53 protein-coding genes (2 of these 53 only partly in view) are annotated in these 57,181 nt (G+C 60.8%); 29 read left to right on the forward strand and 24 right to left on the reverse strand.

The features are described from left to right. From algK to yaaA, 5 genes are all read right to left on the reverse strand, one after another. On the reverse strand, positions 1–283 hold the beginning of the coding sequence (gene algK / locus IHQ43_RS05105; RefSeq protein WP_425220292.1) for an alginate biosynthesis TPR repeat lipoprotein AlgK. The gene continues 1,229 nt to the left of window position 1, outside the view; the window shows 283 of its 1,512 coding nt (coding positions 1–283); the start codon lies at positions 281–283; its stop codon lies beyond the left edge, outside the window. Between the two features lie 9 nt (positions 284–292). Continuing rightward, positions 293–1,462, reverse strand: a complete 1,170-nt coding sequence (locus IHQ43_RS05110) for an alginate biosynthesis protein Alg44 (RefSeq protein WP_192563601.1) — start codon at positions 1,460–1,462, stop codon at positions 293–295. Between the two features lie 35 nt (positions 1,463–1,497). Beyond that, positions 1,498–2,979: a mannuronan synthase gene (gene alg8 / locus IHQ43_RS05115; protein ID WP_192563602.1), complete on the reverse strand. Its 1,482-nt coding sequence runs from the start codon at positions 2,977–2,979 to the stop codon at positions 1,498–1,500. An 83-nt stretch (positions 2,980–3,062) separates the two neighbouring features. Further along, on the reverse strand, positions 3,063–4,379 hold the full coding sequence (locus IHQ43_RS05120) for a nucleotide sugar dehydrogenase (protein ID WP_192563603.1): 1,317 nt from the start codon (positions 4,377–4,379) through the stop codon (positions 3,063–3,065). 812 nt (positions 4,380–5,191) lie between these two features. Further along, positions 5,192–5,971 (reverse strand): peroxide stress protein YaaA, encoded by a 780-nt coding sequence (gene yaaA, locus IHQ43_RS05125; protein ID WP_192563604.1) that lies wholly within the window; start codon positions 5,969–5,971, stop codon positions 5,192–5,194. Positions 5,972–6,234: 263 nt separating this feature from the next. Here yaaA and IHQ43_RS05130 point away from each other — a divergent pair, with 263 nt between their 5' ends. The 6 genes from IHQ43_RS05130 (at position 6,235) to IHQ43_RS05155 (ending at position 11,428) form a co-directional block, all read left to right on the forward strand. Beyond that, positions 6,235–7,359 (forward strand): polysaccharide deacetylase family protein, encoded by a 1,125-nt coding sequence (locus IHQ43_RS05130; protein ID WP_192563605.1) that lies wholly within the window; start codon positions 6,235–6,237, stop codon positions 7,357–7,359. 349 nt (positions 7,360–7,708) lie between these two features. Then, on the forward strand, positions 7,709–9,103 hold the full coding sequence (locus tag IHQ43_RS05135) for a PhoH family protein (RefSeq protein WP_007957320.1): 1,395 nt from the start codon (positions 7,709–7,711) through the stop codon (positions 9,101–9,103). A 101-nt stretch (positions 9,104–9,204) separates the two neighbouring features. Then, positions 9,205–9,678 (forward strand): cyclic pyranopterin monophosphate synthase MoaC, encoded by a 474-nt coding sequence (moaC, locus tag IHQ43_RS05140; protein ID WP_007957321.1) that lies wholly within the window; start codon positions 9,205–9,207, stop codon positions 9,676–9,678. Further along, entirely contained in the window at positions 9,675–9,917 is a 243-nt protein-coding gene (locus IHQ43_RS05145) for a MoaD/ThiS family protein (RefSeq protein ID WP_085608143.1), read from the forward strand. Before moaC ends, IHQ43_RS05145 begins: the two co-directional genes overlap by 4 nt. Before the next feature lie 3 nt (positions 9,918–9,920). Then, positions 9,921–10,373, forward strand: a complete 453-nt coding sequence (gene moaE, locus IHQ43_RS05150; RefSeq protein WP_192563606.1) for a molybdopterin synthase catalytic subunit MoaE — start codon at positions 9,921–9,923, stop codon at positions 10,371–10,373. 278 nt (positions 10,374–10,651) lie between these two features. Beyond that, positions 10,652–11,428 (forward strand): ABC transporter substrate-binding protein, encoded by a 777-nt coding sequence (locus IHQ43_RS05155; protein ID WP_192563607.1) that lies wholly within the window; start codon positions 10,652–10,654, stop codon positions 11,426–11,428. 139 nt (positions 11,429–11,567) lie between these two features. Here the strand turns inward: IHQ43_RS05155 and IHQ43_RS05160 are convergent, their stop codons facing one another. From IHQ43_RS05160 to IHQ43_RS05180, 5 genes are all read right to left on the reverse strand, one after another. Next, the gene (locus IHQ43_RS05160) at positions 11,568–12,209 is read right to left on the reverse strand and encodes a helix-turn-helix transcriptional regulator (RefSeq protein WP_192563608.1); all 642 of its coding nucleotides are present in this window, start codon (positions 12,207–12,209) and stop codon (positions 11,568–11,570) included. Between the two features lie 93 nt (positions 12,210–12,302). Then, positions 12,303–13,430 carry an NAD(P)/FAD-dependent oxidoreductase gene (locus IHQ43_RS05165; RefSeq protein ID WP_192563609.1) on the reverse strand — a complete coding sequence of 376 codons (1,128 nt, stop codon included), beginning with the start codon at positions 13,428–13,430 and terminating at the stop codon, positions 12,303–12,305. 145 nt (positions 13,431–13,575) lie between these two features. Further along, a complete protein-coding gene (locus IHQ43_RS05170) occupies positions 13,576–14,520 on the reverse strand; it encodes an ornithine cyclodeaminase family protein (protein WP_192563610.1) in 945 nt (314 codons plus the stop codon). Between the two features lie 125 nt (positions 14,521–14,645). Further along, complete coding sequence (gene rhlB / locus IHQ43_RS05175) at positions 14,646–16,124, reverse strand: ATP-dependent RNA helicase RhlB (RefSeq protein WP_192563611.1); 1,479 nt, start codon at positions 16,122–16,124, stop codon at positions 14,646–14,648. 96 nt (positions 16,125–16,220) lie between these two features. Next, a complete protein-coding gene (locus IHQ43_RS05180) occupies positions 16,221–16,877 on the reverse strand; it encodes an alpha/beta hydrolase (protein ID WP_192563612.1) in 657 nt (218 codons plus the stop codon). A 467-nt stretch (positions 16,878–17,344) separates the two neighbouring features. Between IHQ43_RS05180 and IHQ43_RS05185 the strand changes: the two genes are divergently transcribed. From IHQ43_RS05185 to IHQ43_RS05200, 4 genes are all read left to right on the forward strand, one after another. Then, positions 17,345–18,376: an amino acid ABC transporter substrate-binding protein gene (locus IHQ43_RS05185; protein ID WP_007957332.1), complete on the forward strand. Its 1,032-nt coding sequence runs from the start codon at positions 17,345–17,347 to the stop codon at positions 18,374–18,376. Between the two features lie 65 nt (positions 18,377–18,441). After that, positions 18,442–19,623, forward strand: coding sequence for an amino acid ABC transporter permease (locus tag IHQ43_RS05190; protein WP_192563613.1), 1,182 nt, complete (start codon positions 18,442–18,444; stop codon positions 19,621–19,623). Positions 19,624–19,633: 10 nt separating this feature from the next. Further along, positions 19,634–20,731 carry an amino acid ABC transporter permease gene (locus IHQ43_RS05195; RefSeq protein ID WP_192563614.1) on the forward strand — a complete coding sequence of 366 codons (1,098 nt, stop codon included), beginning with the start codon at positions 19,634–19,636 and terminating at the stop codon, positions 20,729–20,731. Positions 20,732–20,742: 11 nt separating this feature from the next. Continuing rightward, positions 20,743–21,507, forward strand: coding sequence for an amino acid ABC transporter ATP-binding protein (locus tag IHQ43_RS05200; RefSeq protein ID WP_007957337.1), 765 nt, complete (start codon positions 20,743–20,745; stop codon positions 21,505–21,507). A 52-nt stretch (positions 21,508–21,559) separates the two neighbouring features. Here IHQ43_RS05200 and IHQ43_RS05205 read toward each other — a convergent pair whose 3' ends face one another. Both IHQ43_RS05205 and IHQ43_RS05210 read right to left on the reverse strand, forming a co-directional pair. After that, positions 21,560–22,048: a type II toxin-antitoxin system MqsA family antitoxin gene (locus IHQ43_RS05205; RefSeq protein ID WP_192563615.1), complete on the reverse strand. Its 489-nt coding sequence runs from the start codon at positions 22,046–22,048 to the stop codon at positions 21,560–21,562. Further along, complete coding sequence (locus IHQ43_RS05210) at positions 22,045–22,353, reverse strand: type II toxin-antitoxin system MqsR family toxin (protein WP_192563616.1); 309 nt, start codon at positions 22,351–22,353, stop codon at positions 22,045–22,047. The genes IHQ43_RS05205 and IHQ43_RS05210 overlap by 4 nt, the downstream gene beginning before the upstream one ends. Before the next feature lie 166 nt (positions 22,354–22,519). Between IHQ43_RS05210 and IHQ43_RS05215 the strand changes: the two genes are divergently transcribed. From IHQ43_RS05215 to IHQ43_RS05235, 5 genes are all read left to right on the forward strand, one after another. After that, complete coding sequence (locus IHQ43_RS05215; RefSeq protein ID WP_007957343.1) at positions 22,520–23,179, forward strand: FadR/GntR family transcriptional regulator; 660 nt, start codon at positions 22,520–22,522, stop codon at positions 23,177–23,179. After that, positions 23,169–24,473 (forward strand): CynX/NimT family MFS transporter, encoded by a 1,305-nt coding sequence (locus tag IHQ43_RS05220; protein ID WP_192563617.1) that lies wholly within the window; start codon positions 23,169–23,171, stop codon positions 24,471–24,473. Before IHQ43_RS05215 ends, IHQ43_RS05220 begins: the two co-directional genes overlap by 11 nt. 100 nt (positions 24,474–24,573) lie before the next feature. Further along, a complete protein-coding gene (locus IHQ43_RS05225) occupies positions 24,574–25,047 on the forward strand; it encodes a nuclear transport factor 2 family protein (RefSeq protein WP_192563618.1) in 474 nt (157 codons plus the stop codon). A 39-nt stretch (positions 25,048–25,086) separates the two neighbouring features. Beyond that, positions 25,087–25,389: a GIY-YIG nuclease family protein gene (locus IHQ43_RS05230; RefSeq protein WP_192563619.1), complete on the forward strand. Its 303-nt coding sequence runs from the start codon at positions 25,087–25,089 to the stop codon at positions 25,387–25,389. 278 nt (positions 25,390–25,667) lie between these two features. Further along, on the forward strand, positions 25,668–26,603 hold the full coding sequence (locus tag IHQ43_RS05235) for a glutathione S-transferase family protein (protein ID WP_192563620.1): 936 nt from the start codon (positions 25,668–25,670) through the stop codon (positions 26,601–26,603). Positions 26,604–26,634: 31 nt separating this feature from the next. On the opposite strand, the gene IHQ43_RS05240 is transcribed toward IHQ43_RS05235, so the two are convergent. Both IHQ43_RS05240 and yejK read right to left on the reverse strand, forming a co-directional pair. After that, entirely contained in the window at positions 26,635–26,985 is a 351-nt protein-coding gene (locus IHQ43_RS05240; RefSeq protein ID WP_034154584.1) for a glutaredoxin family protein, read from the reverse strand. Continuing rightward, complete coding sequence (yejK, locus tag IHQ43_RS05245; RefSeq protein ID WP_007957356.1) at positions 26,985–27,989, reverse strand: nucleoid-associated protein YejK; 1,005 nt, start codon at positions 27,987–27,989, stop codon at positions 26,985–26,987. Before yejK ends, IHQ43_RS05240 begins: the two co-directional genes overlap by 1 nt. Positions 27,990–28,385: 396 nt before the next feature. Between yejK and IHQ43_RS05250 the strand changes: the two genes are divergently transcribed. Continuing rightward, positions 28,386–28,667: an HU family DNA-binding protein gene (locus IHQ43_RS05250; protein ID WP_007957357.1), complete on the forward strand. Its 282-nt coding sequence runs from the start codon at positions 28,386–28,388 to the stop codon at positions 28,665–28,667. A 124-nt stretch (positions 28,668–28,791) separates the two neighbouring features. Here the strand turns inward: IHQ43_RS05250 and rlmF are convergent, their stop codons facing one another. The 5 genes from rlmF to IHQ43_RS05275 form a co-directional block, all read right to left on the reverse strand. Continuing rightward, entirely contained in the window at positions 28,792–29,814 is a 1,023-nt protein-coding gene (gene rlmF, locus IHQ43_RS05255; RefSeq protein WP_192563621.1) for a 23S rRNA (adenine(1618)-N(6))-methyltransferase RlmF, read from the reverse strand. A gap of 133 nt (positions 29,815–29,947) precedes the next feature. Next, on the reverse strand, positions 29,948–32,794 hold the full coding sequence (locus tag IHQ43_RS05260) for a valine--tRNA ligase (RefSeq protein ID WP_192563622.1): 2,847 nt from the start codon (positions 32,792–32,794) through the stop codon (positions 29,948–29,950). 199 nt (positions 32,795–32,993) lie between these two features. Next, positions 32,994–33,386 (reverse strand): DNA polymerase III subunit chi, encoded by a 393-nt coding sequence (locus IHQ43_RS05265; RefSeq protein WP_192563623.1) that lies wholly within the window; start codon positions 33,384–33,386, stop codon positions 32,994–32,996. Positions 33,387–33,394: 8 nt separating this feature from the next. Further along, the gene (locus IHQ43_RS05270; protein ID WP_192563624.1) at positions 33,395–33,823 is read right to left on the reverse strand and encodes a DNA polymerase III subunit chi; all 429 of its coding nucleotides are present in this window, start codon (positions 33,821–33,823) and stop codon (positions 33,395–33,397) included. Positions 33,824–33,883: 60 nt separating this feature from the next. After that, positions 33,884–35,374, reverse strand: coding sequence for a leucyl aminopeptidase (locus IHQ43_RS05275; protein ID WP_192563625.1), 1,491 nt, complete (start codon positions 35,372–35,374; stop codon positions 33,884–33,886). Between the two features lie 307 nt (positions 35,375–35,681). Between IHQ43_RS05275 and lptF the strand changes: the two genes are divergently transcribed. The 8 genes from lptF (at position 35,682) to pdxJ (ending at position 44,082) form a co-directional block, all read left to right on the forward strand. Further along, positions 35,682–36,803: an LPS export ABC transporter permease LptF gene (gene lptF / locus IHQ43_RS05280; RefSeq protein ID WP_192563626.1), complete on the forward strand. Its 1,122-nt coding sequence runs from the start codon at positions 35,682–35,684 to the stop codon at positions 36,801–36,803. Continuing rightward, positions 36,796–37,857: an LPS export ABC transporter permease LptG gene (gene lptG, locus IHQ43_RS05285; protein ID WP_192563627.1), complete on the forward strand. Its 1,062-nt coding sequence runs from the start codon at positions 36,796–36,798 to the stop codon at positions 37,855–37,857. Before lptF ends, lptG begins: the two co-directional genes overlap by 8 nt. 172 nt (positions 37,858–38,029) lie before the next feature. Further along, entirely contained in the window at positions 38,030–39,826 is a 1,797-nt protein-coding gene (lepA, locus tag IHQ43_RS05290) for a translation elongation factor 4 (RefSeq protein ID WP_085608162.1), read from the forward strand. A 9-nt stretch (positions 39,827–39,835) separates the two neighbouring features. Continuing rightward, the gene (gene lepB, locus IHQ43_RS05295) at positions 39,836–40,690 is read left to right on the forward strand and encodes a signal peptidase I (protein WP_192563628.1); all 855 of its coding nucleotides are present in this window, start codon (positions 39,836–39,838) and stop codon (positions 40,688–40,690) included. A gap of 182 nt (positions 40,691–40,872) precedes the next feature. After that, the gene (rnc, locus tag IHQ43_RS05300; RefSeq protein ID WP_011332589.1) at positions 40,873–41,562 is read left to right on the forward strand and encodes a ribonuclease III; all 690 of its coding nucleotides are present in this window, start codon (positions 40,873–40,875) and stop codon (positions 41,560–41,562) included. After that, positions 41,555–42,457, forward strand: a complete 903-nt coding sequence (gene era / locus IHQ43_RS05305; RefSeq protein WP_039769512.1) for a GTPase Era — start codon at positions 41,555–41,557, stop codon at positions 42,455–42,457. The genes rnc and era overlap by 8 nt, the downstream gene beginning before the upstream one ends. Before the next feature lie 155 nt (positions 42,458–42,612). Further along, a complete protein-coding gene (gene recO, locus IHQ43_RS05310) occupies positions 42,613–43,299 on the forward strand; it encodes a DNA repair protein RecO (RefSeq protein WP_192563629.1) in 687 nt (228 codons plus the stop codon). A gap of 39 nt (positions 43,300–43,338) precedes the next feature. Beyond that, entirely contained in the window at positions 43,339–44,082 is a 744-nt protein-coding gene (gene pdxJ, locus IHQ43_RS05315; RefSeq protein ID WP_064382428.1) for a pyridoxine 5'-phosphate synthase, read from the forward strand. Positions 44,083–44,206: 124 nt separating this feature from the next. Here the strand turns inward: pdxJ and mltF are convergent, their stop codons facing one another. Further along, on the reverse strand, positions 44,207–45,667 hold the full coding sequence (mltF, locus tag IHQ43_RS05320; RefSeq protein WP_011332593.1) for a membrane-bound lytic murein transglycosylase MltF: 1,461 nt from the start codon (positions 45,665–45,667) through the stop codon (positions 44,207–44,209). Between the two features lie 285 nt (positions 45,668–45,952). Here mltF and purL point away from each other — a divergent pair, with 285 nt between their 5' ends. From purL to IHQ43_RS05340, 5 genes are all read left to right on the forward strand, one after another. Further along, complete coding sequence (gene purL / locus IHQ43_RS05325; RefSeq protein ID WP_192563630.1) at positions 45,953–49,849, forward strand: phosphoribosylformylglycinamidine synthase; 3,897 nt, start codon at positions 45,953–45,955, stop codon at positions 49,847–49,849. Between the two features lie 5 nt (positions 49,850–49,854). Then, entirely contained in the window at positions 49,855–50,166 is a 312-nt protein-coding gene (locus IHQ43_RS05330; RefSeq protein WP_192563631.1) for a YqfO family protein, read from the forward strand. Between the two features lie 254 nt (positions 50,167–50,420). Then, positions 50,421–50,606, forward strand: coding sequence for a hypothetical protein (locus IHQ43_RS29430; RefSeq protein ID WP_244142243.1), 186 nt, complete (start codon positions 50,421–50,423; stop codon positions 50,604–50,606). Continuing rightward, entirely contained in the window at positions 50,554–51,057 is a 504-nt protein-coding gene (locus IHQ43_RS29435) for a hypothetical protein (RefSeq protein ID WP_341829657.1), read from the forward strand. Before IHQ43_RS29430 ends, IHQ43_RS29435 begins: the two co-directional genes overlap by 53 nt. Beyond that, a complete protein-coding gene (locus IHQ43_RS05340) occupies positions 51,041–51,493 on the forward strand; it encodes a hypothetical protein (protein ID WP_192563632.1) in 453 nt (150 codons plus the stop codon). Before IHQ43_RS29435 ends, IHQ43_RS05340 begins: the two co-directional genes overlap by 17 nt. A gap of 82 nt (positions 51,494–51,575) precedes the next feature. Here the strand turns inward: IHQ43_RS05340 and nagE are convergent, their stop codons facing one another. The 4 genes in view from nagE to nagA are tightly spaced (at most 35 nt apart) and all read right to left on the reverse strand, a layout consistent with a single transcriptional unit that may run on beyond the window. Next, a complete protein-coding gene (gene nagE / locus IHQ43_RS05345) occupies positions 51,576–53,291 on the reverse strand; it encodes an N-acetylglucosamine-specific PTS transporter subunit IIBC (RefSeq protein ID WP_192563633.1) in 1,716 nt (571 codons plus the stop codon). Positions 53,292–53,314: 23 nt separating this feature from the next. Beyond that, complete coding sequence (gene ptsP / locus IHQ43_RS05350) at positions 53,315–55,828, reverse strand: phosphoenolpyruvate--protein phosphotransferase (RefSeq protein WP_192563634.1); 2,514 nt, start codon at positions 55,826–55,828, stop codon at positions 53,315–53,317. 35 nt (positions 55,829–55,863) lie between these two features. Then, on the reverse strand, positions 55,864–56,886 hold the full coding sequence (locus tag IHQ43_RS05355; protein WP_192563635.1) for an SIS domain-containing protein: 1,023 nt from the start codon (positions 56,884–56,886) through the stop codon (positions 55,864–55,866). Next, positions 56,867–57,181, reverse strand: the final stretch of a protein-coding gene (nagA, locus tag IHQ43_RS05360) for an N-acetylglucosamine-6-phosphate deacetylase (protein ID WP_192563636.1). Its footprint extends 792 nt past the window's final position; the window shows 315 of its 1,107 coding nt (coding positions 793–1,107); its start codon lies beyond the right edge, outside the window; the stop codon is at positions 56,867–56,869. Before nagA ends, IHQ43_RS05355 begins: the two co-directional genes overlap by 20 nt.

The following is a 57,181-nucleotide window of genomic DNA, read 5'->3' on the forward strand; positions in this document are numbered from 1 at the left end:
CGCTGTATCCCAGATCGGCCAGCGCACGGTAGTTTTGCGCGGCGGTCGCGGTGTCACCGCGCTTGAGCGCTTCGTTGGCCAGACGCTGGTCGGGGAGGCCAGCGCAACCGGCCAGACTCACTGCCAATGCCAATGCGCACAATGAACCCATGTGGGAGCGAGCTTGCTCGCGAAAGCGGTGTGTCAGTCGGCACTGAGGCTGAATGTCAGAATGCATTCGCGAGCAAGCTCGCTCCCACAGGGTTTGTGGTGTGCTCGAGATGGGTGGAGTAGTCACGGGCATGTCCTCGACTTAAAGACCGGCAGCCATGGCTTTGTCGATCAGCCAGTTCAGGTTCGGACCACGGTCGCTGTTCACTTCCACCGGGCGGCCGGCGAAACTGCTGTCCAGCGGTTCGTCAGGCTGGATCTGCACGCGGATGTCGGAGGACAGGTCGGCGCTTTTCAGGCTGGTGCTGCTGACGATCTTGCCGGTGCGGGTCTTGTCTTCGCCGGCGATCTGGAAGCTCACGGGGGTACCCGGACGCACGTCGCCGAACTGGCGATAGGAGAAGCGTGCATCAACGGTGGCCTGGGTGTTGCGCGGTACCAGCGAGAAGATCACATCACCTTTGCTCGCGTATTGACCGTCGGCCACCAGTTGCTGGGCCACGGTGCAATCGCAGGGCGAGGTCAGGGTGCCGGTCATTTGCTTGCCGAACAGTTCTTCAACTTTGGCCGGCTGCAGTTGATCTTCATCCAGATGGCCCTTGAGCACGTCGAGCATGCTGGTGCTGAAAGTCGCCAGTGGTGCGCCCTTGGCGGCGACGCCGTCGGATTTCACCAGGCTCTGCACGGTGCCGTCGCGCGGCATGGTGATGTTCATGCCCGGCACGCTGACGAGGCCAGCCTGTGCATGGCTGACGAAGTACATGCTGTACACCGATTTGAAAATGAACCCCGCTGCGACCAGACCGACTGCGAAGACACCGGCGCTGAACGTCACCGCTTTCAGACGCCCGAACGGGGTCATGCCGGAGCCGCCGTCCTTGACCTTGCGTGCCTTGGTGAAGTTGTCGCGCTGCAGGGTCGCCAGCACTTCGCCGATGCTGACGATGTCGCCGGCCAGGTGCGAAGTGATCAGGTGGCGCAGGGTGGAAATGTCCTGCTGTTCGAGGTTCTGGAACTGGCACCCGGCGCGACCGGTCTGGCGGTCGAAGGAGCGCACCTGCAGCTCCACGTCCATGGCCAGGCCGAGGTTGTCGATGACGAATTGCAGGCGCGCCTTGTACACCTCGCCGACGGTCAGCGGCAGTTGCCCGGCGTTGAACGCCAGACCGCCGGCGGACAGGTCGATGACCCGCGCTTCAACCGGTGTCCGGTCGGGGCCGAAGAAGCGCAGTTTGGCCGGGATTTTCACGCGGGCGTGTTGGCGCTGGGCTTCGGATTCATGCACTACGTTGACGTTGACGGCGGTATTCATAGGGGCGATTTCCTTGTTAATTCAATAGGGGCGGGTCAGACCATCATCAGCAGCACGGCGACGAAAATGCTGCCGGCGGAGAAGGTCATGGTCCGAGACGACCAGGTGTTGAACCAACGTTGAAAGCTGGCGAGATCACGGGTCAGGGAAGTGGGTTGGCGAGTCCAGGATTGTTGGTCGAGGCGGAAGAACACGTAGATCTTCACCAGCGCGCCGACGATCTGGTTGTAATAGAGAATCGCCGGGTAAGCCGGACCGATCCGGTGGCCCGAACACGACAGCAGCAGCGTCAGAATCAGCCGGGTGATGCCGATCCACAGCAGGTAAACCAGGATGAACGCGGTGCCGTACTTGAAGCTGGCGATAATGGCCACGGTCAGGCCGAGCAAGGATGTCCACATCGAAACGCGCTGGTCGAACAGCACCACCGAGGTGAAGGCGCCGAGGCGTTTCACGCCCAGGCCCAGGGCCCGGGAGTTCTGCCGCAGGTTGTTGCCGTACCAGCGGAACATCAGTTTGCGGCTGGCCTTGATGAAGCGCTTTTCCGGCGGGTGTTCAACGGTGTTGATCGCCGCGTCCGGCACGTAGAAGGTGTCGTAGCCCAGGCGCATCAGGCTGAACCAGCTCGACTTGTCGTCGCCGGTCAGGAACTTGAAACGGCCCAGACGCCAGTGTTGCAGCGAGTCGCTTTCGACGTCGGCGATGAATTCCGGGTTGGTGACCACGGTGGCGCGGAACACCGACATGCGACCGGTCATGGTCAGCACGCGCTTGGACAGGGCCATCGAGCACATGTTGATGTGGCGCTGGGCGAAACGCAGCTTGTGCCATTCGCTCATGATGTAGCCGCCGCGCACTTCGCAGAACTCGTTGGTGGTCAGGCCGCCGACGTTGCCGAACAGCTGGAACCACGGCACGGTCTTGCGCACGGTGCCTTCGCCGAGCACGGTATCGCCGTCGATCACGGCTACCACGGCGCGGTCGTCCGGCAGGTGGCGGGAGATCGCGCGGAAACCGAACGCCAGGCCATCGCGCTTGCCGGTGCCGGGGATGCGCACGAAGTCGAGCTTCACGCGTTCTGGCGGATTCATCCGCGCCCACAGCGCCTTGACCAGCAGCTCATCGGACATTTCGACGATCGAGCAGACCACGGTGGTCGGCAGTTCGCAGTCGATGGCTTCGCGGATCACCGAGCTGTAGACCTGCGCGGTGGTCAACGCGTCGATGCGAAAACTGGTGACCATCAGAAACACATGCGACGGGTCCGCCGCTTTACCCAGCTTGCGAACCTTGCGGCGCAGGTGCGGGTAGACGATGTAGAGAAAGATCATGCCGCGCACAAAGTGTGTGGCACCCATCGAGTAGCGCCAGATACCCACGGCGCCAATCAGGAAAATGAAGTCCTTCGACTCGGAGTCGAACGTGGACGTGGGCAGCATCAGGGCCAGGCCCATCAGCAGGCTCAGAAACAAAAGCCAGCCGGCGGATTGCAGAAAAAAATGTTTGAGCTTGGACATGACCGTCATCCGAAGGTGATGGGGGCTTCAAGCCGCCCGCCGATTCACGGCGTGCGGCTTGAAACTCGGGGCTTGCTGCTGCGTTACCAGCAGATGCCTTCGGTGCGGGTGCCGGCATCGGTGGCCTTGGCCATGAAGCCGACCAGGTCGATGACCTGCTTGCCGTGCGGTGCCTGTTGGGCAAGCGCGCGGAACTTCTCGTCGCGGTTGCCGAGGATGATCACGTCGGAGTTGTCGATCACCGAATCGAAGTCCGCGTTGAGCAGCGACGACACGTGCGGGATCTTCGACTCGATGTAATCCTTGTTCGCGCCATGGACACGGGCGTACTGGACGTTGCTGTCGTAGATGCTCAGGTCGTAACCCTTGCCGATCAGCATCTCGGCCAGTTCCACCAGCGGGCTTTCGCGCAGGTCGTCGGTGCCGGCCTTGAAGCTCAGGCCGAGCAGGGCGACTTTGCGTTTATCGTGGCTTTCAACGATGTCGAAGGCGTTCTGCACTTGCGATTCGTTGCTGCGCATCAGCGAGTTGAGCAGCGGCGCTTCGACGTCCAGGGAACCGGCGCGGTAGGTCAGGGCGCGCACGTCTTTGGGCAGGCACGAGCCGCCGAAGGCGAAGCCCGGGCGCATGTAGTACTGGGACAGGTTGAGGGTCTTGTCCTGGCAGACCACGTCCATCACTTCGCGGCCATCGACGCCCACCGCTTTGGCGATGTTGCCGATCTCGTTGGCGAAGGTCACTTTGGTGGCGTGCCAGACGTTGCAGGTGTACTTGATCATCTCGGCGACGGCGATGTCCTTGCGGATGATCGGTGCGTCGAGTTCTTCGTACAGCGATTGCAGAACGTCGCCCGACGCCTTGTCGAACTCGCCGATGACGGTCATCGGTGGCAGGTCGTAGTCGGCGATCGCAGTGGATTCACGCAGGAACTCAGGGTTCACGGCAACACCGAAATCAACGCCGGCTTTCTTGCCGGAGCAGTCTTCGAGGATCGGGATGACAACGTTTGCCACGGTGCCCGGCAATACGGTGCTGCGCACGACGATGGTGTGGCGGGTGGACTTTTCACGCAGGACAAAACCGATCTCGCGGCACACCGCTTCGATGTAGTTCAGTTCCAGGTCGCCGTTCTTCTTGCTCGGCGTGCCGACGCAGATCATCGACAGGTCGGTATCACGAATCGCCTCGGCGAAGTTGGTCGTGCCGCGCAGACGACCGGTCTGGATACCTTGTGCCAGCAACTCGCCCAGGCCCGGTTCGACAATGGGAGATTTGCCAGCGTTGATCATGTCGATCTTGTCTTTGGCAACATCGACGCCAACCACGTCATGGCCCCGTGCAGACAGGCAACCGGCACAGACAGCGCCGACGTAACCCAAACCAAATATGCTGATGCGCATCGCAATTACCTCTGTATATATCAGGCCATTAGAAGGCCGGAGTTAATGGTGTTCAGCGGTCTTAGTGCACTCGAAAGTGTGACTCGCAGGCGTCACAATGCCGTGTGCAGGCATACTTAAGTTCCGAGTGTCTAAATAAGTGCACTCAAGATGTGCGCAACCAGGCCTTGTTGTTATGACGTGCCCTGTTATGCAGCTGATCCTCTTGTCAGAGGGCTCTCGTGCAATCGTATTGCGCGCTCGATGTCAGGCGAGAGGCCTGTAGATCGGGCGGTTGGGTGCTCTGGCGAGCACGTTTATAAGGGCGCGGCCTTGGCCTTGTAGGGGATATTAATGGTGCGTATCTCCTGTCCTTCGCTAGTTGTCCAGAGTTGTTATCCATTAGGGGCAAGTTGCTGTGACAACTTGGTTACATGGGTTTGTTCTCTGCGTAAGTTATCTCGTACAAACTCGGCGAGAATCGTTACCGGTGGTATGAGCTATGCATTTGGACATAGTTCCTGTCCGCTCATCGCGAAATCTGAAATTTTTTGAAATATTGAGAAAGATGGCACTGCTTTCATATTGATAGCACTTTCGATTTCGCCCTTTATTGATAGGGAGATAATCGTCTTAGATGGTTTTGTGCCACTACCGTGAAAAAATTTAGGTGCCACTACTGAAAAAAATGACAACTGTCGAGTGAAACTAAAGATAGAAAACAGGGTGATGTTTTTATGGCGCCAATAAATCGGCGTAAACGGGCGGGGGATTTTTGACGTCGTGCGAGCTGCACGACCCTCTCTATAAAGAGTCGTGCAGAAGTGCATGCTTTATTCCGGTGCGTGGTCGCGCAGGAACACCAGATTGTCCGGTTTCGATTGCTCGGCGCTGTAGCGATAACCCTGAACGTCGAACTGTTTGAGGGCTGCCGGATCGTTGATGCGTTCCTGGATCACGAAACGGCTCATCAGCCCCCGGGCTTTCTTGGCGTAGAAACTGATGATCTTGTACTGGCCGTTCTTCAGGTCCTTGAACTCGGTATTGATGATCCGAGCATTCAGGGCCGTGCGCTTGACCGCCGAGAAGTATTCGTTGGACGCCAGGTTCAACAGCACGTCGTCGCCCTGGTCGGCCAGCGCTTCGTTCAGCCATTCGCTGATGCGCGTGCCCCAGAAGGCGTACAAATCCTTGCCCCGGGCGTTGGCCAGTTTGGTGCCCATTTCCAGGCGATACGGCTGCATCAGGTCGAGCGGGCGCAGCAGGCCGTAGAGACCGGAGAGCATGCGCAGGTGCTGTTGCGCGTAATCGAAATCGGCTTCGCTGAAGCTCTGGGCGTCGAGTCCGGTGTAGACGTCGCCCTTGAAGGCCAGCAGTGCCTGCTTGGCGTTTTCCGCTGTGAACGCCGGTGTCCAGCTGCCGAAGCGCGCGGCGTTGAGGCCGCCGATCTTGTCGGACACGTGCATCAGTTCGCTGATCTGCGCCGGGCTCAGTTCGCGCAGTTGCTGGATCAGTTCCTGGGAGTGGTCGAGGTATTGCGGCTGGGTGAAGCGTTGGGTCGCCGGCGGTGTTTCGTAATCGAGGGTCTTGGCGGGGGAAATCACCATCAGCATGAAGTCGTCTCCTTTAATCGTGGGGGCGATTCTAGGGGGTTGGGGCGGATGACTCCAGCTATCGCGTCCATAGGTGATCGGCGGCTGTACACAAATCCTGTGGGAGCGAGCTTGCTCGCGAAGAGGGCGTTCCAGTCGACTGATGTGCTGGATGACACACCGCATTCGCGAGCAGGCTCGCTCTCACAAGGGATAGGTGTTGCTGCGGGGAATGGGGCAGGATCGGCTATAGTGCCGCGCGGGTTTTGTTATGGAGACACCCTTTGCGCATTGTTCTTTTTTTCACCGCGTGGCTGTTGAGCGTCGGTGCCGTTGCGGCGCCGGGCGATATCGCGACGCTGGATCGCAGCACCTGGCCGGAAAAACTCGACAATCCGACCCTGTTCGACGTCGCCTCACGGGCGGAAATCCTGATGTTCGCCCGCGGCCTGCTCGGCACCGAAGCGCTGGATGAGGCCGCGCTGGCCCAGCGTCTGGGGCTGCGCACGGTCAATCTGGATGCGATCAACAGCCTGCGCGAGCGCCTGTGGCAGCGCCTGCTCGCCAACTACAACTTCGCCCAGCAAAGCTGCGATCAGGACGCCTCGTTCTGCTTCCTCGTCGAAGACCTGCCGACCCTGCGCGAGCAGGCGGCCAAATTCGTGGTCAGCGACGAAAGCTATTACACCAAGTGGGCCGAGCCGAGCCGGATCTTCCACCTGCAATATCTCGATGAGCTGATGCGCAAGGCTGCGCTTTCGCCGCAGACCAGCAGCGAACTCGATCATTTCGGAGACTACGAGCGCAACGGCGACGACATGCACGACCGCCTGTTTCTGCTGAGTTTCGACAGCGCCGCCAACCTGCAACCGGACAACACCGACTGGCTCGCCGAGTACCTGCGCAAGTCGAACCTGAGCGGCACCTTCTTTATGTTGGGCAAGGATGTTCAGGCGCGGCTGGCCGACCGATCCGTCAGCAGCCTGCAAGCGGCGTTTTCGCAGCAGTGCGTTGGCGTGCAAGGCTGGGAGTTCCGCTCCCACAGCCACTGGCAGGACTGGCAGGATTCGGTGCGGCGCAGTGCCGATCTGGTCCGCAACAAGTTGCCGGAAAACTACGTGCCGCTGTTCCGTCCTCCGGAAGGGCAACGTCGCAGCGATGCCCGCAGTTTCTTCAACAGTCAGGGCCTGCAAGTGGCGCTGTGGGACATCGATGCCCAGGACGGCGCCGGCAAGCTCAAGGGCAATCCGAGCGCGCAGCGGGTGCTGACCCTGATGCTGTTGTGGCGGCACGGGGTGATCAATTTCAACATGAAACAGGATGCGGTGAAGACCGCGTTGCCGTGGCTGATCACGCAAACCGCGCAAAGCGGCATCGGCTGGGAAGACTGTCAGGACGCGTTTCGCTAAAAAACGGCAAGAGCCCGGAAACATTGGGCTTGGGGTGAATTTTTTGCAGAATTCGATGCAGGCGGACTTCCGACTCTAACGGGGGCAGGGCAGTCCGCCAAGGGCTTTTCGTCACTTTGCAAAATAAACTTCAAAAAAGCGTCAAAGTGCTTTTTTCTGTCACGGGTTTTGGAGTATTACGAAGTCAGACCGCCGAAACCTGCAACACAGGTGGCGTCTTCCAAGACCCATTTTGTGTGCGGTTCACCTGCTATCCCGACAAAAGCTGTGCAGGTGGATTCGGCAGTCACTTCGAGGCGCAGCACCGCCGAGGTATTGCGTCGAATGGCTCCCACAAAGGTGACCGAGTATGGATGATCACGGACGTAGCCCTTCCTCCAACCAGCCAATCCTTTATGTACTCGATACCAACGTACTGATTCACGATCCGAACGCCCTGCTGAATTTCGAAGAACACCACGTCGCGATCCCGATGACCGTGCTTGAAGAGCTGGACAAGCTCAAGAGCGGGCATCACAGCGTGGCCGCCGAATGCCGTCAGGCTATCCGGCTGATCGACAAGACCCTGGGCGATGCTTCACCCGATGACGTCGAACAGGGCGTGCCGATCCAGCGCGGCAAGGGCGGCCCGAAGGGCTTGCTGTCGATTCTGATGAGCAAGCAGGCCGAATCGAACCTGATCCTGCCCGAGCATCTGAACGACAACAAAATCATCAACCAGCTGATCGACCTGCACACCCGCGACCCGAAAAAACCGGTGGTGCTGGTCACCAAAGACATCAACATGCGCCTCAAGGCGCGCGCCTGCGGGATCGACGCCGAGGACTACAGCACCGACCAACTGGTCGACGACGTGTCCCTGCTGCCCAACGGTTATCACAACATGACCGGCTCCTTCTGGGACCGCGTGAGCAAGGTCGAAACCCGTCAGGACCACGGCCGCACCTGGCATCAGGTGCAATTGATCGACAACCTGCCTGCCGTGCACATCAACGAGTTCATCATTGATGAGCAGGGCTTTGTCGGCTGGATCAAGGAGATCGAAGAGGACAAGTTGCTGATCCTCGACCTGCACCAGGAACCGCTGCTGCACCAGGAAGCCTGGGGCCTCAAGCCACGGGACATCTATCAGAGCCTGGCGCTGTACGCGCTGCTGGATCCGGACATTCACCTGGTCAACCTGTCCGGCGCCGCCGGCTCGGGTAAAACCATTCTGGCGCTGGCCGCGGCGATCGAGCAGACCATGGTCAGCAAACGCTATCGCCGCATCATCGCCACCCGCAGCGTGCAGGGCCTGGACCAGGAAATCGGCTTCCTGCCCGGCACCGAGGCGGAAAAAATGGAGCCTTGGCTGGGCGCCATCACCGACAACCTCGAAGCCTTGCACATGGATGACGAAAACACCCATGGCAGCGTCGACTACATCCTCAGCAAAGTGCCGTTGCAGTTCAAATCGCTCAACTACATTCGCGGTCGCAGCTTCCAGCAGAGCCTGATCCTGATCGACGAATGCCAGAACCTCACGCCGCACCAGATGAAAACCATCATCACCCGGGCCGGCGCCGGTTCCAAAGTGGTGTGCCTGGGCAACCTGGCACAGATCGACACCCCTTACCTGTCCGCGACCAGCTCCGGGCTGACTTACCTGACCGAACGCTTCAAGGATTTCCCCAACGGTGTGCACATCACCCTGCAAGGGGTGCCTCGCTCGATCCTGGCCGAATACGCCGAATCGCATCTGTAACCGTCAAACCGAACCGGGCGACTGCAAAGTCGCCCGGTTTTTTATGTGCGCAATTCTGACCCCCAGGTTTACAATCGGCGCTCCTGATCAGGAGTAATCCCGTGCTGACTCATCTCGATTCCCAAGGTCGCGCCAACATGGTCGACGTCACCGAAAAAGCCGTGACGTTCCGTGAAGCGACGGCCCAAGCGCTGGTGCGCATGCTGCCCGACACCCTGCAGATGATCGTCAGCGGCGGCCATCCCAAGGGCGACGTGTTCGCCGTGGCGCGCATTGCCGGCATTCAGGCAGCGAAAAAAACCAGTGACCTGATTCCCCTGTGCCATCCGCTGATGCTGACCGGCGTCAAGGTTGAGCTCAGCGCTGAAGGCGACGACGCGGTGCGCATCGTCGCTCGCTGCAAATTGTCCGGGCAGACCGGCGTCGAGATGGAAGCACTGACCGCCGCCAGCGTTGCCGCCCTGACCATCTACGACATGTGCAAGGCCGTGGACCGTGGCATGACCATCGAAAGCGTGCGTCTGCTGGAAAAGGTCGGTGGCAAGAGCGGGCATTTCCAGGCGGAGCAGCCATGAACCTGACCGTGAAGTTTTTTGCCCGCTACCGCGAGGCGCTGGGCGTGGATTCGGTGAAGGTCGAAGGTGATTTCGCCACTGTCGATGACGTTCGTGCGTTGCTGGCGCAGCGTGAGGGCGCCGAGGTGCTCAGCGAGCAGAACCTGATGTGCGCGCGCAACGAAGACCTCTGCCAGCTCGACGAGCCGGTGGTCGATGGCGACGAAGTGGCGTTTTTCCCCACCGTGACCGGAGGCTGAGCCATGGCCATTCGGGTGCAGTCCGAACCGTTCGATCCGGGCGCTGAAGTCAACGCGATGCACGCGGCCAATGTCGGCGTCGGCGCGGTGGTGAGTTTTGTCGGTTACGTGCGCGACTTCAACGACGGCCTCGATGTCGCCGGGATGTTCCTCGAACACTATCCGGGCATGACCGAAAAGGCCCTCGGCAAGATCGCCGTTGAGGCCGAGCAGCGCTGGCCGCTGTTGAAACTGGAAGTGTTGCACCGTATCGGCGCGCTGGAGCCTGGCGAGCCGATCGTGTTTGTTGCTGCCGCCAGCGCCCACCGCCAGGCGGCGTTCGACGCCTGCGCCTTCGTCATGGATTACCTGAAAACCCGTGCGCCGTTCTGGAAGAAAGAGAACACCAGCGACGGCCCGCGCTGGGTCGAAGGTCGCGACAGCGATCATGCAGCGGCGGATCGTTGGAAGCAGTAATTCCTCTGTCGACTTAGAGTCAGTTTTCGCGAGCAAGCTCGCTCCCACAGGTTTTCGATGATCCTTGTGGGAGCGAGCTTGCTCGCGAAGTGGCCATCCGAATCACCAATTCCCTCAAGTTCACCTCCCCGACCATCGGCCAGAAATGATCGGTCTCGCCCAATTGACGGTTTGTACGTAAAAGTCCAGTATGGATTTACAAGTACAAAAAAGGTCTTCCCTGTTTCAGCTTTTTCTTCTGTCTTGCCAAACCAACAACAACCCGCGAGAGAACGAACATGAAGAAATTCCCCCTCATCACCGGTCTGGCACTGAGCCTGTTGGCGTGCAGCAGCGCGTTCGCCGCCGAGAAAACCCTGCGCATCGGTATCGAAGCGGCGTATCCGCCCTTCGCCTCGAAGACCGACAAGGGTGAAATCGTCGGTTTCGACTATGACATCGGCAATGCGCTGTGCGCGCAGATGCAGGTCAAGTGCGTGTGGGTCGAGGGCGAGTTCGACGGTCTGATTCCTTCCCTGAAAGTGAAGAAAATCGACATGGCGCTGTCGTCCATGACCATCAACGAAGACCGCAAGAAATCGGTGGACTTCACCCACAAGTACTATTTCACCTCGTCGCGGCTGGTGATGAAGGAAGGCGCGACTGTTGATGACCAGTACGCCAGCCTCAAGGGCAAGACCGTCGGCGTACAGCGTGCGACCACCACCGACCGCTACGCCACCGAGGTGTTCGAGCCCAAGGGCATCAACGTCAAGCGTTATGGCAATAACGAAGAGATCTACATGGACCTGGCGGCCGGGCGACTCGACGCGATCTTCGCCGACACCATTCCACTGAATGACTTCTTGTCGATGCCGCGGGGCAAGGGTTATGCGTTTGTCGGGCCTGAGCTGAAGGATCCGAAATACGTGGGCGAGGGCGCGGGGATTGCGGTGCGCAAGGGCAACGCCGAACTGGTCAGCCAGTTGAATACTGCCATCGACGGCATTCGCGCCAGTGGCGAATACCAGAAGATTTCCGAGAAGTACTTCAAGTCGGACATCTACGGCGACTGATAGTCCGCCATCGCTGGCAAGTCGAGTCGTCGCACCGCAGCTCCCACAGATTCAGCGGTGATCACATATTTTGTGTACGACGCGGGCACTGTGGGAGCTGGCTTGCCAGCGATGAGGCCGTAACATTCACCGCAAATCTTCAGCCTTTCAATTCCTTCAAATGCTTGTACACCGTCGCCCGCCCCATGTTCAGCACATTGGCCACATAGTTCGAGGCGCTCTTGCCCTTGAACGCCCCTTCGGCGTGCAGCGCCAGCACCAGTTCGCGTTTGTGATCGCGGGTCAGCAGGTTCAGGCTCAGTTGCCGTTCCCGTAGCCAGGCGTGCAGGAAAGTGTTGATCCGTTCCTGCCAGTCATCGCGAAACAGCGAGTCCGGTTGCGGGATCAGTTTGCTCGGCGAGAGGAACAGGTCCAGCGCAGCCTTGGCATTCTCGAACAGCGAAATATTCAGGTTGATGCACAGCACCGCCAGCGGATGCCCTTCGCTGTCGCGCAGCACGGTGCTCAGGCTGCGAATCTTCTGGCCGTCCCAATTGAGCTTTTCGTACGGACCGATGTTCCGTTCGCTGACATCGTCGCTGAGCATGTCTTCCAGCGACGACTCATCGCCGATCACCCGTTTCGACAGGTTGTTGGCGATGTAGTCGACCTTCTGCGTGCGCAGGTCATGCAGCACCACTTCGGCGTGGGGAAAGAACAGCGTAGCGATGGCGTCGGCGATGGCGTGGTAGTTGTCCAGCGCGGCGTCATTCGGCTCGGGCGTGTGTTCGGGGGCGGTCATAACTGTGGAGCTCCAGGCAACGTCAACGCCCCCTTGATCCGGGGGCGTTGCGAGTGTGCCGCAATCCGTCGGGCGCGTCATCCGGGCGGACGGTCAGGCCAGGCGGGCAGGGGCGAGCATGGCGGCGGTCAGACCGAATTGCTTGAGATGTTCGGGCAACGATTCGCCACGTACCAGCGCGGCACTGGCCTGGCCCATTGCCGGCGAAGTCTGGATGCCGTAGCCGCCCTGGGCCGCGACCCAGAACAGCCCCGGCACCTGCGGATCGAAGCCGGACAGCAAATCACCGTCGGCGACGAAACTGCGCAGGCCGGCCCAGGTGCGGGTCGGGCGGCGGATGGTCAGGTTCGTCGCTTCCTCGATCTGGTAAATGCCCATGGCGATGTCCAGTTCTTCCGGCTGCACGTCGTGCGGTTCGACCGGGTCGGCGTTGGCCGGTGAGCCGAGGAACATCCCGGCGTCGGGCTTCATATAGAACGATTCGTCGAGGCTGACCAGCATCGGCCAGTGATGAATGTCCACGCCTTCGGGACCGGCGAAGATGAACGCGGCGCGGCGTTTCGGTTGCAGACCCAGCGGCCGGGCGCCGGCGAGGGCACCGATCTTGTCTGCCCAGGCGCCTGCCGCGTTGATCACGATGGGGGCGCTGAAGGTCTGGCCGTTGGTCTGCACGTGCCAGATGCCGTCGGCGTCCCGGCTCAGTCCGAGCACTTCGCAATCGGTCTGCACTTGGCCGTTGTTGCGGCGGATACCGCGCAGATAGCCCTGATGCAGGGCGTCGGTGTCGATGTCGCTGGCGGTCGGGTCGTAGATCGCGCCATGGACTTTCTCCCGGCGCAGGATCGGCAGCCGCGCGCAGGCTTCGTCCGCGCTGAGCAGCTGCATCTCCGGCACCGTGGCTTTGGCGCTGAGGTATTGATTGTTCAGTTCGGCGGCGTCACCGGTGAAGTCCACGGTCATCTCGCCGCGCGGAGTCAGCAGCGGGTGTTCACAGAAGCCGCTGGGCGGGTGATCAAAAAACGCTCGACTGGCCTGGGTCAGCGCCCGAACCTGCGGGGTGCCATAAGCGGCGGTGAACAGCGCAGCCGAGCGCCCGGTGGAGTGATAGGCCGGATGCGACTCGCGCTCCAGCACCACGATCTTGCCGTGCTGCGACAGCCAGAAACCGGTGGAAGCGCCGGCAATCCCGCCGCCGATGATGATGAAATCTGCCTGGCTCATGAAAAACTCCACGTTGAATTGCAAAGTTGAAGTTGTCGCAAATCCTGTGGGAGCCGGGCTTGCCCGCGATGGCATCACTGCGGTTTTCCTGAGTTACCGAGTTGTCTGCATCGCGGGCAAGCCCGCTCCCACAGGGATCGTGGTATCAGTTACTTAAGTGGTAAACGGCGTTGGCCAGGGCGATGTCTTCCAGGCCCAGGCCGATGGAGCGGAAAAACACGTGACGGTCGTAACCGGGGCGCTGCACTTTTTCGCTGAGCAGATCCGCCAGGTCACCGAGGATCGCGCTGCTGTCCCAGCCATGCTGTTCGCTGGCGATCAGCATCTCGCCGGCCGAGCCCGGAGTGGTCAGACGATAGTCGCAGAACACCTGCATGTCGTTGAGGCTTTGCGGCGGCACTTCGTGGGCGCGTGGTGCGTTGGTGCTGATCGAGGTGATCAGCGCCGGTTTGCTTAAAGTTGCCGGGTCGATCACGGGGCCCGCGGACGAGGTGCAGAGCATGATTACGTCGGCCTCGGCAATGGCGGTTTCGCGGCTGTCGGCGATGCCCACCCGTGAATCGAGGGCTTGCAGTTGGCGGGCGGTTGCCGGGTCGTCGCTCAAGGTAGGCGAGTACACATTGATGCTTTGCCAGTCGCGCAATGTTTTGACGTAATGCAGATGCGCCTGGGCGACCTTGCCGCTGCCGATGATTGCCAGACGCGCGGCCTGCAACGGGGCGAGGGCGTTGACAGCGACAGCTGTGGTTGCAGCCGTGCGTGCGGTGGTCAGTTCGCCGGCATCGCAAAGGAGCAGCGGCTGGCCGGTCTGCATCGACATCAGCAGTGTCCACGCCGTCACCAGCGGGCCTTGTTCGCGAACGATATACGGCGAAGTCTTGACCCCGTACACGCCATCTTCGGCCAATACGCCCAGATAGTTGATGAAGTCCCCGGCGCCCTGAGGGAACTCCACCAGTTGCTGCGCCGGTTGCACCGCATGCCCGGCCGCCAGATCGCGGAACAGCTTGCGCAGGATCTGCGGCACATCGATCCGGGCCAGCAGCTCGCGGGCCTGGGTTTGGTCGATCACGTAAGGCGTACTGGACATGTCGGACTCCGGAGGCTGTTTTTAAACTTATTTGTCCATTATGGACTTTTAGTTTTGTTGAACAATATCCGGGCGAAAAAAAAAGCGCAGTCCGTTGCCGGCTGCGCTTCTCTTTACGACGTCGCTTACTGTGTACGCTTGCGCTCAACCGCCCGCAGTAGATGGGTCGGCGGCGTTTCACAGCTGATCTTGCGACCGAGTTTTTCTTCGATGGACGGCAACTGATAGGAGTCGTCCTCACCGGCGAAGCTGATCGACACGCCGTCGGCGCCAGCACGACCGGTACGGCCGATACGATGCACGTAGTCGTCCGGGACTTCCGGCAGGGTGAAGTTGATCACGTGGCTGATGCCGTCGATGTGGATACCGCGACCGGCCACGTCGGTGGCGACCAGAACGCGGATCTTGCCTTCGCGGAAGCCTTCCAGCGTCTTGATCCGCTTGTGCTGCGGCACGTCGCCGGACAGCTGCGCGGCGTTGATGCCGTCGCGTACCAGGCGTTCTTCGATGCGTCGCACTTCATCCTTGCGGTTGGCGAACACGATCACTCGCTCCCAGCCGTTGTCGTTGACCAGGTTGAAGAGCAGTTTGTACTTGTCGGCACCGGCCACCGCGTAGATGTGCTGTTCGACGTTCTCGTTGGCCACGTTGGTGACCTCGATTTCGACGATGGCAGGGTCGGTGGTCCACTGCTTGGCGAGGTTCATCACGTCATCGGTGAAGGTCGCGGAGAACAGCAGGGTCTGGCGTTCGCTTTTCGGCGGGGTCTGGCGAATGATCTGCCGTACTTGCGGGATGAAGCCCATGTCGAGCATGCGGTCGGCTTCGTCCAGCACCATCACTTCGACCATGTCCAGGTGCACGTCACCGCGCTGGTTGAAGTCGAGCAGACGGCCTGGGGTCGCGACCAGGATGTCGCAGTGGCGGGCTTCGAGGTGCTTGAGCTGCTTGTCGAAGTCCATGCCGCCGACGAACGTCATGACGTTGAGGCCGGTGTATTTGGTCAGGTCGGCGGCGTCCTTGGCGATCTGCACCACCAGCTCGCGGGTCGGCGCGATGATCAGCGCCCGTGGCTCGCCCATGTAGCGCTCTTTCGGCGGCGGGGTCTGCAACAGCTGCGTGATGATCGAGATCAGGAACGCGGCGGTCTTGCCGGTGCCGGTCTGGGCGCGGCCGATGGCGTCTTTGCCGGCGAGGGTGTAACCCAGCACCTGGGCCTGGATCGGCGTGCAATACGGGAAGCCCAGGTCGTGGATGGCGTGCATCAGTTCCGGGGCGAGTTTGAAATCGTGGAAACGGGTCTTGCCTTCCTGTGGCTCGACGACGAAGTCTTCGAGTTTCCAGGGAATCACCGGCGCCTTGGGCTTGGGTTCGCGACGTGGTCTGGCCGGTTTCGGTGCTTCGCTGCGGGCCGGCTCAGTGGCGGGCGCGGCAGCTGGAGCGGGTTTCGGTTCACGTTGAGGCGACGTGGCGGGCGTCTGGCGGTCGGCCTGGCTGGCATCGCTGCGATGACCGGGGGCGTGCGACGGCGCAGTGGGGACTGGCGCGAGCTGCTCAGCCTCGCTTTTACCGAACATTTTCTTGAGTGCTTTGAGCACGGTCATCTCATCAATTGGTTAAGGAATGTACGCCGGCCAGTGTAATGCAAGAAACGGGCGCGGCGTAGTGGGATGATCAAAGGGCGACCCTTGTCGCAATTGTCAGCGCAGGCGTTCGCTCAACCACGTGCCGATGTCGCGAATTTCTTCGGGTAACACTTCGTGCTCCATTGGGTATTCCTGCCATGTCACGGTGACACCATGGGCCTTGAGATACTCATAAGCCGTGCGTCCCATGGAGTTCTGCACCACGTTGTCGAACTGGCCGTGCAGCGCCAGTACCGGAATTCGCTGCTGGCTGGCGGACAGCTCCAGTTCATCACTGAACGTCGGCGCGTATGTCGATAATGCCAGTACCCCGCCCAGCGGCCCCTGCCATTTCAGAAACGCGGTGTGATAGACCACGGCGCCGCCCTGGGAAAAACCGGCGAGGAAAATTCGCGAGGCGTCTATTCCGCTGCTTCGCTGTTCTTCGATCAATTCGATGATGCGGTCGGCGGACGCTTCCAGCTCATCGCGGTCGATCGCCCGCGCGGGGCTCATGGCTTTGATGTCGTACCAGCTCGGCATGGCATATCCGCCATTTATCGTCACCGGACGGGTCGGCGCCTGGGGCAGGACAAAACGCGTGCTCAGCAGGGTTTCCTGAAGCGCTTCAGCCACCGGCAGGAAGTCGTAGCGGTCGGCGCCGAGGCCGTGCAGCCAGATCACGCAGGCGTCTGCGGGCTTAACAGGCTGAAGAATCAAGGGCTCGGTCATGGCTGCTCCAATTGTGTGCGGGCGCTCTCATTGAGTGCGTGATTTGCGTGCGCGCCCGGTTGATCCGTTAAGAAGATGTCGCAAGGGTGCAAGTTTTGCTATTGACCTGTCACTCAATCGCTTCAGCAGCCGGTGTGGTACGGGCTTTGCTATGAGGTAGTCGTGCAATCGTTCTCGCGCCTGGCGGTAACACTATCAGTGAACGCCTGGCGACGGGATAGCAAAGAATCCGGTGATGGATGTTCGCCAATGGCCGCAACGGGCTTAGCGAACGTGAAAGGGCTACCGCCCGTTCGGCCGACTGGTGAGAAGTGAGTTGTCCATGATGTGGATTTTCTCCTACTAGACTCATAGCGAAGGTCCTGCGTCGGTTGACCCCAAAAAAAGCCAACACGGGTCAACAACGCCTCAAAAGGGTGCGACTGGACTCAAGCTCCGACACAACAAGAGCAAAACTGGAGGTTTGAATGAAGATGTTGAAATCCACTCTGGCGATCGTGACTGCTGCTGCAGTACTGGGTGTCAGCGGGTTCGCTCAGGCGGGTGCAACCCTGGATGCAGTGAAGAAGAAAGGATTCGTGCAGTGCGGCGTCAGCGATGGCTTGCCAGGCTTCTCGGTTCCGGATTCCACCGGCAAGATCGTGGGTATCGATGCTGACGTCTGCCGCGCCGTGGCCGCTGCCGTATTCGGCGACGCGACCAAGGTCAAGTTCAGTCAGTTGAACGCCAAGGAGCGTTTCACCGCTCTGCAGTCGGGCGAGATCGACATCCTGTCGCGCAACACCACCATGACCAGCTCCCGTGACGCGGGCATGGGCCTGAAATTCCCGGGCTTCATTACCTACTACGACGGCATCGGCTTCCTGGTAAACAACAAGCTGGGCGTGAAGAGTGCCAAAGAGCTGGACGGTGCAACCATCTGCATCCAGGCCGGTACCACCACCGAGCTGAACGTTTCCGACTACTTCCGCGGCAACGGTCTGAAATACACCCCGATCACTTTCGACACCTCCGATGAAAGCGCCAAGTCGCTGGAATCCGGTCGTTGCGACGTGCTGACCTCCGACAAGTCCCAGCTGTTCGCCCAGCGCAGCAAGCTGGCTTCGCCGAAGGACTACGTGGTTCTGCCGGAAACCATTTCCAAGGAACCTCTGGGCCCGGTCGTGCGTAACGGCGACGACGAGTGGCTGGCCATCGTTCGTTGGGTTGGCTACGCGCTGCTGAACACCGAAGAAGCAGGCATCTCTTCGAAAAACGTCGAAGCTGAAGCCAAAGCGACCAAGAACCCGGATGTCGCTCGTATGCTCGGCGCAGACGGCGAATACGGCAAAGACCTGAAACTGCCGAAGGACTGGGTCGTACAGATCGTCAAGCAAGTCGGCAACTACGGCGAAATCTTCGAGAAAAACCTCGGCAAGAGCACTCCGCTGGAAATCGACCGCGGCCTGAACGCGCTGTGGAACAACGGCGGCATTCAATACGCACCACCAGTGCGCTGATGGTTCTGTCACCCGGCAGGCCAACTGCCGGGTGACGTTCTGTTCCATTATTTCCGGGGCACTTCATGCAAAATTCAATCGGCGCACCAAAGCAGAGGCTCAGCCTCAGCGATCCACGAGTGCGTGCGTGGGTATTTCAGATCATCACCATCGTGGCGGTGGTCTCCCTGGGCTGGTATCTGTTCGATAACACCCAGACCAACCTGCAACACCGGGGTATCACTTCGGGGTTCGACTTTCTCGAGCGCAGTGCCGGGTTCGGCATCGCTCAACACCTGATCTCCTACACCGAAGCGGACAGTTATGCCCGGGTGTTCGTCATCGGCCTGCTCAACACGCTGCTGGTGACCTTCATCGGCGTGATCCTGGCCACGATCCTCGGCTTCATCGTCGGCGTCGCGCGCCTGTCGAAGAACTGGATCATTTCCAAACTGGCAACGGTGTACGTGGAGGTTTTCCGTAACATCCCGCCTCTGCTGCAGATCCTGTTCTGGTACTTCGCGGTGTTCCTGACCATGCCGGGGCCGCGCAACAGCCATAACTTCGGCGATACCTTCTTCGTCAGCAGCCGTGGCCTGAACATGCCGGCCGCGCAAATGGCCGACGGCTTCTGGGCGTTCGTGATCAGCATCGTGGTGGCTATCGTCGCTATCGTGCTGATGAGCCGCTGGGCCAACAAGCGCTTTGAAGCCACTGGCGAGCCGTTCCACAAGTTCTGGGCCGGCCTGGCGCTGTTCCTGGTGATTCCGGCGGTGTGCGCGCTGATTTTCGGTGCACCCGTGCACTGGGAAATGCCGAAGCTGCAAGGCTTCAACTTCGTCGGTGGCTGGGTGCTGATTCCGGAACTGCTGGCCTTGACCCTGGCGCTGACGGTGTACACCGCGGCGTTCATCGCCGAGATCGTGCGTTCGGGCATCAAGTCGGTCAGCCACGGCCAGACCGAAGCGGCGCATTCGCTCGGCCTGCGCAACGGTCCGACCCTGCGCAAGGTGATCATTCCGCAAGCGCTGCGGGTCATCATCCCGCCGCTGACCAGCCAATACCTGAACCTGGCGAAGAACTCCTCGCTGGCGGCCGGTATCGGTTATCCGGAAATGGTTTCGCTGTTCGCCGGCACCGTGCTGAACCAGACCGGTCAGGCCATCGAAGTCATTGCCATCACCATGAGCGTGTACCTGGCGATCAGTATCAGCATTTCCCTGCTGATGAACTGGTACAACAAGCGCATTGCGCTGATCGAGCGGTAAGGAATAGCGCATGAGTACTCATACTTTCAAACCCGACATGCCGCCGCCGGCCAAGGTCTTCGGCCCGATGGCGTGGATCCGCGCGAACATGTTCTCCAGCTGGCTCAACACCCTGCTGACCCTGTTTGCGTTCTACCTGATCTACCTGGTGGTGCCGCCGATCCTCAGCTGGGCGATCATCGATGCCAACTGGGTCGGCACCACCCGCGCCGACTGCACCAAGGACGGCGCTTGCTGGGTCTTCATCCAGCAGCGTTTCGGCCAGTTCATGTACGGCTACTACCCGCCGGAACTGCGCTGGCGCGTGGACCTGACCGTGTGGCTGGCGGTCATCGGCGTGGCGCCACTGTTCATCAAGCGCGTGGCGCACAAGGCGGTGTACGGCCTGAGCTTCCTGGTGGTCTACCCGATCGTTGCCTGGTGCCTGCTGCATGGCGGCGTCTTCGGCCTCGACACCGTTGCGACCAGCCAGTGGGGCGGTCTGATGCTGACCCTGGTGATCGCCACTGTCGGCATCGCCGGTGCGTTGCCGCTGGGGATTGTCCTGGCGCTGGGCCGACGCTCGAACATGCCGGCGATCCGTGTGGTCTGCGTGACCTTCATCGAGTTCTGGCGCGGCGTGCCGTTGATCACGGTGCTGTTCATGTCTTCGGTGATGCTGCCGCTGTTCCTGCCCGAAGGCATGAACTTCGACAAGCTGCTGCGGGCGCTGATCGGCGTGATCCTGTTCCAGTCGGCGTACGTCGCCGAGGTGGTGCGCGGCGGTCTGCAAGCGATCCCCAAAGGTCAGTACGAAGCCGCGGCCGCGATGGGCCTCGGTTACTGGCGCGCCATGGGCCTGGTGATTCTGCCGCAAGCCCTGAAACTGGTGATTCCCGGCATCGTCAACACCTTCATCGCGCTGTTCAAGGACACCAGCCTTGTGATCATCATCGGCCTTTTTGACCTGCTCAACAGCGTCAAGCAAGCCGCTGCCGATCCGAAATGGCTGGGCATGGCCACCGAAGGCTACGTGTTCGCCGCCCTGGTGTTCTGGATTTTCTGTTTTGGTATGTCGCGCTATTCCATGCACCTGGAACGCAAGCTCGACACTGGCCACAAGCGTTAGGAGTTTTTTCGATGAGCGAAGCAATCAAAAAGCCAGTGGGCCCTGAAGGCATCATTCAGATGCAGGGCGTGAACAAGTGGTACGGCCAGTTCCATGTGCTGAAAGACATTAACCTCAACGTGCGTCAGGGCGAGCGTATCGTGCTGTGCGGTCCGTCGGGTTCCGGCAAGTCCACGACCATCCGCTGCCTCAACCGTCTGGAAGAGCACCAGCAGGGCCGCATCGTGGTCGATGGCGTGGAGCTGACCAACGACCTCAAGCAGATCGAAGCGATCCGCCGTGAAGTCGGCATGGTGTTCCAGCACTTCAACCTGTTTCCGCACCTGACCATCCTGCAGAACTGCACCCTGGCGCCTATGTGGGTGCGCAAGATGCCCAAGCGCAAGGCCGAGGAAATCGCCATGCATTACCTGGAGCGCGTACGCATTCCGGAGCAGGCGCACAAGTACCCGGGGCAACTGTCCGGCGGTCAGCAGCAGCGTGTGGCGATCGCCCGCGCACTGTGCATGAAACCGAAAATCATGCTGTTCGACGAACCGACCTCGGCACTCGACCCGGAGATGGTGAAGGAGGTACTGGACACCATGATCGGCCTGGCCGAAGACGGCATGACCATGCTCTGCGTGACCCACGAAATGGGCTTCGCCCGCACCGTGGCCAACCGCGTGATCTTCATGGACAAGGGCGAAATCGTTGAGCAGGCGGCACCGAACGACTTCTTCGACAATCCACAGAATGATCGGACCAAGTTGTTCCTGAGTCAGATTCTGCATTGATATCTGATGCATAAAACAAACCCGGCCTTGTGCCGGGTTTGTTTTTTGGGGATCAGGACACGGTGAGGGTTTCGTGTTCTTTGTGGACGGTGTGCGTGAAGCCTCTCAAGTCTGCTCCTTCGCCGAGAGACTTCGCATCAGTCAGCAAGTGCGGGTAACGATCCAACAGTCGCATCAGCAGTATCAGTGCTTTGGGCGGCAATATTTCGCCGCGCTCGTAGCGAGAGAAAGCGTTATGTCCTCCACCCGACAATAATTGCACTGTCTCTTTTTGCGTAAGGTGCAATTTTCGACGGATACGCCTCATCTCGTCACCGATCATTTGCCTGGCAGCGAATACCAGTTCATCCCCTGCTTCCCCAAAACGTTCCGCGCTGTCAGTGTCGAAGTCCCACTCGACCTCACCGCACTTCTGGCACTCCCAGCCAGAAAGATTATCTACACGGCGCTCCATGCCTTTGACACTCAAGGTTTCGGCGCGACCCTCGAAATGCCTCATTCCCTCACGTGCACCGCAGCTGACACATTGCTGGGTTTTCATGGGTTTTTCTCCTTGAAGGAAATTACCGGTGGGCCGCCTGGGCGGTAGGTCACCTTGATGTAAATCTCCTGATCTTGTGAAGTGATGTGATACACGTCCTGCCAGACTCGATGATCGTCATAAGTGGTCATGGATTTGTGCAACATCCTGTTCTGTAACTCGAAAACGATCTCTTGCATCTCTCTGAAGCTAAAGCCGAGCTTCTCACCGGATTTTGCCGAAGACCTGGTGAAGGCTTTTTTGCCAAGTCGCCTGACCTCAGCCTTGATCACCACCAAGTCGTAATGGGGTGTGTTCTTTTCCATAAGAAACCAAAACCCTGTCCCTGAAATTACCCTTAAAGGGTAATTTTGACTAATTGAAAATCCCGCTCCATTTGCCTCTCTCTGACCCTAGGTGGTTGCCGTCCTACACGGAGCTGACTAACATGTCAGAAAATTCATCCCATGATTGGATGAAAGGGCGAATCCTATGTCAGACATTTCTCCACTCATTAAGCGATCCCTGGTCGATCAGGCCCTGGATCAATTGCGCCAGCGCATCACCGACGGCACGTGGCAGGTCGGTCAGCGTTTGCCGACCGAGCCCGAGCTGTGTGCCGAGCTCGGCATCAGCCGCAACACCGTGCGCGAGGCGATGCGGGTGCTGGCGTTTTCCGGGTTGATCGAAATTCGTCAGGGTGACGGCAGTTACCTGCGGGCGGTGGTCGATCCGATGGACACGCTCAAGGCACTGTCGAAATGCTCGCTGGATCAGGCCCGGGAAACCCGGCACATCCTCGAAGTCGAGGCCATTGGCCTGGCGGCATTACGCCGGACCGATGAAGACCTCGTCGCGTTGCGCGAGGCGCTGGGTGTCGCCGGCAGCCACTACCACGGCGATCTCGACAGTTACATCCGCTGCGATCTGGTCTTCCACCGTCGTCTGGTGGATGCCGCGCACAACCCGACCCTCAGCGAGCTGTATCGCTATTTTTCCAGCATCGTCGGCGCGCAATTGCGCCAGACCCTGAACATCGTCCCCCGTCGACAGGAAGTCTTCGATTTGCACGTCGCCTTGCTTGAGGCCGTCGAGCAACGCGATCCGGAGCGGGCCAAAGCCCTGTCGAGGCAGTTGATCAATGAACCTTGAAACCGAGAAAACCATGTCCCGCCCAGAAGTCTCCCCAGCACCCGTTCGCAAGGCCGAGCTCGAAGAGTTGTTGATCGACGCCGAAGCCGATGACGAGCAGGTGCAGCAAAGCCATCCGCTGGTACGGCGTCCGTGGCTGTTGCTGCTGGGGTTGATTCTGGTGGCGTTGAACCTGCGTCCGGCGCTGTCGAGCATGGCGCCGCTGCTCAGCGAAGTGTCGAAAAGCCTTGGCTTGTCCGCCGCTCAGGCGGGTTTGCTGACGACGTTGCCGGTGCTCTGCCTCGGTCTGTTCGCGCCGCTGGCCCCGGTGCTCGCGCGGCGTTTCGGTGCCGAGCGGGTGGTGCTGGGGATTCTTCTGACACTGGCCGGCGGCATCATCCTGCGCAGCAACTTTGGCGAAATCGGTCTGTTCGCCGGCAGCGTGCTGGGCGGCGCGAGCATCGGCATCATCGGCGTGTTGCTGCCGGGCATCGTCAAGCGCGACTTCGCCAAACATGCCGGCACCATGACTGGCGTCTACACCATGGCTCTGTGCCTGGGCGCGGCGATGGCGGCGGGTTCCAGCGTGCCATTGAGCGAACACTTCGATCACAGCTGGGCCATGGGCCTGGGTTTCTGGGTGATACCGGCGCTGGTGGCGGCAGTGTTCTGGCTGCCGCAAATCGGCCAGAAGCACGGCGCACACAACGTTGCCTATCGAGTGCGCGGTCTGCTGCGTGATCCGCTGGCCTGGCAGGTGACCTTGTACATGGGGCTGCAGTCGTCGCTGGCCTACATCGTGTTCGGCTGGCTGCCGTCGATCCTCATCGGTCGCGGTCTGACGCCGACCCAGGCCGGCCTGGTGCTGTCCGGTTCGGTGATTATCCAGCTCGCCAGCTCCCTGGCGGCACCATGGCTGGCCACGCGCGGCAAGGATCAGCGGCTGGCGATCGTGGTGGTGATGGCGCTGACCCTCGGCGGCCTGTTCGGTTGCCTCTACGCGCCGATCGAAGGGTTGTGGGGCTGGGCGATCCTGCTGGGCCTGGGGCAGGGCGGTACGTTCAGCCTGGCGCTGACCCTGATCGTGCTGCGCTCGCGGGATTCCCACGTGGCGGCGAACCTGTCGAGCATGTCCCAGGGCTTCGGCTACACCCTCGCGTCCATGGGGCCGTTCGCGGTCGGCGTGGTGCACGACTGGACTGGCGGCTGGAACGCCGTGGGCTGGATCTTCGGCATCATCGGTGCGGGAGCGATACTCGCCGGCCTCGGCGCCGGGCGTGCGTTGTACGTGCAGGTGGTAAGCGAAAAGGTCTGATACGCACACACTGTCGGTATTCGAAATGCGAATGCCGATAGTGTTTCGGGCGTTTGCGGATTATCGTGCTGGCAATCTGTACCTTTCCTGGAGATTGCCCATGAGTGAAGAAGCCCACAGCGCCCTGATCACCCGTTTCTACCAGGCTTTCCAGCGCCTCGACGCCGAGGCCATGGCGGCTTGCTACACCGACGACGTGGTGTTCAGCGATCCGGCCTTCGGCGAGCTGCGCGGCCGCGATGCCGGCGATATGTGGCGGATGCTCACCACCCGCGCCAAGGACTTCTCCCTGACCTTCGACAATGTTCGCGCCGACGAGCGCAGCGGCGGCGCCCACTGGGTAGCGACGTACCTGTTCAGCCAGACCGGCAACATCGTGATCAACGACATCCAGGCACGTTTCGTCTTCCGTGACGGCAGGATCTGCGAACACCACGACCACTTCGATCTGTGGCGCTGGTCGCGCCAGGCACTGGGTTTCAAAGGCCTGCTGCTGGGCTGGACGCCGCTGGTGCGCAACGCCGTCCGCGCCCAGGCGCTGAAAGGGCTGAAGGCATTTCAAGCGAGTCGCTGATAAGATCGCGGCCTGTTTTCCCTACGCCTGAATTGCCCCGTGACCAGCCTCAGCGAAAAACCCCTCGATGCCGACGCTCCAGTGAGCAAGTCCTGGTTCGTCTACCTCGTACGCGCCGCCAACGGTTCGCTGTACTGCGGGATCAGCGATGATCCCGTGCGCCGTTTCGCCAAGCACCAGAGCGGCAAAGGCGCGCGATTCTTTCTCTCAAGCCCGGCGATGGCGCTGGTCTACACCGAGCGTTGTCGCGACAAGGGTGATGCGTTGCGTCAGGAGCGATTGATCAAGAAGCTCAGGAAGAGTGCGAAGGAGTGTCTGGTGGCGTCTTATCGGCCTGATTGATCGGGTATTGGCAAACGTTAGAAATCTCCGCGTCGACGCGGTGCCCTCCGGCAAACGACAGGCGAAAAAAAACCGCCTTTGCGGGGCGGTTTTTTCTGTAAACGCCGGTTTGCGGCCGGGTTTACTGCATCTCAATGGACACACTAGCGTGGACGAAGATTATTCGGCTTTGCGCCCATTATCAACCTGACTGATCAGTTCCCATCAGCCGGATCCGTAGGCTGCGAACGAATTGCGCGCTAAGCTGCTGGCTCACTTTCTGTGCGGCGGAGCCGAGCATGTCCGAGTTGATTCTGCATCATTACCCGACCTCTCCATTCGCCGAAAAGGCCCGGCTGCTGTTGGGTTTCAAGGGCTTGTCCTGGCGTTCGGTGCACATCTCGCCGGTGATGCCGAAACCGGACCTGACCGCCCTGACCGGTGGCTACCGCAAGACCCCGGTGCTGCAGATCGGCGCCGACATCTACTGCGACACCGCGCTGATCGCCCGTCGCCTCGAGCAGGAAAAGGCCCAGCCTTCGTTCTTCCCGGAAGGTCAGGAAATGATCGCCGCCAGTTTTGCCACATGGGCGGACTCGGTTGTATTTCAGCACGCAGTGAGCCTGGTATTTCAGCCGGAATCGGTTGCGGTGCGATTTGGCAAGTTGCCGCCGGAAGCGATCAAGGCGTTTCTTGCTGATCGTGCCGGGCTGTTCAGCGGTGGCAGTGCGACCAGGCTTTCAGCGGAGCAGGCCAAGCACAATTGGCCGACCCTTATGGCGCGTCTGGAGCAACAGTTGCAGCGTGAAGACGGTGACTTCCTGTTCGGCGAGCCGTCGATTGCTGACTTCTCCATGGCCCATCCGTTGTGGTTCCTCAAGGCCACGCACGTGACGGCGCCCTTGGTGGACGCTTATCCGGCAGTGTCTGCGTGGCTGGGGCGTGTGCTCGGTTTTGGCCATGGCGCGGCCAGCGAGATGAGCTCCGAGGAGGCACTGGAGATCGCGCGCAGCTCGACCCCTGCAGCGTTGCCGGATGAGGTATTCACTGATCCGAACGGGTTCGTGGCAGGTCAGCAGGTGCTGATCGCAGCGACAGACTACGGCGTTGATCCGGTCGCCGGTGAGCTGCTGTTTGCCGGTCGCGAGGAGCTGATCCTGCGCCGTGAAGACGAACGCGGCGGTGTGGTGCATGTGCACTTCCCGCGTTTCGGTTTCCGAATCGAGAAACGCTGAAACAAATGAGGGAGCCGATTGGCTCCCTCATTCATTTCAGTGCAGCGAGAATTTCGTCCGGATCAAACCCGCGAATCAACGTGCCATTGACGTCGATCAGCGGGATCCCGCGGCCGCCCAGCGCTTCGTACGCCTTACGCGCCTCGGCGTCCTTTTCGATATCGAATTCCTTGAATGGAATCCCCTTGCTGTCGAGAAAGCGCTTGGTCTGCTTGCAGTAGCCACACCAGTCGGTGGCATACAGCACGACATTGGCCTGCGCCCGCGTCTGCTCCGCGACCATTTGCGACGGATTGAACACTCGCTCGATCTTGCCCCAGTTCTGATAGACGACGACCACCAGCAGAACCAGTGCAACCTTTTTCAGCACATTGCCGAGCATCAGTTGCGACGCTTCAGCTGATCGGTGAGCGAGGTCGGCAGGCCTTTGATGACCAGCGTCCCGGCCTCTTCGTCGTATTCGATCTTCGAGCCCAGCAGGTGCGCTTCGAAGCTGATCGACAGGCCTTCGGCGCGGCCGGTGAAGCGACGGAACTGGTTGAGCGTGCGCTTATCCGCCGGGATCTCCGGCGAGAGGCCGTAATCCTTGTTGCGGATGTGATCGTAGAACGCTTTCGGGCGTTCTTCGTCGATCAGCTCAGAGAGCTCTTCCAGGCCCATCGGCTCGCCGAGTTTGGCCTGGCTGCTGGCGTAGTCGACCAGGGTCTTGGTTTTCTCGCGGGCGGAATCTTCCGGCAGGTCTTCGCTCTCGACGAAGTCGCTGAAGGCTTTGAGCAGGGTGCGGGTCTCGCCCGGGCCGTCGACCCCTTCCTGGCAGCCGATGAAGTCGCGGAAGTACTCCGAGACCTTCTTGCCGTTCTTGCCCTTGATGAACGAGATGTACTGCTTGGACTGCTTGTTGTTCTGCCACTCGGAAACGTTGATCCGCGCCGCGAGATGCAGTTGACCGAGGTCGAGGTGGCGTGATGGGGTCACGTCCAGTTGATCGGTTACCGCCACGCCTTCGCTGTGGTGCAGCAGGGCGATGGCCAGGTAATCGGTCATGCCTTGCTGATAGTGGGCGAACAACACGTGGCCGCCGACCGACAGGTTCGACTCTTCCATCAACTTCTGCAGATGCTCGACCGCGACTTTGCTGAACGCAGTGAAGTCCTTGCCGCCTTCCATGTATTCCTTCAGCCAGCCGCTGAACGGGAACGCGCCGGACTCCGGATGGAACAACCCCCAGGCTTTGCCCTGTTTGGCGTTATAGCTCTCGTTGAGGTCGGCGAGCATGTTCTCGATGGCGGCGGACTCGGCCAGTTCAGAGTCACGGGCGTGCAGGACTGCGGGCGTGCCATCGGGTTTTTTGTCGATCAGGTGGACGATGCAATGACGGATCGGCATGGGCTTCTCGGCAAGTGAAAGGGAGGAGGGCGGGCTCCTCCGAAAAAGCGCTCAGTGTACCGCAACCACTGGATTTGGCGCGGGGTGAAGGGCAAATCCGGGTCACCCGACGGCCCTTATGCATTTATTTACCGATTTAGCGCAATAAACCTGACCATTTGGCTAGCTAGAGGCGGATATTTCCTTGTCTCTGTGCTAGTTTTGCCCGGTCTTGTGCGAAGTCACCGCGACAAGCATGCATTCAGCTTTTGTCAGGTCGAACCAAACCTTGATTTCGGCATCTATAACCCCGACTCGTCGTGGTTATCGCCGAGGGTGCCAGATCCAGAAGATCGGGCTCGATGGCTGACACTGCACTCTGCAATCCATATGAATTTGATAGGGAAGGAACACTACATGGCTCTTACTAAAGACCAACTGATCGCCGACATCGCCGAAGCTATCGACGCGCCGAAAACCACCGCGCGTGCCGCTCTGGACCAACTGGGCCAAATCGTTGCCGATCAGCTGGAAAACGGTGCCGAAATCACTTTGCCAGGTATCGGCAAGCTGAAAGTGACCGAGCGTCCTGCCCGCACTGGCCGTAACCCATCGACTGGCGCTGCCATCGAAATCCCTGCCAAGAAAGTGATCAAGCTGGTTGTGGCCAAAGGCCTGACCGACGCTGTGAACAAGTAAGACGCAGCGATAAAAAAACCGTGCACCGGAGCGATCCGGGCACGGTTTTTTTTGTGCCTGCTGTTTGTGTTTCAGCAGTAGCGGCGGCTGCTTTGCAATCAAGCGCCGCCCCGGTTGAAACGTATTACTTGCGAACCCAGCGTTCGCGCCGCCAGATCTGCTGCTCGGACTTGGTCTGGAAGGTCCAGGCAACGAAACGGCTCTGCTTCTGCCCCTGGGACATCTCCACCACCTGGCTTTCCAGCGCACCGGCTTTTTTCAGTGCGGTTTCGATGGCAGGCAGGTTCGAGGCTTTCGAGACCAGGGTGCTGAACCACAGCACCTTGTGCGCAAAGTTCGCACTTTCGGCAATCAGTTGCGTCACGAAACGCGCTTCGCCGCCTTCACACCACAGTTCGGCCGACTGACCGCCAAAGTTCAGCACCGGCAGTTTGCGTTTCGGGTCGGCCTTGCCCAAGGCTCGCCATTTACGCTCGCTGCCCTTGGTGGCTTCTTCCATCGACGCGTGGAACGGCGGGTTGCACATGGTCAGGTCAAAGCGCTCGCCTGGCTCCAGCAGGCCGATCAGGATGTGCTTGCGGTTTTCCTGCTGGCGCAGCTGGATGACCTTGTTCAGGTCGTTGGACTGCACGATGGCCCTGGCAGCAGCCACGGCGGTCGGATCGATCTCCGAGCCCAGGAAGTGCCAGCGATATTCGCTGTTACCGATCAGCGGGTAAACGCAGTTGGCGCCCATGCCGATATCCAGCACATTGACGATGGCACCGCGCGGAACCACGCCGTCGTTGTTGCTGGCCAGCAGGTCAGCCAGAAAATGGATGTAGTCGGCACGGCCCGGCACCGGCGGGCACAGATAATCGGCCGGGATGTCCCAGTGCTGGATGCCGTAGAACGACTTGAGCAACGCCCGGTTGAACACACGCACCGCATCGGGACTGGCGAAGTCGATGCTTTCCTTGCCGTACGGGTTGGTGATCACGAACTTCGCCAGTTCCGGCGTGGTCTTGATCAGCGCCGGGAAGTCGTAACGACCCTGATGGCGATTGCGCGGGTGCAGGCTGGCTTCTTTACGCGGTTCCACGGGCTTGGCCGGGGTAGCGGAGTCAGTCTTCTTGCGCGCAGGTTTCGGTGTACGTGGGGCGTTCATGGGCGTGGTCGATTCGGGTAGGGCTGAAAGTGGCGGCCATTGTCCCACAGGGAGCCGTGTTGTTGGCCGGAAAAGTGCCGGGGACAAAAAAGGGAGGCCGTTGCGGGCCTCCCTTTTTCAGTGCGATTTGCCGTTACAGGCTGGCAATTCGCGCGTGCTGCTCAGCCAGCTTGCCCAGAGCCTGTTCGGCTTCGGCCAGTTTGGCGCGTTCCTTCTCGATGACTTCGGCCGGGGCCTTGTCAACGAAACCGGCGTTGGACAGCTTGCCGCCAACCCGCTGGACTTCGCCCTGCAGACGCAGAATTTCCTTGTCCAGACGCGCCAGCTCGGCGTTCTTGTCGATCAGGCCGGCCATCGGCACCAGCACTTCCATTTCGCCAACCAGCGCGGTGGCGGACAGCGGTGCTTCTTCGCCGGCCGCCAGTACGGTGATCGATTCCAGACGCGCCAGCTTCTTCAGCAGCGCTTCGTTCTCGGTCAGGCGGCGCTGGTCTTCAGCGGTGACGTTTTTCAGGTAGATCGGCAGCGGTTTGCCCGGGCCGATGTTCATTTCGCCACGGATGTTGCGGGTGCCGAGCATCAGGCCCTTGAGCCATTCGATGTCGTCTTCGGCCGCCGGATCAATGCGCTCTTCGTTGGCCACCGGCCAGGCTTGCAGCATGATCGTCTTGCCCTGAATGCCGGCCAGCGGCGCGATGCGCTGCCAGATTTCTTCAGTGATGAACGGCATGAACGGATGGGCCAGGCGCAACGCCACTTCCAGTACGCGCACCAGCGTGCGGCGAGTGCCGCGCTGACGCTCGACCGGCGCGTTTTCGTCCCACAGCACAGGCTTGGACAATTCCAGATACCAGTCGCAGTACTGGTTCCAGATGAACTCGTACAGCGCTTGCGCCGCCAGGTCGAAACGGAACTGATCCAGTTGACGGGTCACTTCGGCTTCGGTGCGTTGCAGCTGCGAGATGATCCAGCGATCCGCCAGCGACAGCTCATAGGCTTCGCCGTTCTGGCCGCAGTCTTCGCCCTTGTCCAGAACATACCGCGCGGCGTTCCAGATCTTGTTGCAGAAGTTGCGATAGCCTTCGACGCGGCCCATGTCGAACTTGATGTCGCGACCGGTGGACGCCAGCGAGCAGAAGGTGAAGCGCAGGGCGTCGGTGCCGTAGCTGGCGATGCCGTCGGCGAACTCGTCGCGGGTCTGCTTCTCGATCTTCTTCGCCAGTTTCGGCTGCATCAGGCCGGAGGTGCGTTTCTGCACCAGGGTTTCGAGCTCGATGCCGTCGATGATGTCCAGCGGGTCCAGGACGTTGCCCTTGGACTTGGACATTTTCTGGCCCTGGCCATCACGCACCAGACCGTGCACGTAAACGGTCTTGAACGGAACCTGCGGGGTGCCGTCCTCGTTCTTGATCAGGTGCATGGTCAGCATGATCATCCGGGCGACCCAGAAGAAAATGATGTCGAAGCCCGTCACCAGCACGTCGGTGGAGTGGAATTTCTTCAGGAACTCGGTCTTTTCCGGCCAGCCCAGGGTGGAGAAGGTCCACAGGCCCGAACTGAACCAGGTGTCGAGAACGTCGTTGTCCTGTTGCAGCGCAACGTCCGGGCCGAGGTTGTGCTTGGTGCGCACTTCGGCTTCGTCGCGACCGACGTAGACCTTGCCCGATTCGTCGTACCAGGCCGGAATCCGGTGCCCCCACCACAGCTGACGGCTGATGCACCAGTCCTGGATGTCGCGCATCCACGAGAAGTACATGTTTTCGTACTGCTTCGGCACGAACTGGATACGGCCGTCTTCAACGGCAGCAATCGCAGGCTCGGCCAGCGGCTTTGTCGATACGTACCACTGGTCGGTCAGCCACGGCTCGATGACGGTGCCGGAGCGGTCGCCTTTCGGCACTTTCAGGTTGTGGTCGTCGACGCTGACCAGCAGGCCGGCGGCATCGAAAGCCGCAACGATCTGCTTGCGCGCTTCGAAACGCTCGAGACCGGCGTACTCGGCCGGAATCTTGCCGTCGATGCTGTCGTTCAGCGTGCCGTCGAGGTTGAACACTTGCGCGGATGGCAGCACATTGGCGTTCTTGTCGAAGATGTTCAGCAGCGGCAGGTTGTGGCGCTTGCCGACTTCGTAGTCGTTGAAATCGTGGGCCGGGGTGATTTTCACGCAGCCGGTGCCGAATTCAGGATCGCAGTAATCGTCGGCGATGATCGGGATGCGGCGGCCGACCAGCGGCAGCTCGACGAATTTGCCGATCAGGGCTTTGTAGCGCTCGTCGTTCGGGTTCACCGCGACGGCGGAGTCGCCGAGCATGGTTTCCGGACGGGTGGTCGCGACGATCAGGAAATCGTTGCCTTCAGCGGTTTTCGCGCCGTCGGCCAGCGGGTACTTCAGGTTCCACAGGAAACCTTTCTCGTCGTGGTTTTCCACTTCGAGGTCGGAAATCGCCGTGTGCAGCTTGGTGTCCCAGTTGACCAGGCGCTTGCCGCGATAGATCAGACCGTCTTCGTGCAGGCGTACGAACGCTTCTTTAACGGCTTCCGAGAGGCCGTCATCCATGGTGAAGCGCTCGCGGCTCCAGTCCACGGACGAGCCGAGGCGGCGGATCTGACGGCTGATGTTGCCGCCGGACTGATCCTTCCACTCCCAGACTTTCTCGAGGAATTTTTCGCGGCCCAGATCGTGGCGGTTCTGACCCTGGGCTTCGAGTTGACGCTCCACCAGCATCTGCGTGGCGATACCGGCGTGGTCGGTGCCCGGCTGCCACAGGGTGTTGCGACCCTGCATGCGGCGGAAACGGATCAGGGCATCCATGATCGCGTTGTTGAAACCGTGACCCATGTGCAGGCTGCCGGTGACGTTCGGCGGCGGGATCATGATGGTGTAGGAGTCGCCCGCGCCTTGCGGGGCGAAGTAGTTCTCGGACTCCCAGGTGTTGTACCAGGAAGTTTCAATGGCGTGCGGCTGGTAGGTCTTATCCATGCGCGGCGGGACCCTATTGGCATTTATTCAGGAAAAGCCGGGAAGTATAGCGGGGCATGGGGCGCAGGGCGAGCGGGGCGGGCCGGGCGGAGGCTTAAATGTGGGAGCTGGCCTGCCAGCGATGCAGGCGCCGCGGTTTTTCGGGAAAGGCGCGGCGATGCTATCGCTGGCAAGCCAGCTCCCACAGGGGATCGGGGAATTATTCGTATTGTGCGAGAAGCCGTTCCATCCGCGCCTCGAGGCGACGTTTGATTTCGGTTTCGATGTGCGGAGCGAAATCGTCGATCACGTCCTGCATGATCAGTTGTGCGGCGGCGCGCAGTTCGCTGTCCAGGTGCAGGAGGGCGTCGGGGCCTTTATCCACAGGTGCAGCGGCAGGCTGCGGGGCTGGCGTCGGCGCGGGCGCAGCCTCGACGGCTTGCGGTGTGTTGTCGACCGAGTCGAACAACATAGGAATCTGTTCCTGTTCGCCATCCTCGACCGTGTCGGTCAAGAGCGGCGGTTGCAGGTTGTCATCGCCGAGCAGCTGGCGGATCGACTCGAGGTCATCCAGCAGGTGCGCGGGTTTTTGCAGCGGTTTTGGAGTGTCCATCGGCGTACTCAGAGTCGCTGTAAACGGTGGTCTTGCAGAGGATAGCCCTGTTCGCGGTAGAAACGGAAACTCTCCCGCGCCGCAGTGCGGATCGCCGGATCTTCCACCACCACCTCGGCCACGCGGGCGAATTTGTTGGCGAAAGCCGGGACTTTCAGGTCGAGGTTGACCAGCAAGTCCGCGTGCTGGCCACAGTCATCGCCCAATCCCAGTACGATCAAACCTTCCGGTTCGCTTTCGGCCGGGCCGTGAGGTACGAAGGTTTCGCCCTTGAACGCCCACAGCCGCGCATCGAGATCATCACGCTGGGCGGCATCGCTGCAATGCAGGTAGATGCGGTGGCCCATGCGCCAGGCTTTTTCGGTGAGCTTGCAGGCAAAGTCCAGGCGAGCCGAAGGATCGGCGCTGGGCAGGATATAAAAGTCGACTTTGGTCATTGCGGTTCCTGAGCTGCAAGCAGCGCCCCTCAAGAGAGGCGCCGCTCGCAGTCATCGGTTTCAGGCTTTGGCGCGGTCCAGCAGGTATTGGGTCAGCAGCGGAACCGGACGGCCGGTGGCGCCCTTGTCCTTGCCGCCGCTGGTCCAGGCGGTGCCCGCGATGTCCAGGTGCGCCCAGTTCAGGTTCTTGGTGAAGCGCGACAGGAAGCAGGCAGCGGTGATGGTGCCGGCCTTCGGACCGCCGATGTTGGCGATGTCGGCGAACGGGCTGTCCAGTTGCTCCTGGTACTCATCGAACAGCGGCAGTTGCCAGGCGCGGTCGTCGGCAGCCTTGCCGGCGCTCAGCAGTTGCTCGATCAGTTCGTCGTTGTTGCCCAGCAGGCCCGAAGTGTGGGCGCCCAGAGCAACGACGCAGGCACCGGTCAGGGTGGCGATGTCGATCACCGCTTGCGGTTTGAAGCGCTCGGAGTAGGTCAGGGCATCGCACAGCACCAGACGGCCTTCGGCGTCGGTGTTGAGGATTTCCACGGTCTGGCCGCTCATGGTGGTGACGATGTCGCCCGGACGCGAAGCGGTGCCGCTCGGCATGTTCTCGGCGCAAGCCAGGATGCACACCAGGTTGATCGGCAGTTTCAGTTCCAGCACGGCGCGCAGGGTACCGAACACGCTGGCGGCACCACCCATGTCGTACTTCATCTCGTCCATGCCGGCGCCCGGTTTCAGGCTGATGCCGCCGGTATCGAAAGTGATGCCTTTACCGACCAGTGCGTACGGCTTCTCGGATTTCTTGCCGCCGTTGTATTGCATGACGATCAGGCGCGGCGGCTGGGCGCTGCCCTGGCCGACGGCGTAGAACGAACCCATGCCCAGGGATTTGATCTTCTTCTCGTCGAGGACTTCGACTTTCAGATCCTTGAACTCTTTGCCCAGGTCTTTGGCTTGCTCGCCAAGGAAAGTCGGGTGGCAGATGTTCGGCGGCAGGTTGCCCAGGTTGCGGGTGAACGCCATGCCGTTGGCGATCGCGGTGGCGTGGTTCACGGCGCGTTGCACTTCGGCCTGAGCAGCCTTGATGGTCAGCAGGGTGATTTTCTTCAGGGCGCGCGGTTCGGCTTTCTGGCTCTTGAACTGGTCGAAGGTGTATTCGCCGTCGACCAGGGTTTCAGCCAGCAGACGGGTCTTGCCGTAGCTGTCGCGGTTCTTGACGATGATTTCATCGAGTGCCAGTACGGCGTCGCTGCCGTTCAGGCCTTTAAGGGTGTTGAGGATGCCGGCGACGATCTTGCGGAACGGACGGTCGCCCAGTTCTTCATCCTTGCCCACACCGATCAGCAGCACGCGTTCGGCTTTCAGGTTCGGCAGGCTGTGCAGCAACAGGCTCTGGCCGACCTTGCCGGCCAGGTCGCCACGCTTGAGCACGGCGCTGATGGCGCCACCGCTCAATTCGTCGACCTGTCTGGCGGCGACGCCGAGTTTGCGGCCTTCGCCGACGGCAACCACCAGGGTGGCGGTTTTCAACGTTTCTGGGCTAACGCTTTTTACAACCAGTTCCATGTCCGGATCCCTGAATGAATGGTCAACACGCAGGCGTTCGACGTGTCCGCCGTCGCCTGCTTATAGAGAGAAGAGGCGCAGGCCAGTGCCTGCGACAGAGGCGGCAGTTTGAACCTCGCTCACCGCGCCTGACAACCCTCGGTTGTACGATCTTCAACGGATTGCACGCTTGCATGAGTGTGCGCAGTGACAGGCGCACTCAATCACAGGATAATGCCGCATCTTTTTTCGACGGCTCTGCCTTGCGGGCCTGTCGATACGTTTGCTTGTTTGGCCGCCTTAGCCTGACAACCCTGGAGTGTCTGGTTTGATCGTCTTCCGTTATCTGTCCCGCGAAGTCCTGTTGACCCTGAGTGCGGTAAGTGCCGTGCTGCTGGTCATCATCATGAGCGGTCGCTTCATCAAATACCTTGCCCAGGCCGCCGCGGGTCAGCTCGACCCGGGATCGCTGTTCCTGATCATGGGCTATCGTCTGCCGGGCTTCATGCAGTTGATCCTGCCGTTGGGGCTGTTTCTCGGGATTCTGCTGGCGTACGGCCGGCTGTATCTGGAAAGCGAGATGACCGTGCTCTCGGCTACCGGCATGAGTCAGCAGCGGCTGTTTCGCATGACCCTGTTCCCGGCCACCCTGGTAGCCCTGGTAGTGGCCTGGCTGAGCCTGGGTCTCGCCCCGCAAGGCGCCAACCAGTTCCAGCTGCTGCTGAACAAGCAGGATGCGCTGACCGAGTTCGACACTCTTGAGCCAGGTCGTTTCCAGGCATTGCGTGACGGTACACGAGTGACCTACACCGAAACCCTGAGCGACGACCGGGTCAACCTCGGCAGCGTGTTCATTTCGCAGAAGAACCTCGGCGCAAACCAGAAAGATCGCGGAATTTCCGTGCTGGTTGCGGAAAAGGGCCGTCAGGAAGTGCGCCCCGACGGCAACCGCTACCTGATTCTCGACAACGGCTATCGCTACGACGGCAGCCCGGGTCAGGCCAACTACCGCGCCATTCACTATGAAACCTACGGCGTGCTGCTGCCAAAGCCGGATGTCAGCGAGGAAGTCACCGACCGTGACGCCATGCCGACTTCGTCCCTGCTGGGCAGTGACGACATTCGCTCGAAAACCGAATTGCAATGGCGCCTGTCGCTGCCGCTGCTGGTATTCATCGTGACCCTGATGGCGGTGCCGCTGTCGCGGGTCAACCCGCGTCAGGGGCGTTTCCTCAAGCTGCTGCCGGCGATTCTTCTTTATATGGCTTACCTGACCATCCTGATTGCCGCCCGCGGCGCCCTCGAGAAAGGCAAGATTCCACCGGCCCTCGGCTTGTGGTGGGTGCATGCGATCTTCCTGGTCATCGGTCTTGGCCTGTTGTACTGGGAGCCCCTGCGCCTGAAGCTGGCCAGCCGTCGCAGCGCAGCGCTGGAGGTGGCCCGTGGTTAAACTCGACCGCTACATCGGCAGCAGCGTGTTCATGGCGATCATCGCGGTGCTGGCGATCATTCTCGGCCTGGCTACCTTGTTCGCATTCATCGACGAGATGGGCGACGTCAGTGACACCTACACTCTGGTCGATGTCCTGAGCTTCGTGCTCCTGACCGCGCCGCGCCGGCTTTACGACATGCTGCCGATGGCGGCACTGATCGGTTGCCTGATCGGCCTCGGCAGTCTGGCGAGCAGCAGTGAACTGACCGTAATGCGCGCCGCCGGTGTGTCCATTGGGCGGATCGTCTGGGCGGTGATGAAGCCGATGCTGGTGCTGATGCTGGCCGGCGTGCTGATCGGCGAGTACGTGGCGCCGGCCACCGAAAGCATGGCCCAGGCCAACCGTTCGCTGGCGCAAGGCAGCGGTGACGCGCAGAGCGCCAAGCACGGCATGTGGCACCGTCAGGGCGAAGAGTTCATTCACATCAACTCCGTGCAACCCAACGGTCGCCTGTACGGCGTGACCCGGTATCACTTCGACAAGGAGCGCCATCTGCTCAGTTCGAGCTTCGCCAAACGCGCCGAGTTCGACACCGATCACTGGCAGCTCTCCGATGTCACGACCACGCGTTTCAATGAACGCAGCACTGAAGTGGTCAATACGCCGGTCGAGCGCTGGGATGTGTCCCTGAGCCCGCAACTGCTGAGCACTGTGGTGATGGCGCCGGAATCGCTGTCGATCACCGGCCTGTGGGGTTACATCCACTATCTGGCTGATCAGGGTCTGAGCAACGGCCGTTACTGGCTGGCATTTTGGGTCAAGGTGTTGCAGCCGCTGGTGACCGCCGCGCTGGTGCTGATGGCAATCTCCTTCATCTTCGGTCCGCTGCGTTCGGTGACCCTTGGTCAGCGGGTGTTCACCGGTGTGCTGGTGGGCTTCACCTTCCGCATCGTTCAGGATCTGCTGGGCCCGTCCAGTCTGGTGTTCGGCTTCTCGCCGCTGTTTGCGGTGCTGGTGCCGGCCGGCGTGTGTGCGCTGGCGGGTGTCTGGCTGTTGCGTCGAGCTGGTTGATGAACAAGGTTTCACCCTCGCTTCAGCCTTGAAAACGCCTCGGTCGCAAGACCGGGGCGTTTTTGCATGCAATCCGGGTGACAGGCGAACGTGACGCTTGCGCCGTGTATCAGGTACAATTCCCGGCTATTTTTCGGCGGGCCAAGCCTGCAGCCTTTTTGAGTGTTGATCCGTGAGTGATTTGAGTCATATCCGCAATTTCTCCATCATCGCCCACATTGACCATGGCAAGTCGACGCTGGCTGACCGTTTCATCCAGATGTGCGGCGGCCTGGCCGAGCGTGAAATGGAAGCCCAGGTACTGGATTCCATGGATCTTGAGCGCGAACGCGGGATCACCATCAAGGCCCACAGCGTTACCCTCTATTACAAAGCCAAAGACGGCGTCACCTATCAGCTGAACTTCATTGACACCCCGGGCCACGTCGACTTCACCTACGAAGTCAGCCGTTCCCTGGCGGCCTGTGAAGGTGCCTTGCTGGTGGTCGATGCGGGGCAGGGCGTTGAAGCCCAGTCCGTGGCCAACTGCTACACCGCCATCGAGCAGGGCCTCGAGGTCATGCCGGTCCTGAACAAGATCGACCTGCCGCAGGCCGAACCTGATCGCGTCAAGGACGAGATCGAGAAGATCATCGGCATCGACGCAACCGACGCCGTCACCTGCAGCGCCAAGACCGGCCTGGGTGTTGACGAAGTGCTGGAGCGTCTGGTCGCCACCATTCCTGCGCCGACCGGCAACATCGAAGATCCGCTGCAAGCGTTGATCATCGACTCCTGGTTCGACAACTACCTGGGCGTTGTCTCCCTGGTGCGCGTGCGTCACGGCCGCGTGAAGAAGGGCGACAAGATCCTGGTGAAATCCACCGGCAAGGTGCATCTGGTCGACAGCGTTGGCGTGTTCAACCCGAAACACACCGCCACCGCTGACCTGAAAGCCGGCGAAGTGGGCTTCATCATCGCCAGCATCAAGGACATTCACGGTGCGCCGGTCGGTGACACCCTGACCCTGAGCTCCACCCCGGACGTTCCGGTGCTGCCAGGCTTCAAACGCATCCAGCCGCAGGTTTACGCCGGTCTGTTCCCGGTCAGCTCCGACGACTTCGAGGATTTCCGCGAAGCGCTGCAGAAACTGACCCTGAACGACTCGTCGCTGCAATACACCCCGGAAAGCTCCGATGCTCTGGGCTTCGGCTTCCGTTGCGGCTTCCTCGGCATGCTGCACATGGAGATCATCCAGGAGCGCCTGGAGCGCGAATATGACCTGGACCTGATCACCACGGCGCCGACGGTAATCTTCGAGCTGGTGCTGAAAACCGGTGAAACGATTTACGTCGACAACCCGTCGAAGCTGCCGGACGTGTCCGCGATCGAAGACATGCGCGAGCCGATCGTGCGTGCCAACATCCTGGTTCCGCAGGAGCACCTGGGCAACGTCATCACCTTGTGCATCGAAAAACGCGGTGTGCAGGTCGACATGCTGTTCCTCGGCAATCAGGTTCAGGTGACCTATGACCTGCCGATGAACGAAGTGGTCCTGGACTTCTTCGATCGTCTGAAATCCACCAGTCGCGGCTATGCTTCGCTGGACTACCATTTCGATCGTTACCAATCGGCTAATCTGGTGAAACTGGACGTGCTGATCAACGGCGACAAGGTCGATGCTCTGGCGTTGATCGTGCACCGTGACAACTCGCACTTCAAAGGTCGCCAGTTGACCGAGAAGATGAAAGAACTGATTCCTCGTCAGATGTTCGACGTGGCCATCCAGGCTGCCATTGGTGGTCAGATCGTCGCCCGGACAACCGTCAAGGCGCTCAGAAAGAACGTATTGGCCAAGTGCTACGGCGGCGACGTCAGCCGTAAGAAAAAGCTGCTGGAGAAGCAGAAGGCCGGTAAGAAACGCATGAAACAGGTCGGCAACGTGGAAATTCCACAAGAAGCCTTCCTCGCCGTGCTCAGGTTGGAATAGTCAGGTCCTATGTCACTAAATTTCCCGCTGTTGCTGGTCATTGCCGTGTTCGTCTGCGGTCTGTTGGCGTTGCTCGATCTGTTGATCCTGGCACCGCGTCGGCGTGCTGCCATCGCCTCCTATCAGGGCAGCGTCAGCCAGCCTGACGGGGTGGTGGTGGAGAAGCTGAACAAGGAACCGCTGCTGGTCGAGTACGGCAAGTCGTTCTTCCCGGTGCTGTTCATCGTGCTGGTGCTGCGTTCGTTCCTGGTGGAACCGTTCCAGATTCCGTCCGGCTCGATGAAACCGACCCTGGACGTCGGCGACTTCATTCTGGTGAACAAGTTTTCCTACGGGATCCGTTTGCCGGTGATCGACAAGAAGATCATCGAAGTCGGTGATCCGCAGCGCGGCGATGTGATGGTGTTCCGCTACCCGAGCGATCCGAACGTCAACTACATCAAGCGTGTAGTCGGCCTGCCGGGCGACACCGTGCGGTACACCGCCGACAAGCGTCTGTTCGTCAATGGCGAGTCGATTGCCGAGCAACTGGTCGGTTCCGAGCCGGGCACGCTGGGCAGCGCGGAACTCTACAAGGAAAAACTCGGCGCCGCCGAGCACCTGATCCGCAAGGAAATGAGCCGCTACCGGGCTACGCCGGACCATACCTGGACCGTGCCGGCCGGGCACTACTTCATGATGGGCGACAACCGCGACAACTCGAACGACAGTCGCTACTGGGATGACCCGAACATTCCCAAGGACCTGCTGGGCATGGTTCCCGACCAGAACATCGTCGGCAAGGCCTTCGCGGTCTGGATGAGCTGGCCGGAACCGAAACTCAGCCACCTGCCGAATTTCTCGCGGGTCGGCCTGATCAAGTAAACAAACACGGCGCTGTTGACCACAGCGCCGAATGCATTTCTGGCGTCGGCACAACCGGCTCCGGGGCATGAAGCCACGATATTCAGGACGTCATTTTTGAACACAGCGTTAATTGTCCCAGGCCTGCGCCGTATCCCGGCGATGGCGGTGGAATCCAGCCACGAACTCAGCGTGGTCAAACCGTGAGCGTTTCTCTAAGCCGTCTCGAGCGTCAGCTCGGTTACACCTTCAAGGACCAGGAACTGATGGTCCTGGCCCTTACGCACCGTAGCTTTGCCGGACGCAACAACGAGCGTCTGGAATTCCTCGGTGATGCGATCCTCAACTTTGTTGCCGGCGAAGCCTTGTTCGACCGTTTCCCGCTGGCTCGCGAAGGCCAGTTGTCGCGTTTACGCGCACGGCTGGTAAAAGGTGAGACGCTGGCGGTGCTGGCCCGCGGTTTCGATCTGGGCGATTACCTGCGTCTGGGTTCTGGCGAGTTGAAGAGTGGCGGTTTCCGTCGCGAGTCGATTCTGGCCGACGCCCTTGAAGCGCTGATTGGCGCGATCTATCTCGACGCCGGCATGGAAGTCGCCCGCGAACGCGTACTGGCCTGGCTGGCCGGTGAGTTCGAAGGCTTGACGCTGGTCGACACCAACAAGGATCCGAAGACCCGCCTGCAGGAATTCCTGCAATCGCGCGGCTGCGAACTGCCGCGCTATGAAGTGGTGGATATCCAGGGCGAGCCGCACTGCCGTACCTTCTTCGTCGAGTGCGAAGTTGTCCTATTGAATGAAAAAAGCCGGGGTCAGGGTGTGAGCCGTCGTATTGCCGAACAGGTAGCGGCCGCCGCAGCACTGATTGCCCTGGGTGTGGAGAATGGCAATGACTGATACAAACGCAACGCGCTGTGGCTATGTTGCCATCGTCGGCCGTCCCAACGTGGGCAAGTCCACGCTGTTGAACCACATCCTCGGCCAGAAGCTCGCGATCACCTCGCGCAAGCCGCAGACCACTCGCCACAACATGCTCGGGATCAAGACCGAGGGCGACGTGCAGGCGATCTACGTCGACACCCCCGGCATGCACAAGGGCGGTGAAAAGGCCCTGAACCGCTACATGAACAAGACCGCTTCGGCAGCGTTGAAAGACGTCGACGTGGTGATCTTCGTGGTTGACCGCACCAAGTGGACCGAAGAAGACCAGATGGTGCTGGAGCGCGTGCAGTACGTGACCGGCCCGCTAATCGTCGCACTGAACAAAACCGACCGCATCGAAGACAAGGCCGAGCTGATGCCGCACTTGTCGTGGTTGCAGGAACAGCTGCCGAACGCGCAGATCATTCCGATCTCGGCGCAACACGGGCACAACCTCGACGCGCTGGAAAAGGTCATCGCCGATCATCTGCCGGAAAACGATCACTTCTTCCCGGAAGACCAGATCACCGACCGCAGCAGCCGTTTCCTCGCCGCCGAACTGGTACGCGAGAAGATCATGCGCCAGCTCGGTGCCGAGCTGCCGTACCAGATCACCGTGGAAATCGAAGAGTTCAAGCAGCAAGGTGCGACGCTGCACATCCATGCGCTGATCCTCGTCGAGCGTGACGGCCAGAAGAAAATCATCATTGGCGACAAGGGCGAGCGCATCAAGCGCATCGGCACCGAGGCGCGCAAGGACATGGAGCTGCTGTTCGACTCCAAGATCATGCTCAACCTGTGGGTCAAGGTGAAGGGCGGCTGGTCCGACGACGAGCGCGCGCTGCGTTCGCTGGGTTACGGCGACCTGTAAAGCAACACATCGATCCATTGTGGGAGCGAGCTTGCTCGCGAAGACGATGTAACATTCGGCATTGATGTTGACTGTTGCACCGCTTTCGCGAGCAAGCTCGCTCCCACATTGGTTTTGGGTGATGAGTAAACCGCGTTTCCCTCAACGAGAAGTCCATGTCTCAAGCGCCTCCCGCTCAACCCGCCTACGTCCTCCACTCCCGCGCCTATCGCGAAACCAGCGCCTTGGTGGACTTCCTCACGCCGCAAGGTCGGCTGCGGGCGGTGTTACGCAGTGCGCGGGGCAAGGCCGGGACGCTGGCGCGGCCGTTCGTGCCGCTGGAAGTGGAGTTTCGCGGCAAGGGTGAGTTGAAGAATGTCGGGCGCATGGAGAGTGTCGGCAACGCGACCTGGATGGTCGGCGAGGCGCTGTTCAGCGGTCTGTATCTCAATGAACTGTTGATTCGCCTGTTGCCTGCCGAAGACCCACACCCGGCGGTGTTCGATCACTACGCTGCGACCTTGCTGGCATTGGCCGAAGGCCGGCCGCTGGAGCCGCTGCTGCGTTCCTTCGAGTGGCGGCTGCTCGACGACCTCGGTTACGGTTTTTCCCTGAACACCGACATCAACGACGAGCCCATCGCTGCGGACGGCCTCTATCGCTTGCAGGTGGATGCCGGACTCGAACGGGTCTATCTGCTGCAACCCGGTCTGTTCAACGGCACCGAATTGCTGGCCATGGCCGAAGCCGACTGGACGGCCCCCGGCGCGTTGTCCGCCGCCAAGCGTTTGATGCGCCAGGCTTTGGCCGTGCATCTGGGCGGTCGTCCCCTCGTCAGTCGCGAGCTGTTTCGCAAGCCCTGATATGCTGTGCGCCGAATCTTTCCATTCAGGAGCGCATCCGTGACCACCAGCAATCGCATTCTTCTTGGCGTGAACATCGACCACGTCGCCACCCTGCGCCAGGCCCGTGGCACGCGCTATCCGGATCCGGTCAAGGCAGCGCTGGACGCGGAAGAGGCGGGCGCCGACGGCATCACCGTGCACCTGCGCGAAGATCGCCGACACATCCAGGAGCGTGATGTGTTGCTGCTCAAGGATGTGCTGCAAACCCGCATGAACTTCGAAATGGGCGTCACCGAAGAAATGATGGCTTTCGCCGAGCGCATTCGTCCGGCGCACATTTGCCTGGTGCCGGAAACCCGTCAGGAGCTGACCACCGAAGGCGGTCTGGATGTGGCGGGGCAGGAAGAACGGATCAGGGCGGCGGTCGAGCGTCTGTCGAAGATCGGCAGCGAAGTGTCGCTGTTCATCGACGCCGACGAGCGGCAGATTGCTGCGTCGAAGCGCGTCGGCGCACCGGCCATCGAGCTGCACACAGGACGTTACGCCGATGCCGAAACGCCGACCGAAGTGGCTGAAGAGCTCAAGCGTGTGGCGGACGGCGTGGCCTTCGGTCTGGCCCAGGGCCTGATCGTCAATGCCGGCCATGGCCTGCACTATCACAACGTCGAGGCGGTTGCCGCGATCAAAGGCATCAACGAGCTGAACATCGGTCATGCGCTGGTGGCGCATGCGTTGTTCGTGGGCTTCAAGTCTGCTGTCTCTGAAATGAAAGCGCTGATCCTGGCCGCCGCGAAGCACTAAGCCTCAACCTATCCCCTGTGGGAGCGAGCTTGCTCGCGATAGCGGTGTATCAGCCAAAGAGTTTGTCGACTGACACTACGCATTCGCGAGCAAGCTCGCTCCCACTTTGGGTTCTTGGTGATGATTAGAGCGGGGCGGGCTCTTGAGCCGGCTTCGACTTGTCGATCCCCGGCACATGCAGGTTGCCTTCGGCGACCTGATCGCCTTCAAGCTGCGGCTGGGTCACCCACGTCAGGATGTCGTAGTAGCGACGGATGTTCGCCACGAAATGCACCGGTTCGCCGCCCCGGGCGTAGCCGTAGCGGGTCTTGCTGTACCACTGCTTCTGCGACAGGCGCGGCAGGATCTTTTTCACATCCAGCCACTTGTCCGGGTTCAACCCTTCCTTGGCCGCCAGTTTGCGCGCGTCATCCAGATGACCGCTGCCGACGTTGTAGGCCGCCAGGGCAAACCATGTGCGATCCGGTTCCTGGATCGACTCGTCGAGCTGATCCTTCATGTAGGCCAGGTACTTGGCGCCTCCCATGATGCTCTGCTTCGGATCGAGACGGTTGGACACGCCCATGGCCTGGGCGGTGTTCTGGGTCAGCATCATCAGTCCGCGTACGCCGGTCTTCGAAGTGACCGCCGGTTGCCACAGCGATTCCTGATAACCGATGGCCGCCAGCAGGCGCCAGTCGACTTTCTCTTTCTTGGCGTAGGCCTTGAAGTGCTGTTCGTATTTGGGCAGTCGCTGCTGCAAATGCTGGGCGAAGGTGGTAGCGCCCATGTAGCCGAGGACGTCGACGTGACCGTAATAGCGGTCTTTCAGACGTTGCAGGGTGCCGTTCTTCTGCACCTTGTCCAGATAGCTGTTGATCTCGTTGAGCAGGCTGTTGTCTTCGCCGGCGGCGACGGCCCAGCTCTGGCTGCGGGCGTCGCCGAGGTCGAAGGCCACGCGGATGTTGGTGAAGTACACCTGGTTCATCGCCACTTCGTTGGAGTCGACCAGGGTCAGGTCGATCTGGCCTTCATCGACCATGCGCAGCAGATCGACCACTTCAACGGCGTCGGATTCTTCGTACTGGATGCCAGGATATTTCTGTTTCAGCTCCGCCAGTTGTTCGGCGTGGGTGCTGCCCTTGAGGACCATGATCTTCTTGCCCACGAGATCGCCGGCGTCGGTAGGACGAGATTGGCCGTTGCGATAGATGATCTGCGGGGTGACTTCGAGGTAGGAGCGGGAGAAGCGCACCTGTTTCTTGCGCTGTTCGCTGCTGACCAGGCCGGCGGCGGCCAGTACCGGGCCGTTCGGCTTGCCGACCTGGTTGAACAGGTCGTCGAGGTTGTCGGCGGTTTCAATCTTGAGCTCGACCCCCAAATCGTCGGCGAAGCGCTTCACCAGCTCGTATTCGAAGCCGGTTTCACCGCTGCGATCCTGAAAGTAGGTGGCGGGGCTGTTTCGGGTGACCACCCGCAGCACACCATCCTCCTTTACGCGCTCGAGTGTGTTGGGTTTATCAACACAGCCACTGAGCATCAGGAAGAGTCCGGTAGCGATCAGCCATTTGGCGTACCGCGGACGCAAAGCCGTTGGGGAAAACATGTGCGCAGTATACGCAAAGGACAACGGGCGCCATATCTCGACAGTTGCGGGGTTGTCTGCTAGGGATCACAAAACCGCTCGAAACCCCGCAGGAACGGGCCCGAAAGGCATTTTGTGACAGAAAAAATAACCGGCGTTCCTACACCCGTTAAATTTGACCCTCAAGGCAGGAACACCACTCGACATCCGGGTGCAACCGTGCGTAGCGTTTCGGGTGATGTTGAGGGCGGTTTAGGCTAGAATGCACGGCCTCAAAGCACACCCCTTCCCGAGGCTGTCCCGAAGATGTTGATCCTGCGCGGCGCTCCTGCCCTTTCTGCCTTTCGCCACAGCAAACTCCTTGAGCAACTGAGCCAGAAGGTTCCGGCTGTCAGTGGCTTGTATGCTGAATTCGCTCACTTCGCCGAAGTCACCGGCGTCCTGACCGGCGACGAACAGCAGGTGCTCGCGCGCCTTCTGAAGTACGGTCCAAGCGTTCCGGTTCAAGAGCCGACCGGTCGTCTGTTCCTGGTGTTGCCGCGTTTCGGCACCATCTCGCCATGGTCGAGCAAGGCCAGCGACATCGCCCGCAACTGCGGCCTGAGCAAGATCCAGCGCCTGGAGCGCGGCATCGCGTTCTACGTGGCCGGCCAGTTCAGCGAGGCCGAAGCGCAGCAGATTGCCGATGTACTGCATGACCGCATGACTCAGATCGTTCTGGCCAACCTCGAGCAGGCCGCCGGTCTGTTCAGCCACGCCGAACCGAAGCCGCTGACCGCCATCGACATCCTCGGCGGTGGTCGCGCTGCGCTGGAGAAAGCCAACGTCGAACTGGGCCTGGCCCTGGCCGAAGACGAGATCGACTATCTGGTCAACGCCTTCAACGGTCTCAAGCGCAACCCGCACGACATCGAACTGATGATGTTCGCCCAGGCCAACTCCGAGCACTGCCGCCACAAGATCTTCAACGCCAGTTGGGATATTGACGGCGAGAGCCAGGAAAAAAGCCTGTTCGGCATGATCAAGAACACCTATCAGATGCACAGCGAAGGCGTGCTGTCCGCTTACAAGGACAACGCTTCGGTGATCGTCGGCAACGTCGCCGGCCGCTTCTTCCCGGATCCGGAAACCCGCCAGTACGGCGCGGTGCAGGAGCCGGTGCACATCCTGATGAAGGTCGAAACCCACAACCACCCGACCGCGATCGCTCCGTTCCCGGGCGCGTCCACCGGTTCCGGCGGCGAGATCCGCGACGAAGGGGCAACCGGTCGTGGTGCCAAGCCGAAGGCCGGCCTGACCGGTTTCACTGTGTCGAACCTGCAGATCCCGGGCTTCGAACAGCCGTGGGAAGTGCCGTACGGCAAGCCTGAGCGCATCGTCAACGCGCTGGACATCATGATCGAAGGCCCGCTGGGCGGCGCTGCGTTCAACAACGAATTCGGTCGTCCGGCCCTGACCGGTTACTTCCGTACCTTCGAACAATCGATCACCACCCCGCACGGTGACGAAGTTCGCGGTTACCACAAGCCGATCATGCTGGCTGGCGGCATGGGCAACATCCGTGAAGAGCACGTCAAGAAAGGCGAGATCGTTGTCGGCTCCAAGCTGATCGTCCTCGGCGGTCCGGCGATGCTGATCGGTCTGGGCGGCGGCGCTGCTTCCTCCATGGCCACCGGCACCAGCTCGGCGGATCTGGACTTTGCTTCCGTTCAGCGTGAAAACCCGGAAATGGAACGTCGCTGCCAGGAAGTCATCGACCGTTGCTGGCAGTTGGGCGACAAGAACCCGATCAGCTTCATCCACGACGTGGGTGCGGGCGGTCTGTCCAACGCCTTCCCGGAACTGGTCAACGACGGCGACCGCGGTGGCCGTTTCGAACTGCGCAACATTCCGAACGACGAGCCGGGCATGGCCCCGCACGAAATCTGGTCCAACGAATCCCAGGAGCGTTACGTTCTGGCGGTCGGCCCGGCGGACTTCGAGCGCTTCAAGGCGATCTGCGAACGTGAGCGTTGCCCGTTCGCCGTTGTCGGCGAAGCCACCGCCGAGCCGCAACTGACCGTGACCGACAGCCACTTCGGCAACAACCCGGTGGACATGCCACTGGAAGTATTGCTGGGCAAGGCGCCGCGCATGCACCGTTCGGTGGTTCGCGAAGCCGAGCTGGGCGATGACTTCGCCCCGTCGAACCTCGACATCGGCGAAAGCATCGAACGCGTCCTGCACCACCCGGCCGTGGCGAGCAAAAGCTTCCTGATCACCATCGGCGACCGCACCATCACCGGCCTCGTGGCCCGTGACCAGATGGTCGGCCCTTGGCAGGTTCCGGTGGCCGACGTTGCCGTCACCGCTACCAGCTTCGACGTCTATACCGGTGAAGCGATGGCGATGGGCGAGCGTACTCCGCTGGCACTGCTGGACGCTCCGGCGTCGGGTCGCATGGCCATCGGCGAAACCCTGACCAATATTGCCGCCTCGCGCATCAACAAGCTCTCCGACATCAAACTGTCGGCGAACTGGATGTCCGCTGCCGGCCACCCGGGCGAAGACGCGCGTCTGTACGACACCGTGAAAGCGGTCGGTATGGAATTGTGCCCTGAGCTGGGCATCACCATCCCGGTCGGCAAGGACTCGATGTCCATGGCCACCCGCTGGAACGATAACGGCGAAGACAAGACCGTCACCTCGCCGATGTCCCTGATCGTGACCGGTTTCGCGCCAGTGGCTGACATCCGTCAGACCCTGACCCCGGAACTGCGCATGGACAAGGGCACCACCGACCTGATCCTGATCGACCTCGGTCGCGGCCAGAACCGCATGGGCGCCTCGATCCTGGCGCAGGTTCACGGCAAGCTCGGCAAGCAGGCTCCGGACGTCGACGACGCCGAAGACCTGAAAGCCTTCTTCGCCGTGATCCAGGGCCTCAACGCCGACGGTCACCTGCTGGCGTACCACGACCGTTCCGACGGTGGTCTGCTGACCTCCGTGGTGGAAATGGCCTTCGCCGGCCACTGCGGTCTGAGCCTGAATCTCGACAGCGTTGCTGAATCCTCGGCAGAAATCGCCGCCATCCTGTTCAACGAAGAACTGGGTGCCGTGATCCAGGTTCGCCAGGACGCCACCCCGGACATCCTCGCGCAATTCAGCGCGGCCGGTCTGGGCGACTGCGTATCGGTGATCGGCCAGCCGATCAACAATGGCCAGATCAACATCACCTTCAACGGTGACACCGTGTTCGAAGGCCAGCGTCGTCTGCTGCAGCGTCAGTGGGCCGAGACCAGCTACCAGATCCAGCGTCTGCGCGACAACGCCGACTGCGCCGAGCAAGAGTTCGATGCGCTGCTGGAAGAAGACAACCCGGGCCTGAGCGTCAAGCTCAGCTACGACGTCAACCAGGACATCGCCGCGCCTTACATCAAGAAAGGCATCCGCCCACAGGTTGCCGTACTGCGTGAGCAGGGCGTCAACGGCCAGGTGGAAATGGCGGCTGCGTTCGACCGTGCCGGTTTCAACGCAATCGACGTGCACATGAGCGACATTCTCGCCGGCCGCGTGGACCTGAACGAGTTCAAAGGTCTGGTGGCCTGCGGTGGTTTCTCCTACGGCGACGTTCTCGGCGCCGGTGAAGGCTGGGCCAAGTCCGCACTGTTCAACAGCCGTGCCCGCGATGCGTTCCAGGGCTTCTTCGAACGTAATGACAGCTTCACCCTCGGCGTGTGCAACGGTTGCCAGATGATGTCCAACCTGCACGAACTGATTCCGGGCAGCGAGTTCTGGCCGCACTTCGTGCGCAACCGCTCCGAGCAGTTCGAAGCGCGCGTGGCGATGGTTCAGGTTCAGGAATCGAACTCGATCTTCCTGCAGGGCATGGCCGGTTCGCGTATGCCGATCGCCATCGCTCACGGTGAAGGCCATGCCGAATTCGAAAGCGAAGAGGCACTGCTCGAAGCCGATCTGTCCGGTTGCGTGGCGATGCGTTTCGTCGACAACCACGGCAAGGTCACCGAAGCCTATCCGGCCAACCCGAACGGCTCGCCGCGCGGGATCACCGGTCTCACCAGCCGCGACGGTCGCGTGACGATCATGATGCCGCACCCGGAGCGTGTGTTCCGGGCCGTGCAGAACTCGTGGCGTTCGGAAGACTGGAGCGAAGACGCTCCTTGGATGCGCATGTTCCGTAATGCTCGTGTGTGGGTGAACTAAGCGCTGTGTACAAGCTCGCGTTTTTTGTTCCCGACAGTCATGTCGAGGTGGTCAAGGATGCTGTATTCGCTGCCGGTGGTGGGCGGATCGGTGACTATGACCACTGTGCGTGGCAGGTGCTTGGATCGGGTCAGTTTCGGCCTTTGGACGGGAGTCAGCCGTTCATTGGTGAGGCGGGGCGGGTTGAGCGGGTCGAGGAGTGGAAGGTTGAGCTTGTCGTTGGCGATGAGTTGATTCGTGGGGTGGTGGGGGCTTTGAAGGCTAGCCATCCTTACGAGACGCCGGCTTATGAGGTTTGGCGGTTGGAGGATTTTTGATCTTTCTTGCCGTTTGAATAGAAAACCCGCTGAGAGTGATTTCAGCGGGTTTTTTGTTGCCTGCGATTTTTCAGTAGGAGTTGTGGGCGGTGATCCGTCTTTCCAGTGACGGGCTTTGATAGGCGTCAGAATTTTTACTGCAAGCTGACAAACCCACCATTTTTCCTACCACTTTTTCAGGTTGTCCCTCGGAAATCACATCCCTACCTTGGCGAACTCGTTGTTGAAACAATCGCCAGGATCCGAGGTTTAAAATGGAATTGCTTGATGTAGTCGCTCCTCGCATCAATACGAGTACTGGATTGGGGCAGGCCTTGATTTCGATGTTCAAGTCGGTCGAAGCAGAGTTGATGCAGGAGAATGCAGTTCCCGGCGCAGTGAAGATTATTGTTCGGAGGGTGCGCAGTTCATCTCTATACAAATCACCGCATTTCCATTGATGTTGACGCTGAGATTTATGAAGCTTGCATTCCTGACGGGCTTGACCTTCAAGCCCTGCTCGCGCAGGTTCCAGAGCCTTTTATGGACGAGCGATCAGCTCGAATGATGGAACTGAACTATGACCTGCAATACAACACGAGTTTTGGTCCGATTCATGAGGATTATTGGGCACGTAGTATCCCGCTTTCAGAATTCTCAAAGATGTCTCCACTACAGGTCCACATTGCAGCGCCTGTCGATGTTGCTATAACAAAGCTTGGCAGGGCTACCGATCACGATATTGGGGATATCAACGCGCTTCTTCGATCCGGTTTCATTCTTTCCAGTGAGTTCCGGCGTCTGGCATTGCAGGCCATTGATGTATATGTTGGCAACAAAGAGCCGCCTACCTCGGTGCTGACCAATATTTTGCAGGACTACCTGGAGGAATCAGATGTTGAAGTCATTTGACGGTCACGTCCTTTCATCCGCATTGGACACTTTGGTCAGAAGCCCTCTGGATCAGGCTGATGGGGTAGCGCTGGTGAATGCCGCCAGAGAAGTCTGGTATTCAGAGTCGAATCTTGAAAATGAGGTCAAAACCTTCCTCGCGTTTCATTGCGATGAAACCGAGCGCCGTCGGGCGGCTTATCTGCTTGAGCGATTCACTCGTTTTGCTTGCGTATCGGATAACCGCGTAATGGAAACGCTTCACGCGCTTGAGCTTTTTACCCATTCAACACCCGAGCAGAACGTGACGCCTCAAAAAGCTGTTTCTTTACGCAATCGTTGTGATCAATTGGCTGTCGCTTGGGGATTGAAAGAAAGTCTGGGATTGAAGGTGCAGACACTCATGCCATTCCAGACCCGGCATTACGAGGCAGAACAGCGAGTAAAAATGTCTTGATGTTAATGGGTGTAAACAAGAAACCCGGGCAGGGCCGGGTTTCTTGGTTTTGACCGCTCAAGTAAAAACTTGATGGAAACCATCAGACTTTTGCACTCACCTCACTCCGATTGACCAACCCCTCCAGCGACGCACTCAAGCTCTGCGCCCGCTCACCCACCAGCAAGTGCCACACGCCATCTTCCAGCGCGCTCACACCCAGACATCCAAGCTCTTTCAATCGGCTTTCCGACAGCGCTTTGCCATCGGCCAGTTGCAATCGAATCCGGCTCATGGCGATGCAGTCGAGTTGCAGCACGTTGTCACTGCCGCCCAGGGCAGTCAGCCATTGTTGGGCCTGCGGTGTGGAGACTGCGACGGGTTCGCTGGTTTCAACAACGGCGATAGGGGCAGCCACCACGGCTCGGCCCGACGCAGGCATCGCCAGGCGGATTTCGTCGGCAATGCTGTCGGCCATCGGCCCCACAACAACCTGCAAACTGCCGCCCTTGCCCGGACGTACCACGGCCATTGCGCCCAGTGCTTTCAAGTCCGCATCGGAGGCTTTGTTGCGATCGACCATTTCCAGTCGCAGCCGCGTGGTGCACGCGCCGACGGTGACCAGATTCTCGGCGCCGCCGAGTGCCTTGATATAAGCGCCGGCGCGTTCGTTTTCGGTCAGGACCGCTTTGTCAGCGGTGGCGACGTCTTCACGACCCGGCGTCTTCAAGTTGAAGCGGCGGATGCAGAAGTCGAACACCGCGTAGTAAATGACCGCATACGCAAGGCCCACCGGCACCACCAGCCAGCCGTTGGTGGAGCGTCCCCAACCCAGCACCATGTCGATGAAGCCGCCGGAGAAGGTGAAGCCCAGATGAATGTTCAGTGCGTTGGTGATTGCCATCGACAACCCGGTCAGCAGCGCATGCAGTAAAAACAGCAGCGGTGCGAGGAACATGAAGGCGAATTCGATGGGTTCGGTGACGCCGGTGAGGAAGGCGGTCAGGGCCATCGACAGGAAGATCCCGCCCATGACTTTGCGTCGTTCCGGCAGGGCGTTGCGGTACATCGCCAGGCAGGCGGCGGGGAGGCCGAAGATCATGACCGGGAACATGCCGGTCATGAACTGGCCGCCTTTCGGGTCGCCGGCGAAGTAGCGGGACAGGTCACCGGTGACCAGCGCGCCGGTGGTCGGGTCGGTGAAGTTGCCGAACACGAACCACGCCATGTTGTTGAGGATGTGGTGCAGGCCGGTGACGATCAGCAGGCGGTTGAACACGCCGAAGACGAAGGCGCCGAAGCTGCCGCTTTCCATCAGCAAGGTGCCGAAGCTGTTGATGCCGTGTTGGATCGGCGGCCAGATGTAGCCGAACAGCACGCCCAGGCCGACCGCGCTGAACCCGGTGACGATGGGCACGAAACGCCGGCCGCCGAAGAATGCCAGGTACTCCGGCAGTTTGATGTCCTTGAAGCGGTTGTATAGCGCGCCGGCCATCAGGCCGCTGACGATCCCGGCGAGCATGCCCATGTTGATGCTGGCGTCGAGCACCTTGAGGGTGGAGATCATCACCAGGTAACCGATCACTCCGGCAAGGCCGGCGGTGCCGTTGTTGTCCCGGGCGAAGCCGACGGCGATGCCGATGGCGAAGATCATTGCCAGGTTGGCGAAGATCACCTGACCGGCGTCGTGGATGATCGCGATGTTCAGGAGGTCGGTGTCGCCCAGGCGCAGCAGCAGGCCGGCGATCGGCAGGATCGCGATCGGCAGCATCAGTGCCCGGCCGAGGCGTTGCAGGCCTTCGATGAAGAGTTGGTACATGGCGTTTGTCCTTGTTGTTTTTGTTAGCGCAGAGGCCAATGTTGATGACAGGCGTGACGCACCGCAGCGGCGCTGCTCAGCTTGAGCAAGTCCCGGGCGAGGCGTTGGCATTCGGCTTCGTGCAGCTGGCGCACGCGATCCTTGATCTCGCCGATCTGCACCGGGCTGACCGACAGTTCGGTCACGCCCAGGCCGATCAACACCGGCGTCGCCAGCGGATCCGAGGCGAGGGCGCCGCACACGCCGACCCAGCGTTTATGCACCGCCGCGCCTTCGCAGGTCATGGCGATCAGGCGCAGCAGCGCCGGGTGCAAGGCATCGACCCGTGCGGCGAGGCCGGCGTGGTCGCGATCCATGGCCAGGGTGTATTGCGACAGGTCGTTGGTGCCGATGGACAGGAAGTCGGCGTGTTCGGCCAGTTGCTCGGCCTGTAGCGCGGCGGCCGGCACTTCGATCATCACGCCGATTTCCGGACGTTGATTGATGCCCAGCTCCAGGCACAGCGCATCGACCCGTTGGCGGATGTGCAGCAGTTCGTCGACTTCGGTGACCATCGGCAGCAGGATCCGGCAGCGCTGCAACGGGCTGACTTGCAGCAGGGCGCGCAGTTGCTGATCGAGGATTTCCGGGCGGGCCTGAGCCAGGCGAATGCCGCGCAGGCCGAGCACCGGGTTGGCTTCCACCGGCAGCGGTAGATAGTCGAGTTGTTTGTCGCCGCCGACGTCGATGGTACGGATGATCACCGACTGGTCGCCCATGGCATCGATCACGGCTTGATAGGCAGCGCGTTGCTCTTCGACGTCCGGCGCGATATGGCGATCGACGAACAGAAACTCGGTGCGCAACAGGCCGACGCCGTCGGCGCCGTTGGCAAACGCATCGGCCGCTTCATGGCTGGAGGCGACGTTAGCGACCACTTCGATGGCCACGCCGTTGCGGGTTTCCGCCGGCAGATGGGCCTGGGCTTGCTGGGCATCGCGCCGTTGTTGGCGGTCGATCTGCGTCTGGCGAACTTCGGCCAGACGCTCGGCGTTCGGCGTCAGTTCGAGGCGACCGCCGTCGGCGTCGAGAACCACCGATTGGCCTTGCGCCTGATCGAGCAGCGCCGAGCCCAGTGCGACCATGCACGGCAGGCCTTTGCCTCGGGCAAGAATTGCCACGTGGGAAGTTGCGCCACCCTCGGCCATGCACAAGCCAGCGACACCTTGCGCGCTCAGTTGCAGCAGGTCCGACGGCGTCAGTTCGTGGGCGGCGACGATGGCGCCGGCCGGTACGTCGTAATGCCAGGCTTCGCCGAGCAGGGCGCGCAGCACCCGTTGCTTGAGGTCGCGCAGATCGTTGGCGCGCTCGGCCAGCAGCGGGCTGCCGGTGTTTTGCAGCACTTCGCATTGCGCATCGATGGACTGGCTCCAGGCGTGGGTCGCCGCGGTGCCGGTTTCAATCGATTGCTGGGCTGCGTCGAGCAGGGCCGGGTCTTCCAGCAAGGCCAGGTGCGCGGCGAAGATCGCTTCTTCGTCGGCATTGCGCTGTTTTTTTGCCTGGGCGAGGGTGCCGTCGATTTCGCTGCGCACCTGATTCAGCGCGGTGTCGAGGATCTGTAATTGCTGCTCGGGCTGGTGATTGCCGCTGTCCGCCGGCAGGCTGATCGCGTTCAAGCGAAACAGCGGCCCGCCCACCAGTCCCGGTGCGGCGCACACGCCGTGCAGCACGCCAGCCTCGGCCGGACGATTGCGTGGAGTGGCGGCAACCGGTGCGGCGGCGTGATGATCTTCGGGCAGAGCGGTGGCCAGTGCGGTGAGCAAGGCTTGCAACGCCGCTTGTGCGTCCGGGCCCTGGCAACTGACCTGCACTTCGTCCTGCTCGCCAATCGCCAGGCCCATCAGACCGATGAGGCTGTTGCACGGTGCCGACTTGCCGGCGAAATGCAGTTGCGACTGGCTTTTGAATCCTTGGGCCGTCTGACGGATCAACGCCGCCGGACGCGCATGCAGACCGCCGCGATGGGCGACCTGCACGTGACCGTGAACTTCGGGCCCGCCAAGTTCTTCTGCGTTCGCCGCTGCGCTGTGACGAGCGACGATGTGCAGCAGCGGCTCGCCCACCTTCACTGTTTTCAGGGTGATGGGGCGCGCCTGGAAATCCTGGCTGTTGGTCAGGATCAGCAGGCTGACCAGGCTTTTGCACTGGCGGCCGACCTTGTCCAGGTCATAGCGCAGCAACGGCTGGCCATTGCTGACCCGCGCGCCTTCCTTGACCAGCATCGAGAAGCCTTCGCCCTGCAACTCCACCGTGTCCAGGCCGAGGTGCAGCAACAGCTCGGCGCCGTTGTCGGCACGCACGGTCAGTGCGTGGCCGGTGCGGGCGACGTGGATCACCACGCCGGCGCAAGGCGAATGCAGGGTGTCGTTCAGCGGGTCGATGGCAATGCCGTCGCCCATCGCGCCGCTGGCGAACACCGCGTCCGGAACTTTGGCGAGCGTGAGCACCGGGCCGCTGAGCGGGGCGCTTAAAGTCAGCTCTTTATTGTTGTTGTGCATGGCTCGGTCTCATCAGGAAAACGTTCGGTTCGGACTCAGTGCGTACGGGTGACTTTGCTCAGGTGTCGCGGCTGATCCGGGTCCATGCCACGGGCCACGGCCAGACCGGCCGCCATCACGTAGAAACTCTGGATCGCCAGGATCGGATCGAGGGCCGGGTGCTCGGCGCGGCTCAACGTCAGGTCGCGCTCGCTCACGTCATCCGGTGCGGCCAGCAGCACCCGGGCGCCGCGCTGACGCATCTCGGCCGCCAGGCTCAGCAGGCCGGCCTGTTCGGCACCGCGCGGGGCGAACACCAGCAATGGGTAGTGTTCGTCGATCAGGGCCATCGGGCCGTGACGGACTTCGGCGCTGCTGAAGGCTTCGGCCTGGATCGCCGAGGTCTCCTTGAATTTCAGCGCGGCCTCCTGGGCGATGGCGAAGCCGGCGCCACGGCCGATCACCATCAACCGCTCGCAATCGCGCAGGGCGTCGATGGCCAGGCTCCAGTCCTGCTGCGCGGCTTCGCGCAGGCCTTCGGGCAAGGCGTTGTGCGCTTCCAGCAATTCGTTGTCTTCTTTCCAGTGGGCGATCAGACGGGCGCTGGCGCTGAGGGTGGCGATGAAACTCTTGGTCGCGGCGACGCTGCTTTCTGTGCCGGCCAGCAACGGCAGGCTGAATTCACACGCGGCTTCCAGCGGCGAATCGGCGGCGTTGACCATCGACACGCTGAGGGCGCCGCGCTTGCGCAGCAGGCGCAGGCTGTTGACCAGATCCGGGCTCTGGCCCGACTGGGAAAACGCGAACGCGACCTGACCGCTGACCTTCAATGGTGCCTGTTGCATGGTCACCACCGACATCGGCAACGAAGCCACCGGAATGCCAAGTTGCTGCATGGTCAGGTAGGCGAAGTAGCTCGCCGCATGGTCGGAGCTGCCACGGGCGACGGTCATCGCCACTTGCGGCGGCTGACGGCGCAGGCGCCCGGCAATCTCGATCATTTGCGGGTCGAGCTGTTGCAGTTGGGCTTGCACGGCCTCGAACGAGGACAGCGCCTCCTCAAGCATTTTTGAAGTCAATGTCTTCTCCTTCGACCATGACGGCGGTCAGTGTGAGTGAGCGATCCAGCCGCACGCAGTCGGCCCAGGCGCCAGGTGCAAGGCGCCCGCGTTCGGTGATGCCGAGGTAGTCGGCGGGGAATTGCGAAAGACGTTGCGAGGCCTCGCTGATCGGCAGACCGATCTTCACCAGGTTGCGCAGGGCCTGATCCATGGTCAGGGTGCTGCCGGCCAGGGTGCCGTCGGGCAGGCGCACGCCGCCCAGGCATTTGGTGACGGTGTGGCTGCCGAGCTTGTACTCGCCATCGGGCATGCC

The sequence above is a fragment of the Pseudomonas gozinkensis genome (genome assembly GCF_014863585.1).
GTDB lineage: Bacteria > Pseudomonadota > Gammaproteobacteria > Pseudomonadales > Pseudomonadaceae > Aquipseudomonas > Aquipseudomonas gozinkensis.

Bases quoted from the DNA above. Each gene is read 5' to 3' on its own strand.
- IHQ43_RS05110 (WP_192563601.1), bottom strand. From the start codon at position 1,462: ATGAATACCGCCGTCAACGTCAACGTAGTGCATGAATCCGAAGCCCAG.
- alg8 (WP_192563602.1), bottom strand. From the start codon at position 2,979: ATGTCCAAGCTCAAACATTTTTTTCTGCAATCCGCCGGCTGGCTTTTG.
- IHQ43_RS05120 (WP_192563603.1), bottom strand. From the start codon at position 4,379: ATGCGCATCAGCATATTTGGTTTGGGTTACGTCGGCGCTGTCTGTGCC.
- yaaA (WP_192563604.1), bottom strand. From the start codon at position 5,971: ATGCTGATGGTGATTTCCCCCGCCAAGACCCTCGATTACGAAACACCG.
- IHQ43_RS05135 (WP_007957320.1), top strand. From the start codon at position 7,709: ATGGATGATCACGGACGTAGCCCTTCCTCCAACCAGCCAATCCTTTAT.
- IHQ43_RS05145 (WP_085608143.1), top strand. From the start codon at position 9,675: ATGAACCTGACCGTGAAGTTTTTTGCCCGCTACCGCGAGGCGCTGGGC.
- moaE (WP_192563606.1), top strand. From the start codon at position 9,921: ATGGCCATTCGGGTGCAGTCCGAACCGTTCGATCCGGGCGCTGAAGTC.
- IHQ43_RS05155 (WP_192563607.1), top strand. From the start codon at position 10,652: ATGAAGAAATTCCCCCTCATCACCGGTCTGGCACTGAGCCTGTTGGCG.
- IHQ43_RS05160 (WP_192563608.1), bottom strand. From the start codon at position 12,209: ATGACCGCCCCCGAACACACGCCCGAGCCGAATGACGCCGCGCTGGAC.
- IHQ43_RS05165 (WP_192563609.1), bottom strand. From the start codon at position 13,430: ATGAGCCAGGCAGATTTCATCATCATCGGCGGCGGGATTGCCGGCGCT.
- IHQ43_RS05170 (WP_192563610.1), bottom strand. From the start codon at position 14,520: ATGTCCAGTACGCCTTACGTGATCGACCAAACCCAGGCCCGCGAGCTG.
- rhlB (WP_192563611.1), bottom strand. From the start codon at position 16,124: ATGACCGTGCTCAAAGCACTCAAGAAAATGTTCGGTAAAAGCGAGGCT.
- IHQ43_RS05180 (WP_192563612.1), bottom strand. From the start codon at position 16,877: ATGACCGAGCCCTTGATTCTTCAGCCTGTTAAGCCCGCAGACGCCTGC.
- IHQ43_RS05185 (WP_007957332.1), top strand. From the start codon at position 17,345: ATGAAGATGTTGAAATCCACTCTGGCGATCGTGACTGCTGCTGCAGTA.
- IHQ43_RS05190 (WP_192563613.1), top strand. From the start codon at position 18,442: ATGCAAAATTCAATCGGCGCACCAAAGCAGAGGCTCAGCCTCAGCGAT.
- IHQ43_RS05195 (WP_192563614.1), top strand. From the start codon at position 19,634: ATGAGTACTCATACTTTCAAACCCGACATGCCGCCGCCGGCCAAGGTC.
- IHQ43_RS05200 (WP_007957337.1), top strand. From the start codon at position 20,743: ATGAGCGAAGCAATCAAAAAGCCAGTGGGCCCTGAAGGCATCATTCAG.
- IHQ43_RS05205 (WP_192563615.1), bottom strand. From the start codon at position 22,048: ATGAAAACCCAGCAATGTGTCAGCTGCGGTGCACGTGAGGGAATGAGG.
- IHQ43_RS05210 (WP_192563616.1), bottom strand. From the start codon at position 22,353: ATGGAAAAGAACACACCCCATTACGACTTGGTGGTGATCAAGGCTGAG.
- IHQ43_RS05215 (WP_007957343.1), top strand. From the start codon at position 22,520: ATGTCAGACATTTCTCCACTCATTAAGCGATCCCTGGTCGATCAGGCC.
- IHQ43_RS05220 (WP_192563617.1), top strand. From the start codon at position 23,169: ATGAACCTTGAAACCGAGAAAACCATGTCCCGCCCAGAAGTCTCCCCA.
- IHQ43_RS05225 (WP_192563618.1), top strand. From the start codon at position 24,574: ATGAGTGAAGAAGCCCACAGCGCCCTGATCACCCGTTTCTACCAGGCT.
- IHQ43_RS05235 (WP_192563620.1), top strand. From the start codon at position 25,668: ATGTCCGAGTTGATTCTGCATCATTACCCGACCTCTCCATTCGCCGAA.
- IHQ43_RS05240 (WP_034154584.1), bottom strand. From the start codon at position 26,985: ATGCTCGGCAATGTGCTGAAAAAGGTTGCACTGGTTCTGCTGGTGGTC.
- yejK (WP_007957356.1), bottom strand. From the start codon at position 27,989: ATGCCGATCCGTCATTGCATCGTCCACCTGATCGACAAAAAACCCGAT.
- IHQ43_RS05250 (WP_007957357.1), top strand. From the start codon at position 28,386: ATGGCTCTTACTAAAGACCAACTGATCGCCGACATCGCCGAAGCTATC.
- rlmF (WP_192563621.1), bottom strand. From the start codon at position 29,814: ATGAACGCCCCACGTACACCGAAACCTGCGCGCAAGAAGACTGACTCC.
- IHQ43_RS05260 (WP_192563622.1), bottom strand. From the start codon at position 32,794: ATGGATAAGACCTACCAGCCGCACGCCATTGAAACTTCCTGGTACAAC.
- IHQ43_RS05265 (WP_192563623.1), bottom strand. From the start codon at position 33,386: ATGGACACTCCAAAACCGCTGCAAAAACCCGCGCACCTGCTGGATGAC.
- IHQ43_RS05270 (WP_192563624.1), bottom strand. From the start codon at position 33,823: ATGACCAAAGTCGACTTTTATATCCTGCCCAGCGCCGATCCTTCGGCT.
- IHQ43_RS05275 (WP_192563625.1), bottom strand. From the start codon at position 35,374: ATGGAACTGGTTGTAAAAAGCGTTAGCCCAGAAACGTTGAAAACCGCC.
- lepB (WP_192563628.1), top strand. From the start codon at position 39,836: ATGTCACTAAATTTCCCGCTGTTGCTGGTCATTGCCGTGTTCGTCTGC.
- era (WP_039769512.1), top strand. From the start codon at position 41,555: ATGACTGATACAAACGCAACGCGCTGTGGCTATGTTGCCATCGTCGGC.
- recO (WP_192563629.1), top strand. From the start codon at position 42,613: ATGTCTCAAGCGCCTCCCGCTCAACCCGCCTACGTCCTCCACTCCCGC.
- mltF (WP_011332593.1), bottom strand. From the start codon at position 45,667: ATGTTTTCCCCAACGGCTTTGCGTCCGCGGTACGCCAAATGGCTGATC.
- purL (WP_192563630.1), top strand. From the start codon at position 45,953: ATGTTGATCCTGCGCGGCGCTCCTGCCCTTTCTGCCTTTCGCCACAGC.
- IHQ43_RS29430 (WP_244142243.1), top strand. From the start codon at position 50,421: ATGGAATTGCTTGATGTAGTCGCTCCTCGCATCAATACGAGTACTGGA.
- IHQ43_RS05340 (WP_192563632.1), top strand. From the start codon at position 51,041: ATGTTGAAGTCATTTGACGGTCACGTCCTTTCATCCGCATTGGACACT.
- nagE (WP_192563633.1), bottom strand. From the start codon at position 53,291: ATGTACCAACTCTTCATCGAAGGCCTGCAACGCCTCGGCCGGGCACTG.
- ptsP (WP_192563634.1), bottom strand. From the start codon at position 55,828: ATGCACAACAACAATAAAGAGCTGACTTTAAGCGCCCCGCTCAGCGGC.